Source organism: Sphingomonas echinoides ATCC 14820 (assembly GCF_000241465.1).
In the GTDB taxonomy this organism is placed as follows: Bacteria; Pseudomonadota; Alphaproteobacteria; order Sphingomonadales; family Sphingomonadaceae; genus Sphingomonas; species Sphingomonas echinoides.
The window spans coordinates 1250017-1307687 of the sequence record NZ_JH584235.1 but is presented as its reverse complement, the minus strand read 5'-3'; the positions used below and the strand labels follow the sequence as shown (position 1 = coordinate 1307687).

The following is a 57671-nucleotide window of genomic DNA, read 5'->3' as shown; positions in this document are numbered from 1 at the left end:
TGGCCTTGGTGAGGAAGGCGGCGAGTTCGCTGTCGGCGATGGCGAAGCCGAAGCTCGAATCGCCCTCTTCCCCCCGCGTGATCGCCGAGTTGACGCCGATCACGCGCCCGCACGGGTCGAGCAACGGCCCGCCCGAATTGCCGCGCGCAATCCCCGCTGTGTGCAGCAACACGTCGGTCCCCGACATCTGGCGGCGTCCGGAGAACACCCCTTCGGTGCGGATCGGGGAGAGCGGATGGATGTAGTCGACCGCCGAACGCGCCGTCGCGAGATCGACATTGCCGGGATAACCCAGCGCGGTGACCATGCCGCCCTCGGAGATCGGCCCGGTATAGAGCGCAACGGGCGGCAGCGGCGCGCCGGAAAATTCGATCAGCGCGAGATCATGGACCGCGTCGATCGCGATCACCTTGCCCTGATAGCTCTTGCTGCCTTCCGAGGGCACGATGCCGATCACAACATTGCCGGGATAGCGCGTCAGTAGTTCGACCACATGCGCGTTGGTAACGATGCGGTTGGGCGCGACCGCGAAGCCGCTGCCATGGCCGAAGCCAACCACCTCGTCCTCGACGATCGCGATGGTGACGACGCGCACCACCCCGCGTCCGGTGGCGGAAATATCGTCGGCGCGCGCTGGCCCGACAAGTGACAACAGCATCGCCGCCGCCGCGAACAGCGCACTGTAAACGCGGCGAAGCGCCAACGCAGAGACGCTGGGCAGGCGGAAGAAGGAGAATGCGACCATCGCTGCGCTATGTGCCAGCGACGGTCCCGATAAGACAGGGGGAAAGTGACGCCGATCCCGGTCCTCTTCCCCGATCTGGCGTCGGCGAAAGGGACCGGGGCGTGCGGTTGGACTAGAAGGTTACGCGTCCACCCAGCGACAAGACCACCGCATGGGCGTTGCGCAGCAGGCCGTTGGTGAGGATCGGCGTCTGCGCGGCGGTGCCGGCATAGGCTGCGGTCACGCGATCGATCGAGGCGTTGTCGAACTTTACGTAATTCGCACCGGCGTCGATCGTCATGTGGCGGGTCAATTGATAGCTGCCACCGGCCGCATAGGTCCAACGGTCCGAATCGGGCACGCGGGCATCGCGCAGGCCGTCCTGCGTCGGCGTGATGGTGCGCTGAAGCCCGGCGCGCAGCGTCGCCTTGGGGCTGACCGCATAGTCGAAGCCGCCCGCGACGCTGAAGCTGTCGCGATAATTTTCGGGCAGCGCGACGTTGAGCGGCGCACCGAGCCGGATCGCGTCGAACTTGCTCCAATTATAGGCGACTGCCTGTGCGTTGAGCGTCAGCGCGTTGGTGGCGCGGAAACGGCCAGCGACGATCACTTGGCCCGGCGTGTTGAACTGCGCCTGGACACCCGAAAGCGAGGTGTTCGACCCGGCGAGCGGACCAACCAGCCCGGCAATGCTCAGATTGCCGGTCAAGGTGTGCTTGATGCTCGACTTGTAGCTGATGCCGACGGTGGCGATGTCGTTGTGCAACTGCACGCCTGCGGTCCAGCCGAAATCCCAGCCATGGCCCTTCAGCGTCTGGCTGCCATCGTGCAGCGAGGCGAGCACGTTGGGCAGTGCGTTGCTGAGATAGGCATCGGTATATTCGACGTTGAGCGCGCCGCCGACGTTCAGCCAGTCGGTCACCTTCACGCCGATCGAGGGCTGGATGTCGATCGTGCGCAGGCGGGTCTTGTCCGCGCTGTAGCGTGCCCAGCTATTGGCATCGTAATCGGTGGTGAAGCTGAACGGCGAGGTTACCGCCACGCCTACCGCGATGCGATCGGTGATCGGATAAGCGAACGCGCCGCTTGGCAGCACGCCATTGCTGATCGGGTCGCGCGACACGCCGTTGCCGCCCACCGGCACGAACGACTGGCCGGGGCGGCGGATGAGCGTGCCATTGTCGATCACATCGCCCTTGGGCAGGATCGCGGTGGCGCTGATCGCGGCGCTTGGGTCGGTGATGCCGGCGATTGCCGCCGGGTTCCACCATAAGGAGGCCGGGCCACGATCTGCCGCTTCCCCCGAAAAGGCGCGACCCGCGCCAGTGGCGGACTGCGCCTCCAGATAAAAGGCATCGGCATGCGCGATGCCCTGCATGCCGAAAGCGGAGACGAGCGCGGTCGCGCCCATCAGCGGGGCTTTGATACGAAACGACATTGTAAATTCCTGAGGATCGTGGGGGGTAAAAAGAACGCGCAGCGTTAGCGTGCGCGAGTCCAGGTCTGGGTTTTGCACAGCGGGAAGAAGACGCAGCCGCGCAGCTTCAGTTGGTCCGGGCCGACGGGGGTGATCTTGCCGCTATAGGTCTTGCCGTCTTCGGCATTGTACACTTGGCCATCGCTCCACACGCCGCCTGCCTCGGGCTTGAAACCGCTCAGCATCAACAGGCCCTGAATGGGGCGCGACCGCAGCTTTTCGTTGGCGTTCTTCGCGTCCTTCAACGCGGGATTGCTGCGGATCATGTCGGAGGTGAGGATCTTGCCGCAGATCGAGTCGCCGCAGCGTGTGATCTCGACGATGGCATTGTGGGTTTCGGTCTTCCACCGTCCGAGGACGGTATCGGTGGCGACGGGGGCACCGGCTAACAGGGCACCGATAATCAACAGCGACATGCTTCACTCTCCAACGCCCGCGACCAGGCGAAATGTGTCTTCAGCGCCGTATGCTTACGGTCGTTGGCTGCACGTCCAGGCGTCTGACCCGGTATCATTCCGTCTGGGTAACATTTACGTAAACGGAAGGCTGGCAGCGCGTCGTGGCATAGAAGCGCGGCGGGGCAAGTCAAGCCATGTTGCGGTGGATTCGGCAAAAACCCGCCGAATTGAGCAGGGTAGCCAAATCGTGCGGACGCTTCAGACGAAGCTGTACGGGTCCACATCGACCACGACGCGCACTTTGCTCGGCCAGTCGAGCGCGCCGAGCCAGTCGCGGATGATGTCCTGCACGTCGAGCGCGCGCTTGGCGTGGACGAGCAGGCGGAAGCGGTGGCGACCGCGCAGCATCGCCAGCGGGGCGGGGGCGGGGCCGTAGACTTCCATCGCCTCATGATGCGGCGCGCTGCGGCCGATCAGCCGCGCGGTCTCGAGCGCGGCCTTCTGGTCCTCGCTCGACACGATGATCCCGGCGAAGCGGCCAAAGGGAGGCGCGCCCGCCTCGCGGCGATGCTCGGTCTCGGCGGCATAAAAGGCCTCGGCGTCGCCCGAGACGAGCGCTTGCATCACGCTCGCTTTGGGGCTGTGCGTCTGGATATAGACATGGCCGGGCTTGGCACCGCGCCCGGCGCGCCCGGCGACCTGGCAGATTTGCTGGAAGGTGCGTTCGCTCGCGCGCAAATCGCCGCCGTCGAGGCCGAGGTCGGCGTCGATCACGCCGACCAGCGTCAGATTGGGGAAGTGATAGCCCTTGGTAACCAATTGTGTACCAACGATAATGTCGATGTCATGCGCCTCCATCCGCGCGACAAATTCGGCGGCCTTGGCGGGCGACCAGATCGTGTCGGAGGTGATCACCGCCGTGCGCGCTTCGGGGAACAGCGCCTTCACTTCGTCGGCGATGCGTTCGACGCCGGGGCCGACAGGGACGAGGCTGTCCTCGCTTTGGCATTCGGGGCAGACGGTCGGAACCGGCTCGGTATGGCCGCAATGGTGGCAGGCCAAGCGATGAACGAGGCGATGCTCGACCATCCAGGCGGTGCAATTGGGGCATTGGAAACGGTGGCCGCAGGTGCGGCACAAGGTCAGCGGGGCATAGCCGCGGCGGTTGAGGAACAGCAAGGATTGTTCGTGTCGCGCCAGTGTCTCGCGCATCGCGACCACCAGCCGAGGCGCGATCCAGTGGCCGCGTTCGGGTGGTTCGGCGATGAGATCGATCGCTTCGATCGCGGGCATTTCGGCGGCACCCCAGCGGCCGGGCAGTTTTACCTCGGCATAGCGGCCGAGCGCGACTTGCTGGCGGGTTTCGATCGCGGGGGTGGCGGACGCGAGGATGACCGGGATCTTCTCAAATTTCGCCCGCATTACAGCGACATCGCGGGCGTGATAATGCACGCCTTCTTCCTGTTTGAAGCTGGTTTCATGCGCTTCGTCGATCACGATCAGGCCGAGATTGGCATAAGGCAGGAACAGCGAGGAGCGCGCGCCGACGGTGACCAGCGCTTGCCCGCTGGAGATGGCGCGCCAGGCGCGGCGGCGCTGCGATTGGCGCAATCCGGAGTGCCAAGCGACCGGTTTTGCGCCAAAACGCGCCGCAAAACGCGTCAAAAAAGGCTCGGTTAGTGCGATTTCGGGCAGTAAAACGAGCGTTTGGCGCCGTTCGCGCACTGCTGCGGCCACCGCTTCGAAATAGACTTCGGTTTTGCCCGAGCCAGTGACGCCATCGAGCAAGGTCGGCGCAAACGCGCGGGCGGTGACGCTGTCGACCAAGGTCGCCGCAGCGGCGCGCTGGTCGGGCGACAAAGCGGGCGCGGCGAAATCAGGATCGGGCAGCGCGAACGGGCTGTCGATATCGACCTCGACCGCCTCCAGCGCGCCAACCTTGGCCAATCCCCGGATCACGGCATCGGTGACATTGCCGATCGTGGCCAGTTCGCGGATCAGGCCCTGATGATTGCCGATCTGTTCGAGCGCCTGTTCGCGCTGCGGGGTCATGCGGTCGGGCACCAGCCCGGTCGCGCGATATTCGGTGACGGTCTTCGCGCCCTCCAGCGCCGAGCTGGAGGCGAGCGCCATCCGCGCCACGGCGGCGGGGGGCGCGAGATAATAATCGGCGGTCCACTCGATCAGTCGCCGCAGCGGTGCTGCCAGCGGCGCGGCGGGCAACACGCCGATCAGGTTGCGCAAGCGATTGTCGCCCACCTCGGCATCGGACGGCATCCGCTCCGGCTCCCACACCACGCCGATCAACTGGCGCGGGCCGAGCGGGGCAACGACGATCGAGCCGGGCTCGACCTGCATTCCGTGCGGCACGCGGTAATCGAGCGGGCCGAGCGCGGAATTCATGACGAGGACGCGGGCGCGGGACATGGGGAGCATATGGCGGGTCGGAGCGTCGCGCGCAAAGGGGCGGCGGTTAAGCGGAGGTGTTCCTCCCCGTATCGCGCTTCCCCGGCGAAGGCCGGGGCCCAGTCGTGATGTGGGTGATGGCGAGCGCTACGCCAGAACATTCTGGTCCTTTCGACTGGGCCCCGGCCTTCGCCGGGGAAGGGTATAGGGGAGGATTGTTCGACGATTCTCTTATGCCACCCGATGCGCTACACCGCAGCGATGAGCGAACTCCCCGGACTCTATGCCGCCCATCTCGCGCGCGACCGGCGGCGCTCGGCGCATACCGTGCGGGCCTATGAGGCGACCGCAGTGCGGTTGTGCGCCTTTCTGCAGGCGCATTGGGGGGCAGCGGTGGAGCGCGCCATGCTGGCCAAGGTGAGCTCGGCCGATCTGCGCGCTTTCCTCGCGGCGCGGCGGGGCGAGGGCGGCATCGGCAATGCCTCGGCGGCGCGGGAATTGTCGGCGGTGCGCGGGTTTCTGGCGTTTGCGGTGGGCGAGGGGACGACCCCGCGCCTGAAAGGGCCGCGCGTGAAAAAGGGCGTGCCGCGCCCGGTCTCTCCCGACGAAGCGGTCGCCTTGGCCGAGGATGTCGCGGAGGACGCCGCCGAGCCATGGATCGGCGCGCGCGATCTGGCGGTGCTGCTGCTGCTGTATGGCGCGGGGCTGCGCGTGGCCGAGGCGCTGGCGCTGACCGGCGCGATCCTGCCGCTGGGCGCGACGCTGAGCGTGACGGGCAAACGCGACAAGACGCGGATCGTGCCATTGTTGCCGCAAGTACGCGCCGCGATCGAAGCCTATGTCGCGCTCAGCCCCTATGGCACCGCGCGCGACGCGCCGCTGTTTCGCGGGGCGAAGGGCGGTCCGTTATCGCCGCGCCTCGTCCGGCTGGCGGTGCAGCGCGCGCGCGTGCGGCTCGGCTTGCCCGATCGCACAACGCCGCACGCGCTGCGCCACAGCTTCGCCACGCATTTGCTGGGGCGCGGGGCGGATTTGCGTGCGCTGCAGGAATTGCTCGGCCATGCGAGCCTCAGCTCCACGCAAATCTATACCCAGGTCGATGCGGCGCATTTGCTGGATGTGTACCGCAACGCGCATCCGCGCGCATGACGGTGCGCCACCCCGGCGCAGCGCGGGGGTGGCGCACAGCCTTATGCCAGTGCCTTGACCAACTCGATTGCGGCGGGGCCGGAGGAGGCGGGGTTCTGGCCGGTGATCAGCAACCCATCACGGACGACGTGGACGCCCCAATCGGCGGTCTTTGAATAGACCCCGCCATTTTCGGTCAGCATATCTTCGACCAGGAATGGCACGACGTCGGTCAGCCCGACGGCGGCTTCCTCGCTATTGGTGAAGCCGGTGACGGCCTTGCCGGAGACCAGCGGGGTGCCGTCGGCGGCCTTGACGTGGCGCAGCACGCCCGGTGCGTGGCAGACGAGCGCAACCGGCTTGCCCGCCGCGATCGTCTGTTCGATGATCGCACGCGACGTCGCATCCTCGGCGAGATCCCATAGCGGGCCGTGGCCACCGGGATAGAAAACCGCGTCAAAGTCCGCCGCATTGACCGAATCGAGCCGAACGGTGTTGGCAAGCGCGGCCTTGGCGTCGCTATCCGCCTCGAAGCGGCGGGTATCGTCGGTCTTGGCGCTTTCGTCCGCGCTTTTCGGGTCGAGCGGTGGCTGGCCGCCCTTGGGCGAGGCCAGCGTCAGCGTGGCACCGGCTTCCTTCAGCACATAATAGGGTGCGGCCAGCTCTTCGAGCCAGAAGCCGGTCTTGGCACCGGTGTCGCCAAGTTGGTCGTGCGAGGTGAGAACGATCAGAATTTTCATCAATTTTGCTCCAGCGGGCATCCGCGTGTTGTGCATCCCAGATGGGGAGTGCGACGCGCGATTGCCACCGCAGCGCAGCATTTCGCCTCAGGCGCGCGGCTGCCAGCGTAGAAGGCGCCAGACGTAGAACAGCGCGACCGCGCCCATCGTCGCCATCGTTGCGGGGCCGATGAACGCGTCCAGTTCGCGGAAGTTGGTGCCGAGATAATAGCCCGCGCCGGCGAGGAAAGTGTCCCAGATCGCGGCACCCCCGGCGGTCCAGACCAGGAAGCGTCCGCGCGGCATCCGCGTCATGCCGGCTGGCAAAGAGACCATCGTGCGGAAGGCGGGCATGAAGCGGAACACGAACACCACCCATTGTCCGTGGCGACGGAAGAAGCGTTCAAGCTGGAGCACATGCTCCCAATCGAGCGTCAGCCAGCGGCCATAGCGATCGACGAACGGGCGCAGCCGTTGATAGCCGAGGCGCCAGCCGATCCAGTACCAGAAATAATTGCCGACGACCGTACCCGCGGTGCCCGCGACGATCAGCGGCACGATTTCCATCTGCCCGCGAGCGACGGCGATGCCACCCAGCCCCATGATGACTTCGGAGGGGATGGGCGGGAACACGTTTTCGAGGACCATCAGCAGGAAGATGCCGAAATAGCCGCCCCACGCCGTGAGGTTGATGATGAATTCGGTCATGCATTCCCCTCCCGCTTGCGAGCTTCAGGTGAAGGATGCCCCGCATCCTTCAGGTCAGGCCGGGGGCCTGACCGACCCGAAGCTGGGGTAGGGGAGGGGAGGCGCGGAAAGATCGGAAGCATTACAGGCCCTCCCCCAGCCCCTCCCGCAAGCGGGAGGGGAGTTTTAGGCACGCACTTTGCGCTCGATCGCATCCCAGATCAGGGCGGCGACATCGGTGCCGTCGAAGCGTTCGATCGCGACGATGCCGGTGGGGGAGGTGACGTTGATCTCGGTCAGCCATTCGCCGCCGATGACATCGATGCCGACGAACAGCAGCCCACGCCGCTTGAGTTCTGGCCCGAGCACCGCGCAAATCTCGCGTTCCTTCTCGGTCAGCTCGGTCTTTACCGCCGATCCGCCGACCGCGAGGTTGGAGCGGATCTCGCCTTCGCCGGGCAAGCGGTTGATCGCGCCCGCCACGTCGCCATCGACCAGCACGATGCGCTTGTCGCCTTTGGCAACGGCGGGGAGGAACGCCTGGATCATGTGCGGTTCCCGCCACATGGTGTTGAACACCTCGATCAGCGCCGAGAGGTTCGCGCCATCCTGCCCGACCTTGAAGATCGCCTTGCCGCCATTGCCGTGCAGCGGCTTGATGACGATTTCGCCGTGCTGCGCGAGAAAGGCGCGGGCTTCGTCGAGGCTGCGCGTGACCAGGGTCGGCGGCATGAACTGCGGGAAATCGAGCACGAACACCTTTTCGGGCGCGTTGCGCACGCTGGCCGGATCATTCACCACCAGCGTCTTGTGCGCGATGCGCTCGAGCAGATGCGTCGCGGTGATATAGCCGAGGTCGAACGGCGGGTCCTGCCGCATCAGCACGACATCGGCCTCTTCGCCCAGATCGAGGCTGATGGGATCGCCGAAGCTGTAATGATTGCCGACGACGCGCTGCACGGTGACCGGATCGGCCTTGGTCCACACCCGGCCATCGGCATAATTCAGCTCTTCGGCATTGTAATGGAACAGTTTGTGCCCGCGCTGTTGGGCGGTGAGCATCAACGCGAAGGTCGAATCCCCGGCGATGTTGATATGCGCGATCGGGTCCATCTGGACGGCAACGGTGAGCGACATGGGGTTCTCCGAGAGGTTCAGGCGCATGTAGAGGGTGGTCGGGGGCCTGTCATCCTTGCCCCGTTCGTTTCGAGCATCGTCGAGAAACCAGCGCCCTGAACGGGTTTATCGACTACGCTCGAAACGAACGGGATGGATTATGGCAGCCACGCATTCTCGATATGGCGGGGCCTGGTGCCCGGCGCGAGCAGGATGACATCGACGCGAATGTCGTCGCCCGGATCGGCATAAGACGGCATCAGATATTCCGCCGCCGCCGCGACGCGGGCGAGGCGGCGTTCGTCGATCGCGAAATCGAGCTCGGCGGCGGTCTTGCGCAGTTTCACTTCGACGAAGGCGACGAGCGTGCCGCGTTTGGCGATCAGATCGACTTCGCCAGCGGGGGTGCGGACGCGGCGGGCGAGGATGCGCCAGCCTTTGAGGCGGAGCCACCAGCCGGCGATGCGTTCGCCGCGACGGCCGGAGGCTTCGGCGTGGCGGCGCTTTATATTCCCCTCCCGTTTACGAGCTTCAGGTGAAGGATGCCCCGCATCCTTCAGGTCAGGCCGGGGGCGTGACCGACCTGAAGCTGGGTTAGGGGAGGGGCTTTCGAAGCGCGGCACGCCACGAAACATGCCCTCCCCCAGCCCCTCCCGCAAGCGGGAGGGGAGTTTTACGCTTTCAAGGCCAGCGCCCGCGTATAGAGCGCTTTCCGATCCAGCCCCAATTTCTTGGCGACTTCGCTCGCCGCCTGGCCGGTCGAAAGCCGGGTGAGCGCTTCGGTGAGCGCGGCGTCGGCATCGTCGGCGCTGGCCGCTTCGGGCGCGCCGGGCGGGGCGACGACGACGACGATCTCGCCTTTGGGCGGGGCGTCGGCATAGCGCGCGGCAAGTTCGGACAGCGTGCCGGTCACCGCTTCCTCGAAATGCTTGGTGATCTCGCGCGTGACCGCTGCCTCACGGTCGCCCAGACCTTCCGCCAGCGCGGCGAGCAGCGCGGCGAGGCGCGGGCCCGATTCGTACAGCACCAGGGTCGCGCGGATGCCCGCGACTTCGGCGATGGCGGCGGCGCGCGCTTGGGCCTTGGAGGGCAGGAAGCCGAGGAACAGGAAACGGTCGGTCGGCAGCCCGGCGAGCGTCAGTGCTGCCACCGCCGCGCAGGGGCCGGGGATCGTCCACACCGTATGCCCGGCGGCGCGCGCATCGCGCACAAGCTTGTAGCCGGGATCGGAGATGAGCGGCGTGCCCGCGTCGGACACCAAGGCGACGGCTTCCACGCCCATCCGCGCGATCAGGCCGGGGCGGACCTCCTCGGCATTATGGTCGTGATAGGGAACCATTTGCCGCTTCACGCCGATATGGTGCAGGAGCTTGGCCGTAACGCGGCTGTCTTCGACGGCAATTATTGCGGCATGCGACAAAATGTGCGCCGCACGCGGCGAAAGATCGCCGAGATTGCCGATCGGGGTGGCAACGATATAGAGGCCGGGCGAAAGATCAGGGTTCATCAGGAGCGGTCATGGCAGAGCGGGATACGACAGGGCAACGGCCCATCGGCTTTAAACGACTTTTGCATGTGGCGGCGATTGCGGGGGCGGTGGCGCTGGCCGGCTGCCAGACGGTCGTCCCGCGCGGCCCCGCGCCGGTGAAGCGTTCCCCGGTCACCCGCCCGGTGCAGCCGCAACAGCCGGTCGTCGAACAGGGCATCCCGACCGACACGCAACGCCACCGCGTCGCATTGCTGGTGCCGCTCAGCGGCCCCAATGCCGGGGTTGGCCAGAGCCTTGCCAACGCCACGCAGATGGCGCTGCTCGATTCCAAGAACGAGCGCATCCGCATCACCAGCTATGACACTGCCACCGGTGCTGCGCTGGCCGCACAAAAGGCGCTGGCGGATGGCAATCAGTTGATCCTCGGGCCATTGCTGGCGGACGACGTGCGCGCGGTGGCACCGATCGCGCATCGCGCGGGGGTGCCGGTGGTCAGCTTTTCCAACGACGCGACCGCTGCCGGGAACGGGGCCTATCTGATGGGCTATGTGCCCGCCCAGTCGATTGGCCGAGTGGTCGATTATGCGCGCGAACAGGGCGTCACCACTTTTGGCGGGTTGGTGCCGAACGGCACCTATGGCCAGCGGGCGTCCACCGCCTTTCTCCGCGCAGTCGAATCGGCGGGTGGACAGGTTGCCTCGCTGCAGACTTATGACCGCGTCCCCGGATCGATCACCAGCGCGATCATCCGCATGAGCAAGAGCGCGCCCTATCAAGCGATCCTGATCGCCGATGGTGGCAATGCCGCCTCGGCGGCGGTGCCGGTGCTGCGCAAGAATGGCATGGGCGGCGCGCGTGTGCTGGGCACCGAATTGTGGAATTCGGAAAGTTCGATCGCCAGCAAGCCCGCACTGGAAGGCGCATGGTTCGCCAGCGTATCGGACGGGCTTTATCGCCAATATGCCGCCCGCTATCGCGCACGCTTCGGCGCGGCACCGTTCCGCTTGTCGAGCCTTGGCTATGATTCGGTGCTGCTGACTATCCGCATCATGCGCGATTGGCCGATGGGGGCGGCCTTCCCCGAGGATCGCCTGAAGGATCGCGGCGGTTTTGCCGGGATCGATGGCGCGTTCCGCTTCGGGCGCGACAATGTCGCCGAACGCGCGCTGGAAGTGCAGGAAATTCGTGGCGGCACGACGGTGACGATCTCGCCCGCACCGAGCGGTTTCGAGCGGTAGTGGTCGCTAAGGCGCGGGGAATCGCGGCGCGGGTGCAACAATCGGGGGGCGCTCGGGTTGTAGGGCGGTGATTGCTTCCGAAACCGCCGCTCCCGCCGCGCGCGCTCCGCGCTGGCGCAAGATCCTGCTCGCGATCGTGCTCGCTATCCTCGGGGTGCTGGCGCTGTTGCTGCTCGCGCTCGGCGCGTTTCCGGTGGGGATGATGCGCGGGCTGGTCGAGAACCGGTTGTCGGCGGCGCTGGGGAGCCCGGTGCGCATTGGATCCGTGACGCGCGACAGCGTCTTTTCCTATGCGCCGGTCATCTCGGTCCGTGACGTCAGCGTGGCGCAGCCCGATTGGGTGGGGCCGGGCGATTTCGTCCGCCTGTCTTCAGCCAGTGTGCGCGTGCCGGTCTTTGCCTTGCTGTTCGGGCAGTTCCAGCCAGACCGTGTGACGGTCGACGGTGGGCGCATCGCGCTGGTGCGCGACGCCACGGGCCGCGCCAATTGGAAGCGCGAGGGCAAGCCAAGCGACGGGCAGGGCAGCCGCCCGACCCTGTCCGACCTCACCATCACCAACACGCAACTGGTGCTGCGCGACGCCAAGCGCGGCTTGGTCGTGGCGGGGCCGCTTTCGGTCGATGCCAAGAACGGCCTGCGCCTGTCCGCGACCGGCACGTTTCTCGAAACGCCCGTGCGACTCGATGCGACCGGCGGGCGGATCACCGGGATCGACCCAGCCGCGCCCTATCCGTTCAGCGCCACGCTCGCTTCGCCCGCTTTGCACATGACTGCCAAGGGGCAAATGGCGGGGGTGCTCGACACCCGCCACTTCAGCGCGGCGATCACCGCCCAGGCCCCGACGCTGAAAAATCTCGACCGGGTGATCGAGGCCGGGCTGTTCGGCACGCAGCCGATCGACCTTACCGGCGCGATTCGCCATGACGGGCGGGATTGGTATGTCGATCGCATCGGCGGCAGCGTCGGGCGGTCGCGCTTCACCGGGCTGGCCACGATCCACAAGATTGACGGCCGCACCAAGATCGATGCCAAGCTGCGCGCCTCGCAATTCGATTTCGACGATCTGGCCGATGCGCGCGGCCATGCCGATTCGGCGGCGCGGTCGGCAGCGATTGGTCCGCGCGTGATTCCACCGACGCGGATCAACCTGAGCAAACTCGGCAAGACCGATGGCACGATTGCGTTCCGCGTTGACCGCATTTTGGCAGGCAACGGCACCGTGTTCCGCACACTGTCGGGCACGCTGACGCTCGACCATCGTCTGCTGACCGTCAATAATGCGGTGGCGACGCTCGCCACCGGGCGCATGGCGGGGACGCTCAAGGTCGATCATCGCAGTGGCCGGCCCAAGCTGTCGGTCAATCTTCGGCTTGCCGGGCTGACGCTCGACGCGCTGATCGGCAAACCCGACATGGTATCGGGGCAGGTGCGCGGGCACATCCTGTTGACCGGGCAGGGCGACACGGTGCGCGAGGCGCTGTCGCGGGCGAATGGCAAGGCGGCGATGGTTGCGACCCAGGGTGAGGTGCGCCGCATGGTCGCCGACGTGCTTGGCCAGAATTTGAGCGGCGCGGTGGTGCATGCGATCGGTTCGCCAAGCCGCATGGTGCCGCTGCGCTGCCTCGTCGCGGATTTCCGCGCAACTGATGGCGTGCTGGTGCCGCGTCCGCTCGGCATCGATACCGGCAGTTCGGTGGGGCGGGGGGCGGGCCGGATCGTGATGGATGGCGAACGGATCGCCCTCACGCTGGCGGGGACGAGCAAGAGCCGCGCGCTGCTGAAGATCGCCGATCCGATCCAGATTGGCGGCACGCTGAGCAAACCGACGGTGACCGTGGCGGGCCTCGGCACCACCGACAAACCGAGTGAAGGCAATTTGCTGAAGGTGTTCGGGCGCTCGCTCGGCCGGGCGCTCGGGCTCGAAAAGACGCCGCCTGCCGTCGTCATTCCACCGCCCGCCCATTTCGATTGCGAGTCGGCGGTGGCGGCGGCGCTGCGGTGAGCGCATAGAAAAAGGGCCCGGCGATTGCTCGCCGGGCCCTTGGTCGTTCGCTTGCGCGGGCGATTAGGCCTGCTGCAGGTTCACAGCACTCATCTTGCCGCGCTTGTCCTGCTCGAGCTCGTACTGAACGCGCTGGTCCTTATCGAGCGTGCCCATGCCGGCGCGCTCAACGGCCGTGATGTGCACGAACGCGTCTTCGCCGCCACCTTCCGGCGCGATGAAGCCATAGCCCTTGTCTGCGTTGAAGAATTTTACGGTGCCGATGGTCATAATAGTCGTCCTTCTTGTTGGGTGACGCGAGAGTCGCGCCAACCCGTGCCTAGATCAGCAGTGAAAGAAGGAAGATGGGGCCGCAAAGCACCAGAGACCGTCGATTTGCGACTGTAGCAAGCACCCGCCTAGGCGCATTTGCGGGGAATAGCAAATCACGGGTGGGCGATGCTCCGCCCGCAGTTCCCAATCGTCACCCCGCGCGCGTCCCGGGTCTGCTACTGGGGCAGACGCGAAAACCTCGATCGTCTGTTCGGGTGGGAAAGCCGCCCTTTAAACCTCCAAACTCGCTTCGTCGGAGATCCACGCCGCGAAGGTCCTGGCCGGAGCCGACGGGGTTCGTGTCGAAGGACGCACGAGCCAGTAGGCGGCTTTGGTGGATCGCACCACCGTCGCGAACGGCGTAACAAGCTGGCCCTTGGCGATCAACTCGCCAATCAAGCTCAGCCGACCCAAGGCCAGGCCCTCGCCACGCAGCGCCGCCTGTAGCACGACATTGTAATCGGTGAGTTGCACCTGTGGCGGGGCCGCGAGGTCGAACCGTTCAGTCTCGGCCCAGACCTTCCAGTCGAAAGCCTTCTTGGTGATCAGCAGGGGGAGGGTCTCGATCGGAGCTGCGTTCGGCGCATGGACCGGCGTCAGGCGTTCGGTCATCAGCAAGCTGGCCTCGGCACCGGGCCAGTGGCCATCGCCGTAGCGCACCGCCAGATCGACGCCGTCGCCCGCGAAGTCGGCGGCGGTGAGGTTCGGGTCCAAGGCGACCTCGACATCGGGGTGGGCGGCGCGGAAACTGGCGAGGCGCGGGCCCAGCCAGTGGGCGGCGAACGAGGGCAACACGCTGACCCGAACGACGCGACGGCCGGCCAAGGCGGCTGTGCCGTCGGCGATCACAGCGAAGGCGCGGCTGACGGTGTCGTAGTAGTGCTGGCCAGCCTCGGTCAGCGTCATGCCGCGACCGTGCCGGAAAAACAGCGCGGTGCCCAGGTGTTGCTCCAGCCTACGGACGTGCTGGCTGATGGCGCTCTGGGTGATCAGGAGTTCGTGGCTCGCCCGCGATACGCCAGCGTGCCGCGCGACTGCCTCGAAGGCGCGCAAAGCGTGGAGCGGCGGTAGAAGCGGAGAGGTGCGCATTGTCAGGTATTAGTGAAACCGAACGCTCGCGGGCAAGGTTCGAATTGGTGGCGGCGGTGCCGACGACCTAGAAACGGGTCGATCCAAACACCGGACGTTCACATGCCGCTATCCCGTCGCATCGTTCTCTCCGCCATCGCGGCGGTGCCGATCATCGGGAGGTTGGCCCACAGCCAGGAACACACCATGTCTACCGAACACGCCTTGAGCGATCGCCACATCCTGATCGCCCAGCGCATCGCCGCCCTCGGGATCGATCTGGGCCGCTCGCAGCCGGGCGGGGCCTATGCCTCGGCAGTGGAGGATCGTGGTGTCATCGAAGTCAGCGGCATGGTGCCCAGCCTTGATGGCAAGGTGATCGCCGTCGGTCGGGTCGGCGCGGAAGTGACCTTGGAGCAAGCCCAGCATGCGGCCCTGGTCTCGGCCCTGCGCTGCCTGAGGGCGCTCGAGGAGCACCTCGGCGACCTGGGCCGGATCCGTAAAGTGACCAAGATGACTGTCTATATGCAGGCCGCGCCAGGCTTTTATCAACTCAGCGAGGTGTCCAACGGCGCGTCCGAAATGTTGGCCAAGGTACTGGCCCCGGCGGGCGCCCATGCGCGAACCTCGATCGGGGTCGCTGCGCTTCCGCGCAACGCCGTGTTGGAGCTGGACATGACGGTGTCGGTGGACCCGGCCTAACCTATGGAGACCGCTACCGGCGAACCCGCGCCCGGAGTGACGGGGGAGGCGCACGCATGAAAAAAGGGCCGGGGTTTCCCCCGGCCCTCCATTCCGTAGCAAATCGCGGAGGCTTACGCCGCCGAAACCTCGGCCACGTCGACCTTGATGCCGACGCCCATGGTGGAGCTGACCGCGACCTTGCGGACATACTTGCCCTTGGCACCCGACGGCTTGGCCTTGACCACGGCGTCGACCAGCGCGTCGAAGTTCGCGCGCAGGTCTTCTGCCGGGAACGACGCCTTGCCGATGCCCGAGTGAATGATGCCGGCCTTTTCGACGCGATATTCGATCTGGCCGCCCTTGGCTGCCTTGACCGCTTCGGCGACGTTCATGGTGACGGTGCCGAGCTTCGGGTTCGGCATCAGGCCCTTGGGACCCAGCACCTTACCGAGGCGACCGACGATGCCCATCATGTCCGGGGTCGCGATGCAGCGATCGAAATCGATCGTGCCACCCTGGATGATTTCCATCAGGTCTTCCGCACCGACCACGTCCGCACCAGCGGCGCGGGCTTCATCGGCCTTCGCACCCTTGGCGAACACGCCGACGCGCACGGTCTTGCCGGTGCCCTTGGGCAGCGTGACGACGCCGCGGACCATCTGGTCGGCGTGACGCGGATCGACGCCGAGGTTCAGCGCGACTTCGATGGTCTCGTCGAACTTCGAGGTTGCGCCGGCCTTGGCGAGCGCGATTGCTTCGTCCACGCCGTGCAGCTTCTGACGGTCGATGGTGACGGCTTTTTGCTTCTTGCTGACAAATGCCATGATCTTAGCCCTCCACCACTTCGAGGCCCATCGCGCGGGCAGAACCCTCGATGATGCGCGTTGCCGACTCGAGGTCGTTGGCGTTGAGATCCTTCATCTTCGCGGTCGCGATGTCGGCGAGCTGCGAACGCTTGATCCTTCCGGCGGACACCTTGCCCGGCTCCTTCGAGCCCGACTTCAGATTGGCGGCCTTCTTGATCAGATACGATGCCGGCGGCGTCTTCGTTTCGAACGAGAACGAACGGTCGGCATAGACGGTGATCACGGTGGGGAGCGGCGTGCCGACTTCTTGGTCACCCGTCGAGGCGTTGAACGCCTTGCAGAATTCCATGATGTTGACGCCGCGCTGACCCAGCGCCGGGCCGATCGGGGGCGACGGGTTGGCCTTGCCGGCCGGCACCTGCAGCTTGATATAGCCTGTAATCTTTTTTGCCATGTGCACTCACTCTGTAAGGGGCGCAGCGGAAGCTCCGCGACGCCCGGTTCAAGTTTAGCGGTTCAAGCGGCTGCCGAGGCACCCTCCCGCATATTCCAACAGCTGTGTGTAGGAAGCTGGCGCGCATAGCGCAAAGTCCGCGAAGGTGCAATCGCCCTTGCGGGCGTCGACAATTTCGCGCGGGATCCCCCGATCGGCCTGAAAAGATTCATATATTGTAAAGTGGCGCGGCGCTGCGTCGTTACGGAGGAGTTGGTCAATGTGTCCCGAGCAGACCCGTCTCGACGCATTGCGCCAGCTCAATCTTCTCGACACGCCGCCGAGCGACAGCTTCGACCGGATTACGAGGATGGCCGCGATGGTTTTCGGCCTGCCAATCGCCGCAATCTCGCTGACCGATCGCGACCGCCAGTGGTTCAAGTCGCGCGTCGGGGTCGAGCATACTTCCATTCCGCGGGCGCAGGCACCGTGCGCGCAAGTCGCTGAATCGACGCAATGTGTGGTCATCTCGGATCTGTTGGCGGACCCGGATTATGTCGACAGCCCGCTCGCGCGCGATGGTGTCCGTTTCTATGCGGGGGTGCCGCTCACCACCAGGAGCGGCTGTGGCCTGGGCGCGCTGTGTGTGCTTGGCCTTGAGCCGCGCGGCGCATCCGCGCCAGAAATTGCGGCGCTGACCGATCTGGCTGACATGGTGATGTCGCAAATCGAGTTGCAACACGCGATCGGTCGTGTCGATCCGGTGTCTGGCTTGCTCAACAGAAACCAATTGCTGGAAGATCTTGAGGATCTGGGCCGCAACACGCCGGGGCAGCGCCGCTTGCTGGCGTTGGTGGATTTGGCACCCAGCGAGCAGCTCACGCAGGGGATGAGCGTGATGGGGCCAACCTTCATCGACCAGATCGTCCAGGCTGCCGCGTCGGGCCTGCGCGCGGGGCTTGGGCCGGGCCGCACCGCGTATCATGTCGCGGCGACGCAGTTCGCCTTTCTGGGCTTGGCGGAGACCGACGATGCCACGTTCCTTGCCCGCCTGAAGGTCGCGTTGAACGATGCCCGCTTGCGCGGCGCGCACGAACGGTTCGTGCTGACCAGTACCATTGGCGTTGCCCCGTTTCTGGCGGGCCAGACGCCGGGCAGCGATGTCCTGCGAATGGCCTATAGCGCGGCACAGGACGCCCGGTTGGCGGGTGGACAGATCAGCCTGTACTCGTCGGCCAGCGACGGGAAACAAGTGCGTCGTTTCAGCCTGTTGAAGGATTTTTGCGACGCGTTCGATCTGCCCGGCGAATTGCGCCTCGTCTATCAGCCGCGCATCGATCTTGCCGGGGGTGGGTGCTGTGGTGCGGAGGCGCTGTTGCGCTGGACGCATCCGAAGCTGGGGGATGTTTCGCCAACCGAATTTATCCCGATCGTCGAGCAAACCGCGCTCATGCGGCCCGTGACCACCTGGGTGCTGGACCATGCCCTGGAGCAGCTTGCCGCCTGGCATGCGCGCGGGATCGATCTTCAGCTATCGATCAATGTCTCGGCGGCGAACCTGGAAGAGGTGGATTTCGTCGAACGCGTGCAACTGTACCTCTTGAAGCACCGCGTTCGCCCGGAATTTCTCGAGCTGGAGATGACCGAGAGCGCCATGATGTGCGACCCGGTGATCGCGCTCGCCAGATTGCGGGCGCTGGCGGATCTGGGCATCCGGATCGCGCTCGATGATTTCGGGACCGGCCATAGCAGCTTGGCGTATCTGCAGCGCCTGCCGATCAGCGTCGTCAAGATCGACCGGTCCTTCGTCCAATCGCTCGATCACGTCGCCGAACAGGCCCGCATCCTGGTGCGCACCATGATCCAATTGTCGCACGGGCTGGGGCATCGCGTGGTCGCCGAGGGCGTGGAGACGGCCGACACTGCGCAGATCTTGAACGGGTTGGGGTGTGACGAGGCGCAAGGCTATCATTATGCGCGCCCGCTCGAGCAGGCTGATTTCGAGCGGTGGTTTCGTCAGCGGCGAAGCGCGATGCGCGCGGCGACGGCCTGCGCCGCCTGACCAATCGATCAGGCGGCGCGGTTCGCGCTAAAAGTCGCCATGCAGTCGCACGCCGATCGTCTGCGGCGTTGTCGGCACGATATAGGGCCGCTGCCCGCAACTGCCGCATTCCTGGAAGCGAGAAAGCTGCCCGCGCGTGTCGAACGCATTCTCGATGAACAGTTCGATGCTGTAGCGCTGGAACTGCACCCCCGCTGCGAAATCGGCGGTGGTGAAGGCCGAAAGCGGCCCGAGCTGTGCGGCCGGGTTGATGACAATACCCCCCGGTGCAAAGGTCGCCGATCGGATATCGGACGCGGCCGAGCCCTGATAGGACACCACAGCCTGGCCGTAGGCTTTGGCCGCGCCGACCGGCACGGTGTAGCGCGCCGATCCGCTTGCCTTGAACTTGGGCGTGATCGGCAGCCGCGTGCCCGCTTTGGCCGACAGCAAATTCCCCGCACCCGTGCAAGTGAAGGTCGGGTCATCAATAAGGCACAGATTCTTGCGCGTCTTGGCGTCGGTATAGGAGCCAGACGCGCTTAGCGCGAGCGCACCGAGCGAGAGGTTGCTGATGATTTCCGCACCGCGAATGCGGGCATTGGGGCCGTTGTGAATTTCGGTGAAGCTGTTCGCGCCGAGGAAGGAGAATTGGAATTTGTCCCAATCCTGTTGGTAGATAGCCCCATTCAGCCGCAATTTGCCGCCGAGCAGCGTGGTCTTGGCCCCGAATTCATAGTTGGTAAGGTAGTCGGCGGCATAAGCGGCGACGTCGGCGCGGCGGTTGATTCCGCCCGGACGGAAGCCGCGTGAGGCGGTGCCATAAAGCAACACGCCATCGACGGGTTTCCAGCTCAGGTTGAAGCGATAGGTCACGCCTTGCCCGGACGCCTGCACCGGAACCACGCCCTCTCCGGCGCGATAAACGCCGAGGTTGGTACAGGGGCTGCCCGCTACCGCCGCCGGGAGCAATGTGGTCGACCCGCCCGCCGCGACCGCGTCGCGCAAGCGGGTGCCGTTGGTGGTGAAGCACCCGGCGACGCCGGTGCGTGAACTGCCCGCCGCATTATACGGCGTGGTATTGTAGCCATTGGCCGGATCGCGGCCGAAGCCGAAAAAGCCGATCAGCGAATTGTCATAGATGAAGGCGCGGCCGCCGACGGTGGCGGTCAGGCGCGGGGTGATGTCGTAGCTCGCCTCGCCGAACATCGCATAATCCTTGTCGACGCGATGCTGTTGCGTCAGCCACAAGGTGCCGGGGTGGCCATTGACCGAGAGGTTGGTGGCCAGGCCGGGTACCTGATAATCCTGATGGATGTCGTTGCTCTGGCGCTGATAGAAGGCCCCCGCGACAACGCGGAACCGCTCGCTCGACGGGCTGGCGACCCGGAATTCCTGGCTCATTTTCTTGAAATGGTCGCTGCCGATCACGCGTTGGCGGGCGTCGATTGGCTTTCCGGCATTGTCCTTGAAGTAAAAATAGCCGGCAATGCCGCCAACCGAGGAATAGAGATTGTCATACGCTTCGGCGTAATCGGTATAGTCGCTCGACGAGAAATCCTTGCGGTCGAGATACGCCCCGGCATAGGTCACGTCCCAATTGCCGATTTTGCCCGCGATCGTCAGCCCCGCCTGGATGAAGCGGTCGCGGCGATATTCGGGGTAGAAATGCTGCACCTGCAGATCGCCGACCTTGGGGTCATAGCCATAGGCCCCGTGGCTGCGCGTATCCTGGTACATCACGGTCGGCGTAACCGTCCAATTGCTGTCGAGATCGACCTTCAGCGCCGCCCGACCACCTGCGATTTCGGTATCGTTATAGTCTTTCTTGACGAAGGCGCTGTTGTTGACGGTGAGGCCGTCCTTCACGCAATTGCCATTGGCATCGAAAGTGGTGCCGCTGCAGAAGCGCCGCGTGCCCGGCACATTGTCGATATAGCCCGCATCGCGCTGGTAGAAACCGACGACGCGCAGCGCCATCGAAGGCGACAGCGGGATGTTGACCATCCCTTCGGCCTTGCCGCCAAAGCCGCCCTTGCTGACCTTATTGCCTTCGATATCGGCGCGGCCGTAGAAATGCGAGAGATCGGGCTGATTGGTGATGATGCGGATCGTGCCGGCTTCGGACGAAGCGCCGTACAGCGTGCCCTGCGGCCCCGACAGGCTCTCGATTCGCGCAATGTCGTAGATATGGACGTCGAGATTGCCGCCGATCGTGGTGACGGGCTGCTCATCCAGATAGACGCCGACCGAGGGGAGCGAGCCGGAATGGTTGCCATCGCCGCCCGAGGCGACGCCACGCATATAGATGACGTTGGTGCCGGGCGTGCCGCCCAGCGCCTGGAACGACACGGACGGCAATTGCTGCGCATATTGCGAGAAGTTCGAAATGTTGAGCTCGTCGAGCTTCTTGGTGGTCAGCGCCTGCACGCTGATCGGCACATTCTGCAATGTTTCCGAGCGCTTGGTGGCGGTGACGATAATATCGCCGCCATCGGTCGGCGCGGTGGCCGGGGCCGGTTCGGGCGGGGCGCTCTGCGCGAACGCCGGGGCTCCGAACGCCGTCGACGACAACAATGCGAGGATTGCGGCACGATACCCGAACGACGACATCAGATTCCCCCTATATTGTTTCAACAGGGTGTTCGCGCCCGCAGCATCCGTCAAGCGGACTGCCACGGCTACGTAACAATCGTACGCAGGCGTTGCGAAATTACAACGTTGTGACAGGCGCGACGGGATAGCGCTCCAGCACGTCGCCCAAAGCGTGCTTCAGCGGATCCAGCCACGGTTCGAACGGTTTCCACGCTTCGGTGCCCTGGCGGAAGATCGGTTGGCGGACCTGTTCCGAACTGGCGGTGCGCACCGCGCGCGCGGTCTGGTGGAAGGCGAGGCACGCAGGCTCGAACGGCAGGCCGCACGCGGCGAGCAAAGCGCGCACGGTCGCCTCGGTATTCTCGACCATATCCTCATACAGCACGCGGTGGACTCGGCCGGGCAGGACGGCGTCGACGTGAGACATGAGCCGCACATAATCGCGGTAGTAACGGCCCATATCGCCTAGCGCGTAACTGAAGCCTTGGCCGCGCGCGAAATGCTGTTTGAAGTTGGAGAAGCAGCAGCCGAGCGGATGCCGCCTAGCATCGATGATCCGCGCCTTCGGCAGGATCAGGTGGATGAAGGGCACATGTGCCCAATTGTTGGGGAGCTTGTCGATGAAGAAGGGGCGGTCGGTGCGGCGCTGGATACGGGTGCGTTGGAGATACTCTTCGCCAGTTTCGCGCAGCCGCTCGGCGGGCCAGGTCGCTAGCCCCTCGGGATAGGCCGCATCGCGCCTGGCGAGTGCGGGGATGTCGGGCAGTTCGCTCGTCCCCTCGACCTGGCTGTGGCTGGAGAGGATCTGTTCAATCAGCGTCGATCCGGCGCGTGGCATGCCGAGGATGAAGATCGGGTCGGGCGCGGCAAAGCCCTGGCCGGCGCGTTCGGCGAGGAAGTCCTGCGTGAACAGCGCAATGCTGCGGTCGACAAAGGCTTCGGTCTCGTCGGCGCTGTAGCTGATGTGCTTGCGGCGCAGCGTGTTGCCCGCCGCATAATGCGCGAAGGCGCGCTCGGCCTGGCGGCGATCCTCGAACGCCTTGCCCAGCGCGAAATCGAGATGGAAGCGGTCCTCGTCGGAAATACCGGGCTGCTCCAGCGCGCCTTGCATCGCGGCGATATCGTCCTCGGCAAAGGTCACCGTCTTCAAATTGGCGAGGCTCCACCACGCTTCGCCCAGCGTCGGCAGCAGCGTGATCGCGCGGCGATAGGCGGCGACGCCATCGGCCTGGCGACCGACGGTCTTGAGCATATGGCCATAGCTCATCCACACGCGCGGTTGCTCCGGCGCATCGGCCAGCACGCGCTCGTACAGCGCGATCGCTTCGTCAAACTGGCCGATGCGCCCGAAGGCGGCGGCCTGAAGGTTGGCGTGGCCGGGATTGTCGGGGTCTTCGGCGGCGACCACGTTGAGTTCCGCGATCGCCTCGGCAGGCCGGTTGAGGCGGTACAGCACCAACGCCAGATTGGCGCGCGCGGCGGTGAAAGCGGGGGACAGTTCGACCGCGCGGCGCAGCAGCGTTTCGGCATCGCGGTAGCGCCCGATCCGCCCGGCGAGTTCGGCCAGCATGCGGATCGCCGCGACATCGAACGGGTCGTCCTTCAAATGCGCCTTGAGCAAGGGCTCGGCCTCGCCCAGGCGATTGTCATGCAGCGCGAGCGCCGCCGCGATCAGGCGCGGGGGATAGCGACCGCTCGCCGCCATCCAGTCCATGTCCGTCGTGCTTGCCGTCTGTGTCATGCGTCGGTGGTAGCGTACGCGCGCCGAAAAGGAACTATGGCGTTGGCGCGCGTGGCGTGCTGCATTCGGCATGGGGGTCGGCCCGATCCCGGGAGACGTGCATGGAATCGGCACCGCGCCCCTTTGGCTTCTGGACCGCGACCGCCTTGGTGATGGGCGGAATGATCGGATCGGGCATCTTCGTGCTGCCCGCACAACTGGCACCCTATGGCTGGACGAGCATCGCCGCGTGGATCGTGGGGGTGGGGGGCGCGTTGCTGATCGCCTGGGTGCTCGCGCGCCTGACGGCGGCGATGCCCGAGGCGACCGGCGTGGTGGCGATCTGCGGCGCGGGGCTGGGGCCGTTGCCGGGGGTGCTGGTCGGCTGGAGCTATTGGGTCAGTGTGTGGTCGGCCAATGCGGTGATCGCGCTGACCGCGATCCGCTATCTCGCGCAATTCGTGCCCGTGCTCGGCGCGACGTCGCTGGCGCAGGCGCTGTCGGCGACGGTGCTGTTGTGGCTGATAACCTTGCTCAATCTGGGCGGCGCGCGATTGGCGGGGGCGTTTCAGGTGACGACGACCTTGCTCAAACTGCTGCCGCTCGCCGCGATCGTGCTGATCCTCGCTGGCGTCGCGCTGAGCGGTGGCGGCGCGTTCCATGCCGAGGCGCACCCGCCCTTCGCTTGGTCGCAACTGACCCCGGCGCTGACCCTGGCGTTCTTCGCGATCGTCGGGTTCGAGGCGGCAAGCGTCGCCGCCGAGCGCGTGCGTGACCCGGCGCGCAATGTCGTGCGCGCGACGCTGTTCGGGCTGGGGCTGACGGGTGTGCTGTACATAGTGGTGTGCAGCGGGATCATCTTCGCACTGCCGACCGCCGAGGTCGCCACTGCGCAGGCCCCCTTCGCTGTGTTCGTCGAACGCTTCTGGGGGCATCAGGCGGGGCTTGCCACCGCCGCCTTTGCCGCGATCGCGGCGATCGGCGCACTCAATGGCTGGACGTTGCTGCAAGGCGAGGTGCCGCTGGGGATGGCGCGCGCCGGGCTGCTGCCGCGCTGGGTCGGGCGCACCAGCGCGCGCGATGTGCCGATCCCGATGCTGTTGCTGGCGACCGGATTGGCGAGCGTGCTGGTGCTGTCCAATGCGACGCGCTCGCTCGGCGGCTTGCTCGATTTCATGCTGCGGCTGACGGCGGCGGCGTCGATCTGGCTGTATGTCGGCGCGTGCCTGACCGCCTTGGCCAAGCGCATCGCGCCGGTTGCGGCGGTGGCCGGGCTGGGGTTCGCGGGTTGGGCGATGTGGGGGGCTGGGCTGGAGGCGGCGGGGGCGAGCGTTGTGCTGATGCTGACGGCGCTGCCGCTCTATTGGTTGCGGTTTGGGGGAGGTGGGGCGGGAGCCTGAGTCTTTTCGTCACCCCGGGCTTGTCCCGGGGTCCACCGGGGTTTGCGTTCTACGGCTTCAGAACGTGCGGCATCGTGGACCCCGGGACAAGCCCGGGGTGACGGGGGGATGCGTTCTACCCGAACAACCGCCCCACCACGCTGCGATCCCGCAAAATCTCGTGCGCCGCATTATGCCCCGGCGCGCCGGTTACGCCGCCGCCGGGATGCGTGCCCGATCCGCACATATACAACCCCTTGATCGGCCCACGATAATCGCCGTGGCCGAGCATCGGGCGCGCGGCCCATAATTGGTCGAGCCCCATCGTGCCGTGGAAGATGTCGCCGCCGATCAACCCGAATTTGCGTTCGAGATCGAGCGGGGAATGGATTTGGCGCGCGATGACCGAGGCTTTGAAATTGGGCGCGTGCTCGGTCACGGTGTCGATGATCAGATCGGCGACCTCCTCGCGGTGCGCGTCCCAATCGACCTTAGGGTCGAATTGCTGGCAGAACAGGCTGGCAATGTGCATCCCCGGCGGGGCGAGGCTGTCGTCGACCGTGGTCGGCAGCTTCATCTCGACGATCGGTTTTTTCGACCAGCCATGCTGCTGCGCGTCGATGAACGCCTGGTCCATATAATCCATGCCCGGCGCGATGATGATTCCGGCGGTGTGGTGCTCGGCCTTGTCCTTGCCGGGGAAGACGGTGAAATCTGGCAATTCCGACAAAGCGACGTTCATGCGGAAGGTGCCGCTGCCGGTCTTGAAGCTTTGGATCCGGCGCTGGAAATCAGCGGGCATGTCGGCGGAGTCGACCATCTGGCGATACAGCAACGCCGGGCCGACATTGGCGGCGACAATGGTGGCGGCGATTTCCTCGCCCGATTCGAGCCGCACGCCCGCGACCTTGCCGCCCTCGGTCAGCAGTTTGGCGACGGGGGCCTCGAGGCTGATCTCGACGCCGGCGTCTTCGCACGCGCGCGCCATCGCCTGGGTGATCGCACCCATGCCGCCGACCGAATGGCCCCATGCCCCATATTTGCCGTTCACTTCGCCAAAGACGTGGTGGAGCAGGACATAGGCGCTGCCCGGCGTCGATACGCCCGCGTAATTGCCGACGACGGCATCGAAGGCGAAGGCGGATTTGACGTGGTCGTCCTCGAACCAGCCGTCGAGGAAATCGCGCGCGGATTTGGTGAAGACATCGAGCAGGTCGCGCTGCGCCTCGATCTCCATCTTGGCGATCGGCCAGCCTTGTGTCGCGCCCGAGAGGAGCGCGCGGAGGCCGCCGCCGACATTGGGCGGGGTCTTTAGCGCCAGATCGCGCAGCACTTGCGCGACCTTTTCCAGCGCGGCGTCATACGCTGGATAGGCGTCGGCGTCCTTCTGGCTGAAGCGCGCGAACTGCGCTTGCGTGCGGGCGGTGCCGCCGCCGAGCGTCAGATAGGTGTCGGGGAAGGGGAAGAAATTGCTGATCGTGCGTTCGATGATGCGAAAGCCGCGATCGTGCAGCTTCATGTCGGCGATCACCTTGGGGCGGAGCAGGCTGACGGTGTAGCTGGCGGTTGAATTGCGGAAGCCGGGGTGGAATTCCTCGGTCACCGCCGCCCCGCCGACGACATGGCGGCGTTCGAGCACGCGCACTTTCAGCCCCGCGCGGGCGAGGTAAAAGGCGCAGACCAGGCCGTTATGGCCACCGCCGATGATGAGCGCGTCGTAGCGTTTCGTCATTATTTCTCCCCTCCCGCTTGCGGGAGGGGGCGGGGGAGGGGACTTGCACCCCCCGCGCCCGCATTCATTCCCTCCCCTAGCCCCTCCCGCAAGCGGGAGGGGAATTTTGACCACCCCGCCGCAGGCGCGCGGTGCAGCCTTGCTTCGGGAATCCGTTCGCGGATCTTCCGCGCGAAGCTGCGCAGGCAGACCTCGCTCTGGCCGATCGGCCCGGCGGTGTAGCTGTGCGAGGCCATGCCCTGCTGGACACGCTCGATCAGCCAGGTGTCCTCGGCATTGACGACGCGGTTGATGCGCCAATTGGCGTAGCGCACCAGCTTCATTTCGCGGCGGTCATCGGGCAAGGCGAACGCCATTTCGCGCAGCACGCATGTCGTCGGTGAGGTCGGCAGCCACTGCATGAAGTCGATCTGGTCGGCGTAGAGATCGAACGCCATGTTGGGCCACAGCTTGAAATAGAGCCAAAGCCGCTGGTTCGCCTCGGGCAGATGCGCGACGGGCGGCAGATGCGTCTGGTAGAACCGTTCCCACACATTGTCGGACGCGCGGTCGACGAGGCGGCCTGACATCTTGTCGACCCAGGGTTCGGCCTCGATCGCATAGCTTTTGCCGAACAGGCGGGTGAGGCCGTCATGCGCCACCGGGATGTGGAGGTTGTCCGAATAATTGTCGCCGACATTCTTCCAATTGACCGCGCGGTCGCGCAGCCGGACCGGGCTGAGCGTCTGCATCTCCTCGAAGCGATAGGGCGCGATCTGCGCGTCATACGGGGCCATCATCTCGGCGACCGAGGGGCCGTCGCCCTCCAGCCGGACGAACACGAAGCCGCGCCAGATTTCCAGATCGACGCGCGCGAGGCCGTTTTCGGCCAAATCGAGCGCGGGGTAATCGCGCCGCATCGGCACGCCGGTCAGCCGCCCGTCGGTTTCATAGGTCCAGGCGTGATAGGGGCAGACGAGCTTCTTGGCGCAGCCGCTTGGCCCCTCGACCAGCCGCATCGCGCGGTGGCGGCAGACATTGGCGAAGGCGCGGATCACGCCATCGTCGCCGCGCACCGCGATGATGCTCTCGCCCAGATAGTCGAGCGTGTGGAACGCGCCGGGTTCGGCCAGATCGTTCTGGTGGCAGACGATTTGCCACGACGGGCGGATCACCCGCGCCATCTCGACCGCATAATATTCGGGGTCGGTGTAGAGCCAGCCGGGCAAGCTCCAGTCGGCGTCGGGATCGTGATCGGCCGAGGGGGGCATGCGTGGCTCCGGTTGCTTGTTGTACAATCGTATAATAGGAATTGGCGGACTGCAATAAGGCCTTCGCATGAGCAAACCCGCTTTCTCCCGCGCCGAACCCGATGCGCGCCGCCAGTCGCTGATCGAGGCGACCGCGCGCGTGCTGGCGCGCGACGGTGCTACGGGCGCATCGGTGCGTGCGATCGCGCTGGAGGCGGGGGTGTCGCCGGGGTTGGTCGGGCATTATTTCGCCGGGATCGATGGCCTTGTCGCCGAAACCTATGCGGCGGTCGGGCAGCAGGTGCATGTCGCGCTGGCCGCAGCAGTCGCGGCGGCGGGCGATGACCCGCGCGACCGGGTAGCGGCCTATGTCACCGCCAGTTTCGCGCCCCCGATCGCCGATCGCGCGCTGTTCGCGACGTGGATCGCGTTCTGGAGCCTGTCGGCCAAGCCGATCATCGCCGCGCGGCATGACGCGCTCTATCAATCGTATCGCGACGATCTCGAAGCGTTGCTGGCCGCTTGCGGCCTGCCCGCCGCCGACCGTCGGCTGGTGGCGATCGCGATCACCGCATTGGTCGACGGTTTATGGCTCGAACTGTGCCTGTCGCCGGGCAATTTCACCCCCGGCGAGGCGCGTGTCCTCGCCGAGCGGCAGTTGGAAAGCTATTTCGACAGATCGGCGAAAAGCAGCCGATAATACCGGATTCCCGGTTCGATCGTCGAAATCGGCGTGCGTTCGTTCAGACCGTGGCTGAAATCCTCGGATGGCTTGATGAAGGTCGGGCTGGCACCATAGCTCGGCACATGGTGATAGCGGAACCACATGCTGTCGCTGGCACCCGATGCCATGGCCGGGAAGACGGGGACGCCCGGATAGACCTTGCCCATTGCGCGATCGATCGCGGCGATGAAATCGGGGCGCATCGGCGAGGCGTCGTTGGGGACCGAGCCTTCGCTGACATCCTCCAGCTTGACGCCAGGATCATCGATCACGCGGCCCAGCTCGGCCATGATGTCGGCGGGCTTATGGCCGGGGAAGATGCGGCAGTTGATATTGGCGGTGGCGCGCTGCGGCAGCGCATTTTCGGCATGGCCGCCGCTGACCAAAGTCGGCACGCAGGTCGTGCCGATCTTGCCCACCGTCGCCGGATTGGCAGTCAGCGTCGCGATCGCGGCCTTGTCGGTCGGGTCGGCGACGAACGCCTTCAGCGCGGCACCGATTTCGGGTTCCTCGAACGGCGCGGCCTTGGCCAGCGCCTCGCGCGTCAGTGGGCTCAGTTCGGGCGCGAAGTGATAGGCCCCGACCTTTTCCAGCGCCTTGGACAGTTCGACGATCGCATTGACCGGGCGCGGCATCGACGAATGGCCGCCGGGATTGGTGACGGTCAGCCGGAAATCGGCATAGGTTTTCTCGGCACCGTTCCAGGTCCAATATTTGGGCTTGCCGCTCGTCTCGTCGAGCACGCCGCCGCCGCCATCGATGTTGAGCACGAGTTCGGCGTTCTTCAGCCGCTCGGCGATCAGCGCCGAGGTCTTCATCGCGGTTTCCTCGTCGCCCGAAAATTCGATGATGATCGTGCGTTTGGGCTTGTAGCCGGTGCGGCGCAGGTCATTCAGCGCGGCGATGGCGATCGTGCCGTCCAGCTTCATGTCGGTCGCGCCGCGCCCGTAGAGATAGCCATTTTCGACCACGGGGGTGAACGGGTCGCGCTGCCAATCGGCGGGCTTTGCCTCGACCACGTCCATATGCCCGGAAATGACCAGCGGCTTGAGCTTCGGGTCGCTGCCGGGCCAGGTGCCGATGAGATAGGCGGTGTCATCGACCGGCACGATCTCGACATCCTTATCGGCAAAGCCGCCCGCGACCAGCGCCGCCTTGTAGAGCGCTGCGACTTGCGGGGTCTGGTTGCCGGGACCTTTGACCGAGCGCAGCGCGATCGCCTGCTTCGCCAGATCGAGTGCTTCGTCCGCCGGTGGAGTGGCCGCGTTCGCGGCATTGGTCAGAAGAGTGCCGGCGAGCAGAAGGGCGAAGATGCGCATGCGGGAAGGTCCTCGGGGGGGCGGGGAAAGCGCGAGCGTAGCGTTTGCGGGAATTGGCGCAAGCGCGGGGCGGTTCGAGCGTGTGTCGAGCGCGTGACCACACCTCCCGTTCGCCCTGAGCCTGTCGAAGGGCTGCTCTCCGCTTGCGCGGGCCCCGCAGTGGGAGGGCAGGGCTTCGACAAGCTCAGCCCGAACGGGAGCGGGTGCGGTCTATTTCAGCCGGAGCGGTGCGTTCCCCCGCAACGTCTCCTCCAATTTGGCCCGGTCGAGCTTGCCCTCCCAGCGCGCGACGACGATCGCCGCGACGGCATTGCCGATGAAGTTGGTCAGGCTGCGGCATTCGCTCATGAAGCGATCGACCCCCAGGATCAGCGCCATGCCCGCGACCGGCACCGACGGAACGATCGATAGCGTGGCGGCGAGCGTGATGAAGCCCGCGCCGGTGACCCCTGCTGCGCCCTTTGAACTCAGCATAGCGACGCCGACCAGCAGCAACTGGTCGCCGATCGGCAGATGCACGTTGCACGCCTGCGCGATGAACAAGGCGGCCAGCGTCATATAGATATTGGTGCCATCGAGATTGAACGAATAGCCGGTCGGCACCACCAGCCCGACCACACCCTTGTCACACCCTGCCGCCTCCAGCTTGGTGATCAGGTTGGGCAAGGCCGCCTCGGACGAGGACGTGCCCAGCACCAGCAGCAATTCCGCCTTGAGATAGGCGAGCAAGCGCAGGATCGAGAAACCGTGCAGGCGCGCCACCGCGCCCAGGATGACCAGCACGAATACGATCGAGGTGAAATAGAAAGTCGCGACCAGCCCGCCGAGATTGATCAGGCTGCTCGCGCCATATTTTCCGACGGTGAAGGCGATCGCGCCGAACGCGCCGACCGGTGCCGCGCGCATCAGGATGCCGACGATGCGGAACACGATCAGCGCGAGCCGCTCGATCAGATCGAGCACTGGCTCGGCCGGTTCGCCGACCAGTGTCAGCGCGATGCCGAACAATACCGCGACGAACAGCGTCTGCAGGATCGACCCTTCGGTCAGCGCCGACACCATAGTGTTGGGGATGATCGACATCAGGAAGCCGACAAAGGTCGTTTCGTGCGCCTGCTTGGCATAATCGGCGACCGACCCGGCATCGAGCGTCGCCGGATTGATGTTCATCCCCGCGCCCGGCTGCACGACATTGGCGACGACCAGCCCGAGGATCAGCGCCAGCGTCGAGAAGAACAGGAAATAGCCGAACGCCTTGAGCGCGACGCGCCCGACCGACTTCAATTCGCGCATCCCGGCAATGCCGCTGACCAGGCTGAGGAAGATCACCGGCGCGATGATCATTTTCACCAGCTTGATGAAGCCGTCGCCCAGCGGCTTCAGCGCTTCGCCCGTGGTCGGCCAGAAATGCCCGATCAGCGCGCCCAGCACGATCGCGGTGAGCACCTGGAAATACAGGTGGCGGTAAAAGGCGGTAGGGCCGTGCGCGGGCGTGGGGGCGGGGTGGATCGACATGGTCCCTCTCGGTCAGCCACCGTGATCGGCGGGCGTGAAGGACGGTCCTAAAGCGTGGCGCATGGCGCGCCAGCATTTTGTATCCCGGACGCGGCAGCGCGTGCGCCGCGTCCGGGTAGAAGGGGTTATTTGCTGCGTTCGACCTGCTCGAATTCCAGCTCGACCGGGGTGGCGCGACCGAAGATCGACACCGACACCTTGACGCGGCTGCGGTCGAAATCGAGCTCTTCGACGATGCCGTTGAAGCTCGCGAACGGGCCGTCGAGCACCTTGACCGAATCGCCGATTTCGAAATCGACCTTGATCTTCTGCTTGGGAGCAGCGGCGGCGGCTTCGTCCTTGGTGCTGAGCATCCGTGCGGCTTCCGATTCCGGAATCGCCTGCGGCTTGCCGTTCGGGCCAAGGAAGCCGGTCACCTTCGGGGTGTTCTTGACGAGGTGATAGACGTCGTCATTCATGTTGAGCTTGGCGAGCACATAGCCCGGCATGAATTTGCGCTCGACCAGGATCTTCTTGCCGCGGCGCGCCTCGGTCACCGTTTCGGTCGGCACTTCGATTTGCTCGACCAGTTGCTCAAGGCCCATGCGGGTCGCTTCGGCCATGATCGAATCGCGGACCTTGCCCTCGAAACCCGAATAAGCGTGGATGATGTACCAGCGTGCCATGTGTCGTTTTACCTAGATTATTTGGCGAGGCTGAGCAGCAGCTTGACGATCGCCTCGAAGCCGGTGTCGACCACGAAGAAGAACAGGCCGAGCAGCGTCGTCATGATGACGACCATCACACCGGTCATGATCGTCTCGCGCCGGGTCGGCCACACGACCTTCTTGGTCTCGGCCTGAACCTGTCGGATGAATTCGAGGGGGGTCGTCTTCGCCACGGGCTGTGCACTCATGTTTTCTTGGCCAAGATCAGGACATGGGCCCGCCGTCCGGGCCTGCCAAGGCCCGATGACGAGAATTCCCGATTTCGGAATAGACACGTATTAGCGCGGGCGGCGGCTGAAATCAACTCGCCTCACAATGGGGCGGCGATGGTCAAGCGATCGGAACCGCCATCGCCGCAGGATTCGCGTTAAATCAAGAGCGAGTCGAGGAGCGCGGGCGGCCCGTTCAGATAATCGAGATCGCAATTGCCGGGGACCCCCGCGAGGTGACCCTGCTCGGAATATTGCCACAGCGTGTAGCCGGTCCACGGTTTCGGCACCGGCGGCGTCGGCGGATGGTTATAATTGGCGAGCCACAGCGGAAACGCAGCAAATTCGGGCGGGTTGCCCAGGAAATCGGCAATGTCCTTGCGGATATACAGAAACGGCTGATGACCCGTCGCCGTCACCAGGATTTTGCCGAATTCGACGATCTGCGCAACCAGTTGCGCGCGCGTTTTGGTGCCCGATTGAATGGCGTGGACATATTCATCTTCCACATCCAGCGTAGGCAGAAGATCACCCTTGCTGGGGTGATAGACGCTCAGAAACAGATCGGCCATTTCCTGCGCGGTGAAATCGGGCATGCAATAATGATAGGCTCCGCGTTTCAGCCCATGTTGTTTCAGCGCCGCCCAATTTTCATCAAATTCGCTGTCTTTCTGATGGACAGCGTGACCCGATGCGCCAAGATACAGTTGGCTGGCCTTTACATAGGCGAAATGGACCGTAACCGGCGCGTCCGGTTTAAGCACCACATCCCACGAAACCTTGCCGTTCCAGTGGGAAACATCAATTCCGAAAGTCCGGATGCCCGATGCCATAAGAACCTCCCCCGAAGTTGTGGGAGGTATAACACGATTCTATTGTAAAACCGAATCGTGATATCAGTCGCTTACCGCGGCGAAATTTCCAGGGATGTTGGGAATTGTCCAAAGCCGCGATGGCATGGATGGTGGCAGGGGAGCTCGGACTCGAACCGAGGGCCTTCGGTTTTGGAGACCGACGCTCTAACCAACTGAGCTACACCCCTATCAGACGGGCCGTTTAGCGAGAGGTTGCGAGGTCCGCAAGACGCCTCATGCAACGGCGCGTTCGCGACCCTCGCGATGGGCCAGCGCGCGCGCTTCGGCCACGGGCAGGGGGCGGCTGAAATAATAGCCTTGCACCTTGGTACAACCGAGATCCTGGACCATGCGGTGCTGGTCGGCGGTTTCGACGCCCTCTGCGGTGGTGGTCATGCCCAGGCTCTGCGCGAGCACCACGACCGCGCGGATAATCGCGATCGGCTCGGCCACGCCCTTGGCGGCCCCGATGACGAAGCTCCGGTCGATCTTGATGGTCGAGAAGCGCGTGCGGCTGAGGTAGCCAAGCGACGAATAGCCTGTCCCGAAATCGTCGAGGCTGAGCCGCACGCCAAGGCCCAGAATCCGCTCCAGCACCTTTACGGCACCGGTGTCGTCGCGCATGAACACGCTTTCGGTGACTTCGAGTTCAAGGCGGTGCGCAGGCAAGCCGCTATTGGCCAAGGCCGAGGCGACGATCGAGACGAAGCCGGGATTGTGCAATTGCTCAGGCGACACGTTGACCGCGACTCGCGTTTCGCCCGGCCAGCCGGCTGCTTCGGCACAGGCGGTGCGCAAGACCCATTCGCCAATCGGCGCGATCAGCCGCGCATCTTCGGCGAGCGGGATGAATTTTGCGGGCGAAATCACGCCCAGTTCGGGGTGGGTCCAGCGCACCAGCGCCTCGAAGCCGGTCAGGTGCCCGGTGTCGGCGTTTACCACCGGCTGGTAGTTGAGATGGAGCTCGTCATTGCTCAGCGCCTTGCGCAACGCCTGTTCGAGCAAGCGGCGCTCTTCGGCCGCGACGTGCAATTGCGGTTCGTAGCTGGTGAACTTGCCGCCACCGGCGTCCTTGGAGCGATAGAGCGCCAGATCGGCGGAGCGGATCAGCATTTCCGCGGTCCGCCCGTCGCGTGGTCCGGTCGCCAGGCCGACACTGGCCCCGGTGTAGAGCGTATGCTGGTCGATTTCATACGGACGCGACAGCGTGTCCACGATCGCCTGGGCAAGATGTTCGAGGCGCAGCGTGTCGCTGGCGTCACGGACGACGACTGCGAATTCGTCGCCGCCCAAACGCCCGATGATTTCATTGTCGGTCATCAAACTTGCGAGCCGTTCCGAAACGCGACTGAGCAGGCGATCCCCAATCGGGTGACCGAGCGTGTCGTTGACGGCTTTGAAGCGATCGAGATCGATCATCATGAAGGCGCAGCGGCTGCCCCACTTATCCGCATCCGCCATGGCGCGCACCAGCGCTTCGTTGATGAGCAGCCGATTGGGGAGGCCGGTCAGCGTGTCGAGCCGCGCCATGCGATTGATCTTGTCGGCCGATGCGCGTTCTTCGGTTACGTCCGATCCCACGCCGCGAAACCCGATAAACGCGCCGCGTTCGTCATGGCGCGGGTTGGCGGCGATCTCGAACCAGCGTTCGGTGTCGCCAACCTGCACCGGCAGCAGCACACCGCGAAACGGCTCGCGCCCCTTCAGGTTTTCGGCAAGCTGACGCAGCCCTGCCGAGACATTTCCGGCTTCCCAGCTTGGCCCGGCGAGCACCTGCAGCAGCGACTTGCCGTTGATCGAGACCGGGTCGAGCCCGACCGAATGCGCAAAGCGCGCGGATGCGCGGACCACGCGGCGACCGGCATCGGTTTCCCACAGCCAGTCCGCGCCATGGTCTTCCGCTTCGCGCAGCAACAGGCTAACGGTCTCGTCGCGCTCCGCCAACGAAATTTCACCGGCGCGGATCAGCACCAGCGCGCGCGCGCGGCTGAAGCAGCAGATCATCAACAGCGCGGTAAACAGCAGCACCGCCGCGGCAAAGACCGGGCCGCCGACAAAGAACAGCATCGCGGCAATCGCCGATCCCAAAATGCCAAGAAAGCTGAGCGTCGCCAGCGGCAGCGCGGCCATCGCGGTGGCGGACGCGGTCATCAGCAGCGAGAGCACGATCCACAGCCCAAGCGCCGTCCCGGCATCGGCCCGCATGCCGAGCGCGAGCGGCGGCACCGACCACACCGCTGCCAGCGCCACGCCTTCCAGCACCGTATCGCGCACGGCGCGCAAACCCGCCGCATTGCCCGCCCGCTGGCGCGCCGCGAGTCGCCGGAAGGTGATCGCCACCGAAACAGCGGCCACGATCGTCGCCCAACTCGCCAGCGCCCATGACGGCGCAATATGGGCGAGAATCAGTGTGACGAGTGCGGCTCCGATAACATTGGCACCAAGCAGGAACAGCGCCAGTTGCCCGCCCGCATGAAGCTGCGCCGCGCGAATCGGCCCCCAATCGGTCGTATCCGCAGGGTCGTACAGGCCGAGCAACGCCCGGCCGTCGATCCGCGGCGTTGCGAACTGGGAGGTGCTGTCGGTGCTCACGACGGCGACACTACCGCATGCAGCGTTAGCGGATCGTTATAGCCTCGCGAATTTTTTGCGCGGGTTTACGCCGCCAGATCGTAGGGCTTGATGTCGCCGTTCAGATACAGGTTGCGCGCCTTGGCCCGGCTGAGCTTGCCCGAGCTGGTGCGCGGCAGCGTGCGCGGCGGGATCAGCTCGATCACGCAGTTCATGCCGGTGACCGACCGCACGCGCTCGCGGATCTCATCGCGCAGGCGCAGGCGTTCGGCATCATCCGAGCTGCGGCACTGGACAAGAACCGCGGGGGTTTCTTCGCCGCCGGGCGTGGTGATCGCAAAGGCCGCGATATCGCCCGCCTTGAATCCGGGCAGTTGCTCGACCGCCCATTCAATGTCCTGCGGCCAGTGGTTGCGGCCGTTGATGATGATCATGTCCTTGGCGCGGCCGACGATGTAGACATAGCCGTCGCTGAGATAGCCCATATCGCCGGTGTCGAGCCATCCATCGACCAGACACGCATTGGTCGACGCTTCGTCGCGGAAATAGCCGACCATCACCGACGGGCCCGAGCACCACACCTTGCCGATCGCGCGCTCGGGGAGCGGGGTGCCGTCCTCCTCGCGGATCGCGACCTTCATGTCCTTGACCGGCTTGCCGCAATTGACGATCGCGCGGTAGCGCTGCGGTCGGTCCTCGCCCGCAGCGACACCCGAGAGCTGGGTTTCCTCGACCAGTTCGACGCGAATGCCTTCGGTGGGCGGCATGATCGACACCGCCAGCGTCGCCTCGGCAAGGCCGTAGCTCGGCAGGAAGGCGCTCGCCTTGAACCCGGCGTCGGCAAAGGCATCGACGAACGCCTGCATCACGTCGGGACGGATCATGTCAGCGCCATTGCCGGCGAGCCGCCAGCGCGACAGGTCGAAACGCTCGGACGCCTTGGTCTGGCTCGACATGCGGCGTGCACAGATGTCGTAGCCGAAGGTCGGCGAATAGCTTATCGAGGTGCCGGGATTGCGGCTGATCATGTCGAGCCATGCCAGCGGACGGCGCGCGAAATCCTCGGTCTTCAGATAATCGGTCGACACCTGGTTGGCGACGGGCGACAGGAAACAGCCGACCAGCCCCATGTCGTGATACCAGGGCAGCCACGACACGCAGCGGTCACTCTCAATCACCTGCATGCCATGGGAATGCGCCGCAAGGTTATTGAGCAAGGCGTGGTGCGTGATCGCCACGCCATGCGGGAAGCGCGTCGAGCCGCTTGAATATTGCAGATAGGCGATGTCGTCGCCGCGTGCCTGCGGCAGGGCCACATCCGGCGCGCTGCGGGTAGCAAAGCTGGACCAGTCCATGCCTGCGACCCCGGCCAATCCCGCCGCATCGCCCGCCATTTGGGACAGTTCCGGGGGATAGATGAGCATCACCGGATCGCAGCTCGTCAATTGCACGCGAAGCTGCTCGATATAGGAATCGCGCCCGCCAAACGATGTTGGCAGCGGCAACGGCACGGGCCACGCCCCTGCATAGATAACGCCGAAGAACAGGGCGGCGAATTCGGGGCTGGTTTCGGCGACGATCGCAATCCGATCGGCGGGCTTGATCCCAGCCGCGACCAGCCGGCGCGCCATCGCCAGCGCATCGTCGCGCAGCTCGGCAAAGCGATAGGGCCGTGTCAGCGCACCGCGCGCGTCATGGAAGTTCAGCCCGCGTTGCCCGCTTGCCGCATAATCGAGCGCGGCACCCAGCGTGTCGAAATCGGCGAACCGGCGCGCCAGAGTGTCCTCGGTCGGTGTCGCGATCGCCTTGGGTGTTGCCACCGCGGCGGTTCGCACGTCTGCATCGCCCAAAAGATCGTCCGAAACATCGATAGTCATGTGTCTCTGTGCCCTTGATCGCAGCGACCCCCGGCCGCTGCGCCTCTAATTCCTTCGGCATGCACCCCTGCTTATGCCAAGCGTTCAAAATCCGGTTCGACTGTGGCACAATGATGGCGTCATGCGCGACCCCATCCGTAACCGGTCAAATCCCAAAGAGATACGCGTTGCGCCAGCTTTGGATGCAGCGGCCCTGGAGCGGCTTGCGCTGCGCTATGTCGAACGCTTCGCGACGACACGGGGGCGATTGGTCGCCTACCTTTCGCGCAAGATCCGGGAACGGGGATGGGCGGGGGAGGAGGGCGATCCCGCCGCACTTGCCCAAAAACTGGCGGACCTCGGTTATATTGACGACCGCGCCTTTGGCGAGGCGCGGGCGGCGGCAATGGGGCGGCGCGGCCTGGGCATGCGCCGCGTGACGGGCGCGCTGCGTGCGGCTGGCCTTGCCGAGGAGGACCGCGCCGCAATCGTGCCGGACGTTGCCACGCGCGCGGTAGAGACCGCGCTGGCCTTCGCCCGCCGTCGTCGAATCGGGCCCTTCGCGCGCGTGGCGGCGGATCGCACGGTGCGCGAAAAGCACATTGCGGCGATGATCCGGGGCGGTCATGATTTCACCCTCGCGCGCCGTATCGCGATGATGGCACCGGATGAAAACCTCGATCGATTATTCGAAAACAGGTAGATTCCCTTTCCTGTCTGTGGAGTTTCGCACAGAACTTGTCTGATTTTTCTCTAGCCTGCGGTCGGTGCTACGCCAGCGAGTGGGGGTATCGGCATGCTGAACGAAACGATTTTGTTGCCCGATAGGTCGAAGTGCGCAGAACAGGCTAAGACAGAACCGACGTCGTCCGGTGCGCTTTCCCGGGTCTATTCGGGGGTTCTCAAATGGTTCGACATCACGCGCGGGTTCGGCTTTCTGGTCGCCGACGATCCGAGCGTTGGCGATATTCTTATTCACTTTTCTGTGTTGCGCCCGCACGGTCGGCGCAGCCTTCCCGAGGGCGCGCGCCTGGAATGTATCGCGACGCTACGGGATCGCGGCTTGCAGGCGATCGAAATTCTTTCGATTGATTTGAGCGAAGCCACCGAACCGCTCGATCGCCTGCGGCTCTCCGCCACGGTCCCGCAGGATCGCGAGGACGGACTTGATAAAGCGGGCCCGTTCGAGCCGGTTACGGTCAAGTGGTTCAATCGACTGAAAGGCTATGGGTTCCTGGTGCGCAACGAGGATTCGGCGGATGTTTTTGTGCATGTCGAAACCTTGCGCCGGTCGGGACTGGTCGAGGTCGAGCCGGGGCAACTCTTGCTTGCGCGGATGATTGCAGGGGATAAAGGCCCGCCTGCAGTGGTCGTGCAACAGGAAGGCTGAATCCCGAATCATGCGCGTTCGATTGGTAACGCTGTTGGCCCTTGTCGCGGCGGGTGTGGCAAGTGGGTGTAACGGCACGACTGCGGCGTCCGATCAGGTCGAGGCATCACCGCAGATGGTCTCGGTGACCATCACCAGCGCAAACGGCCGCCATGCCTTTCTCGTCGAGACGGCCCGTACCAAGGATCAGCAGGAGCGCGGGCTGATGTTCCGCACCGACATCCCGCAAAATGGCGGAATGCTGTTCGCGCCCTATCCGCCTGAGGGTGGACCCCCGCGCGAGGCGAATTTCTGGATGAAGAACACGCCGAGCCCGCTCGACATTATGTTCATCCGTGCAGACGGCACCATCGCGCGGATCGCCGAAAATACCGCGCCGCAATCAGAAACGCAGATCCCCTCGGGCGAACCGGTCAGCGCGGTGCTGGAACTTCGCGGGGGCCGCGCGCTCGACCTTGGCATCGCCGAAGGCGATCATGTTGCCTGGGCGGGGCGGAAGAGCCCGTGATCGCAGTTGAAGGCAGCACGGCGTCGCGCTAAGCGCATTTCATGGGCATCAATCTCAATCCTTTCACCTGGTGGACCGGCGCGAGCTGGGGCACTGCCTTTGGTCTGCGCGGCAAGGCGCGCGTAGGCGAAGACGCGCTTGGCAACGTCTATTATGAGGGCGGGCGCGATACCGCAGGCAACCCGCGCCGCTGGGTGATCTACAACGGCCCCAATGATTCGAGCCGAGTCGCGCCGGAGTGGTTCAGTTGGCTCCACCATCAAGTCGATGACGTGCCCACCCGCGCGCTGCCTGCGCCGCGCGCCTGGCAAAAACCGGCCGAGCCCAATTTGACCGGCACCGTAGCCGCCTATCGCCCAAGCGGCGCGCTGGAAAAGGGCGGTGTGCGTGCCCCCGCGACCGGCGATTACGAAGCGTGGACGCCCGACGCGTGATTCGTCCCGCGCCGGGCGGCGTGATGCTCGTGCTTGCCGTCGTGCTGGCCGGGTGCGGCCCGTCGAAAACGGTTGCGCCGGTGCCCAAGGAAACCCCCGAAACCGCGCTCGACGCCGATACCAGCGCCAGTAACATCGTGACGGTCGATGTCGGGGGTGGCGTCGATCCGGGGTACGGGGCGACGCCGATGGCGGAACGCGTGGCGACCCTGGGACTGCTGAACAAGCGTAACGGCGTGTCGCGCGATATCGTGCTGAAACCCGGCAAAGCGGCGCGGGTCGGCGATGTCGTCGTGCGGCTGCGTGCCTGCGAGCAGACCGCGCCGTGGGAGCAGGAACATTATACCGGCGCGTTCGTCCAGGTTGACGTCGCGGGCAGCGACAAGAACTGGCGGCGTGTTTTTTCCGGCTGGCTGTTCAAGGAGCGGCCTGCGCTCAATGTCGTGCAGCACCCGATTTATGACGTGTGGGTCAAAAGCTGCGCGATGACCTTCCCGGAGGGTGGGCCCAATTCTGTGGCGGGAACCGGTTTGTCCAACACCGGCGAGGTCGTGCGATCCAGCGCGAAGAAATCGCCCACTCCGGCCGCGGACGCGTCCGAGCCCACAGCCCCCGCAATCGCTTCGGACAACGCCACGAGATAATCGCTACGGCTGATCTCGATCGCGCCCAACGAGGCGAGGTGATCGGTCATGAACTGGCAATCCAGCAGCGTGAAGCCGCCAACGCGTAGCCGCGCCACCAGCCAGGCTATCGCCACTTTCGACGCATCGCGCGCGCGACTGACCATGCTTTCGCCAAAAAAGGCACGCCCCAGCGCCAATCCGTAGAGCCCGCCAACCAGCGTCGTCCCGTCCCAGACCTCGACCGAATGCGCATAGCCCATCGCGTGAAGCTGGATGAACACGCGTTCGATCCCAGGGTTGATCCAGGTGTCCGGGCGGTTCGGAACCGATTCGGCGCACAACCGCAGCGTTTGCGCAAAGGCGGTGTCCGCAGTGACGCGATAACGATCCGCGGCGATGGTCTTGCGCAGCGAATGCGAGAGATGAAAGCCATCGAGCGGCAGGATCGCCCGCTCTTGCGGTTCGACCCAATAGACCTCTTCGGCGTCACGGCTGTCGGCCATCGGAAAGACACCGACCGAATAGGCCCTCAGCACCAGTTGCGGGTCGAGCCTTTGGCGAGGGGAGGGTGTGTCGTCCGTGGCGCGGGTCACGCAGCCAGGCGGCGCTCGATCGCCTGCCACAAATGCGCGAATGCCTGTGCCCCCGCAGAGCGCGCGGCAAAGCTGCCGACTGGGGCGCGCCTGGCGGTGACCTGTTCGATCAGGCTCGCCATCGGGACCACGGGCCAATCGGGATGGCGCGCAAGTGCCTCGGCATGGAGCTTGCGGCGACGATCGACCATCGAATGCACCGGCATGATCTGCGCCTTGGTACCAAGGTGCTTGATCACCTCGGCCAGTGCGCGCTCGGACAGCGGCGAGGGGATGACCGGAACGACGATCAGATCGGCCGCGCGCATGACCTGGTCGCTGGTCTCGGTCAGGCCGGGCGGACAGTCGAGCAGGATGCGGTCATAATCCTTGCGCAACCCGACCAGCAGCTTTTGCAGGCGCTTCTTCTTGTCGAGTTCGTGAAACAGCAGATCGAGCCCGCGCAACGAGGCATCGGCCCCGATCAGATCGAGCCGAGGCGTCGCGGTCTTTTCAATCAGTTTGTCGGGTTCGACATCCTTGGCGAAGACCGATTGCGCCTGATCCTTGAGCTTGCCGTTCTCGGCGCGCTGCGACAGCAAAAAGGTGCTGGCCGCTTGCGGATCGAGATCCCACAACAACGTGCGACGCGAGGACAGCGTCGCCGATGCCCAGGAAAGGTTGACGGCGAGCGTGGTTTTGCCCACGCCGCCCTTCAAACTGTAGATCGCAATCGTCGACACTGTTTTAAGCCCCTCGCTCAGGAACGGCCTATCGTGGCGAATGCCGACGATACGTGCAACCGGTGCCGAGGATCAGATATCGCAAAGCTGCTTGGGCTTGCCGGGCTGCGTCAGCGTTACCGCCTTTTCATTGCCCGTCATCTCATAGCCATCCGCTTTGAGCGGATCGCCCGCCTTTTCCGCGGTGAGCTTGGTCGGCGTGCCCTTCTCGGTCGCCTTGACCAGCGCCTGCTTGTCGCCCTGGAAGAAGGTGACGTAGACCAGGCTGTTATCCTTGCAGCGGAACGTCACTTCCTTCTTGATCGCCGGCGGCAGTTCCACCGGGGCCTTGTTGGCCAGCACGGCCGCCATCGGGTCGGGCGCGACGGTCGACACTTCGGTCGGCTTGTTTTCACAAGCCGACAGCATCAGGAAAAGGGCGGCGGCGGGGAGGATGCGCTTGGTCATGGCATTTTTCTTCGCGCACGCAGCACGGGGCGTCAAGAGTGGTGTTTCCCGTAAGGAACATGATTTTTGCGCTGCAATAATTGTGTAACGCAAGCTCCACATTTTCGCCGGTTTTCGGCCGAGATTTTGTGCCGATTGGGGTGAGGAGCCCCGCATCCCGTTCCGCTAAACGACCAGGCTTGTGTGCGCCCAAGCAACGCTCGCTTGCCCCCGCTGCCAACACGCGGCATTTCGGGAGCATGCATACCACCCCAAATACGCTCGCGCTCATCGGCAATACCCCGCTTGTCCTGCTCAAAGGGCCAAGCGAGGCGGCCGGGGGCGAGATTTACGGCAAATGCGAATTTGCCAATCCCGGTGCCTCGGTAAAGGATCGTGCGGCGCTGGGTATCGTCGAGGATGCGGAGGCGCGCGGGCTGATCGAGCCCGGCGGGTGCTTTGTCGAGGGGACTGCGGGCAATACCGGTATCGGGCTGGCGCTGGTCGCCAATGCCAAGGGCTACCGCACCATCATCGTGATGCCCGAGACGCAAAGCCGCGAGAAAATGGACACGCTGCGCGCGCTCGGGGCTGAACTCGTGCTGGTTCCGGCGGCCCCCTATTCGAACCCGGCGCATTTTGTGCACACCTCGCGCCGCATCGCCGAGGAAACAGCGAACGCGGTCTGGGCCAATCAGTTCGACAATATCGCCAACCGCCGCGCGCATATTGTGGGCACGGCCGAAGAGATCTGGGCGCAGATGGACGGGCGAATCGATGGCTTCACCTGTGCGGCGGGCACCGGCGGTACGATCGCGGGCGTGGGGATGGGGCTGAAGGCCAAGGACGAGGCAGTCTGCATCGCGCTCAGCGACCCGCATGGCGCGGCGCTGTATGAATATTATGCGCATGGCGAGTTGAAGGCCGAAGGCTCTTCGGTCGCCGAAGGGATCGGGCAGGGGCGAATCACCGCCAATCTGGAAGGCGCGCCGATCGATACGCAATTCCGCATTTCGGATGCGGAGGGCATGGAATGGGTGACCCGGCTGCTGGCCGAAGAGGGGCTGTGTCTGGGCCTGTCCTCGGGCATCAACGTCGCAGGGGCGGTGCGCCTCGCGCGCCAACTCGGGCCAGGCAGCCGCGTGGCGACGATCCTGTGCGATACCGGTTTTCGCTATCTCTCAACGCTCTACAATCGCGCTTGGTTGGAACAGAAAGGGCTGGCGGTTCCGCCCTGGCTTAAGGGCTGAGAATTGTCGGCATCGACAAGCGCGCGTTAACGCGTTACATTTATGCCACAGCCTATGAAAATTCTCGCTCAAGATCCAACGCAGACGATGCAGCGTGCGAAAGTCGGGATGATCGGCCTCGCGGCGGTCCTGCTGCTGATCGGGCTTGCTGCCGCGATCTTCGCGACGGTCAGCCGCGACCGGCAAGTCTCGGCGATTGGCAGTGCGCGGCCTGACGTTGTCGCCACCATGGTCTCCGGAAATTCGACCGATTCCGCGAAGGAGCCGTTGGCGGAGCTCGGCGTCGCGCCGAGTGCGGTTGCCCCTGCCAGCAACCAGAGCGACACGCTGCCGCCAAAGGCTGCTGCAGCGTCGGTTCGGTGATTACCTCGTTTCCGGGGATTTGTGGGGAAAACGCCCCGCTGCCACCGGTTTTGCCCACCACGTCCCCGAAAATCCCCTATCCCGACGCGAACGCATCAAGAACGAGCTGATATGACGCGCAAAAAATCCGTGGAGAATCGAAGCGATTGAGGCTTTGTCCCGTCAAATCCCCGCGTTTCCCCTTGTGTCCCCAGCTGGCCCCGTGTAGCTTCTGCTTCATCAGGGGCAGACTCATCTCGCCTGCGCACCATGCGCTGACCATGCGGGCACCTAGCGTCGCGAACCCGCGATTCTGGGCAGGGGAGAGGCTTGCCCACCGAGTGCGGGGTAAGCGTGGACGACCGGAGCGAATATCAGGGGGACGGCCTCGGTCTTGTCGATGACAAGGGCCGGGTTGCGATTCCTGCATCGCTCAGACAGGCGCTGGCGGCGAACAGCCCGCGCGCCGATGGCAAGGATGGCGGCACCGTCATCGTCGGTGTCCACCCGCAGCAGAAGTGCCTGCGCGCTTACGACCCCGCTTACGTCAAGATCCTGAAGGCCGAGATCGAGGCGATCCAGGCGCGCCAGCTCAATGAACTGGGCGAGCCCAATTACAATCTGAAGCGCCGCGGCGCGAGCGGCGAGCCCGTGCCGTTCGATGGATCGGGCCGCTTCATCATGCCCGGCTTCCCGCGCGATTACGCCAATATCGGGGAAAACGCCTTCTTCTGGGGCACGTTCGACTGGATCGAGATTTGGGATCCGAAGACGTTGATCGACGCGGTCGATGTCGATCCGGCGATGCAGGCGGCATGCCGCTACCACTGCAAGGTGAAGGGGATCGCGCTGTGAGCGACGCCCCGCACATTCCGGTGCTGCTCGACGAAGTGGTCGATGCGCTCGCCATCGACGCGGGCGCGGTGCATGTCGATGCGACCTTCGGCGCGGGCGGCTATACCCGCGCGATGCTGGCGCGCGGTGCCCGCGTCTTCGCCTTCGATCGCGACCCCGATGCTATCGCGGCGGGCGAGCCGTTGGTACGCGACGCCGATGGTGCGCTGACGCTTGTCCCTGCCACCTTCTCCGCGCTGGATGCCGAATTGACCGCGCGCGACGTCGTGCCGGTGCAGGGCGTGACGATGGACATCGGCGTGTCGTCGATGCAGCTCGATCAGGCCGAGCGCGGGTTCAGTTTCCAGTCGGACGGTCCGCTCGATATGCGGATGAGCCAGGAGGGCGAAAGCGCCGCCGACTTCGTCAACGAAGCCGACGAAGGCCGGATCGCCGATGTGCTCAAGACTTACGGCGAGGAGCCGCGCGCCAAGCGGGTCGCGCGCGCGATCGTCGCGGCGCGCCCGATCACGCGGACGAGTGAGCTGGCGCATGTCGTGCGCCGTGCGCTTGGCTACAAACCGCATGACAAGAAGGACCCGGCGACGCGGACCTTTCAGGCGATCCGCATCCACATCAACCGCGAATTGGGCGAGCTGGCCGACGGTCTCGCGGCGGCAGAGCGCGTGCTCGCGCCTGGCGGGCGGCTGGCGGTGGTGACGTTTCACAGCCTCGAAGACCGCATGGTCAAGCGCTTCCTGCGCGAGCGCTCGGGCGGCTTGCCATCGGGATCACGGCATTTGCCCGAAGTGGCGGCGAAACATGCGCCGAGCTTCGAGCAGGTCGGGCGCGGGGTTCGCGCCAGCGAAGACGAGATCGCGCGCAACCCGCGTGCGCGGTCGGCCACCTTGCGCACCGCACGGCGTACCGGTGCGGCGGCGTGGCCGGAAACACCTGGGACAGAGGGATTGCTATAATGCTGGGGCTGGCGTGGAAGAGTCTCGGATGGTTTCTGGCTGGCGTCGCGGTGGCGCTCGGCTTTCTGCTCGTGCCGCTGCAGGTCGCGGCGGAGCGCAAGAAGCTCGACCGTACCGCGAGCGAGATCGAACGCGCGCGGCGGGATATCCGCGCGCTGGAAACCGAATTCGACACTCGCGCCAACCTCGCGCAGCTCGATAAATGGAATGCCGAGACGCTCGGGCTGGTCGCACCGGCCGAAGGGCAGTTCGTGCAGGATGAGGCCGCGCTCGCGTCGATCGAACCGGGCAGCGCCCCTGCGCCCGGCACGCCCGCCGTGCAGATGGCCTCGTTCGTGCCCGCAGCACCCGTTACCGCGATGACCACCGAGCGGTCTCCTGCGACGCAACCTGTCCTGCACGCGGCCACTGCCACGACACCTGCTGCGCGAGTCGAAGGGCCAGCGGCCCAGCGTGCCGCACCGCCTGCGCGCACGGCGATGGCCGCAGCCGCGCCGCCCAGGCCGCGTGCCGCGGTCGCGATGCTCGACCGGGCCTTGCTCGACGATAGCATGATCGGGGATTTGCGCAGCGGCGCTCGAGCGGAAAGCCGGTCGGCGCGATGAGCACCCTCGTCGCGCGCCCCCTCCCAGCCAGGCGATCGAGCGATCAGCGCCATGCGCTGGTCGCGGTTGCGCATGTGCGGTTGATGATGCTGATGCTGCTGATTGGCGCGGGCTTCCTGCTGGTGATCGTGCGGATCGCGCTGCTGGGGCTGCTCGGCTCCCCCGCCGGGGCGGCGACGCTGACGGTCAATCCGGTGGTGCGCGCCGACATTCTGGATCGCAACGGCCAGCCGCTGGCGCGCACGATCGAAGCCTGGACAATCGGCGTGCGTCCGGCGGAATTGCTGGGCGATCGCCAAGGCCTGGCGGATCGCCTGGCGGCGGCGATGCCCGAGCATGATTCGGCCTGGTATCTGCAACGCCTGACGATGAAGGCCAAGTTCACCTATCTCGACAAACATGCCTCGCCCGCGATGGTGAACCAGATCCACGCGCTCGGCGAACCCGGCATCGTCTTCGCGCGCGAGCCCGAGCGGCTCTATCCGCAATCGACGATGGCGGCGCATGCGCTTGGCTATATCGGGCCGACCGCGACCGACCCCAACATCATGGGCCGCGCCGGGATCGAGCGTGCCTTCGATACGCGACTGACCGACCCGCGCCACCGCGGCGAACCGATCGCACTGTCAATCGACGCGCGCGTGCAGACGGCGATGGAGAGCGAACTCGGCCGGGCGATGATCACCTTCCAGGCCAAGGCGGCGACTGGGCTGGTGCTGGACGTGCACACCGGGGAAGTGCTCGCGATGGTCTCGCTGCCGGTCTACAATCCCAACAAGCTGACCGGCACGACCAGCGACGCGCTGCGCAACAATGTGACGCAATCGGTCTATGAACTCGGTTCGACCTTCAAGCCGATCACCATGGCGACCGCGATCCAGAGCGGCACGATCACCTCAATGGCGCGCCGCTTCGATGCGACCGCGCCGCTCAAGGTCGGTGGCTTCACGATTCACGACGAACGCGGCGATCCGAAGCGCTGGCTCAACATCCCTGAAACGCTGATCTACTCGTCCAATGTGGCGACGGCACGGATCGCGGACGAACTGGGCAAGGACAAGCTGTCCGCGATGTTCACCGGCATGGGCTTTGGCGAGCGCCCGTCGATCGAATTGCGCGAGCGGGCCGGCCCGATCTGGCCGCGCTATTGGGGCCGCACCACGGTGATGACGACGGCGTACGGCCATGGCATCGCGGTGACGCCGCTGCACTTGGCGAACGCCTATGCGACGATGGTCAATGGCGGGATTTGGCGGCCAACCACCTTGCTCAAGGTCGCGCCCGGACAGGCACCGGCAGGGCGGCGGGTGCTGTCTGAGGCGACCAGCGCGCGGATGCGCCAGCTCCTGCGGCTCGTCTGCCTCTATGGCACCGGGCGCAAGGGCGATGCGCCGGGCTACCGCGTTGGCGGCAAGACCGGCACCGCCGAAGCGGCGTCGAACGGCGGCTATGATCATCACCGCAACGTCGCCACCTTCGTTGCCGCTTTCCCGATGGACGCGCCGCGCTATGTGGTGCTGGCCATGCTCGATTCGCCCGAAGGCACCAGGGAAACGGCCGGCTGGAAGACGGCGGCATGGAACGCTGCGCCGGTGGTGGGGCGAGTGATCGCGCGGACCGGGGCGATCCTGGGTGTGATGCCCGATGCGAGGCGCGATGTGGATATTAGCGATCTCCGGCCGATGCTGACTCTCGTCGCCGGGGCAACGCCGCCGAGCGGCGCGGAGGAACAGTGAAGCTTTCAACGCTGGTCGGCGGTGCGCCCGATGCGACGGTCACGGGTTTTGCGATCGACCATCGCAAGGTAGCGCCTGGCGTCGTGTTCGGCGCGTTTCAGGGCGCGGTCGTCAATGGCGAAGACTATATCGCAGCCGCCGTCGCGGGTGGCGCGATTGCGGTGGTGGCGCGCCCGGAGGCGCAGGTGGTTGGCGCGCTGCATATTGCGGATGCCAACCCGCGCCGTCGCTTCGCCCAACTCGCGGCACAGTTTTTCGCGCCTTTCCCAGAGGTTGCGGTCGCGGTCACCGGCACCAACGGCAAGACCTCAACGGTTGAGATGGTGCGGCAATTGTGGCGGATGGCGGGGTTCCATGCCGCCTCGATCGGCACGCTTGGCGTCACCACCGCCGATGACCGCGTTTCGACCGGGCTGACCACACCCGACATCGTCACTTTCCTGTCCAACGTTGCCGGTTTGAAGCGCGAGGGCGTCAGCCATCTCGCGTTCGAGGCGTCGAGCCACGGCCTGTCGCAATATCGCACCGAAGGGCTGGCGGTACGCGCCGCCGCCTTTACCAATCTCAGCCGCGATCATCTCGATTATCACGGCACGATGGCGGCGTATCTTGATGCCAAGCTGCGCCTGTTCAGCGAAGTGCTCGCCGATGATGGCACGGCGGTGGTGTGGGCGGACGATCCTGCCTCGGCTCGCGTCGCCGAGGTCGCGCGCGCGCGTGGCCTTCGCGTGCTCTCGGTCGGCACGACGGGCGAAACGCTCAAGCTGGTCGGGCGCGATCCCACCTTGCTCGGGCAGGGCTTGGTGATCGAGGCGGAGGGCAAGACCTATAAGGTCACGCTGCCGCTGATCGGCGCCTATCAGGCGGCCAATGCGCTGACCTCGGCTGGCTTGGTGATTGCGTGCGGTGGGGACGTCGCCACCACGATCGCCGCGCTCGGCCGGTTGCAGCCGGTGCGAGGGCGGCTGGAGCGGGCGGTGATCGCGGCGCAGGGTGCCCCGGTCTATGTCGATTATGCGCATACCCCCGATGCACTGGAGGCGGCGATCTCGGCGCTCAAGCCGCATGCGGCGGGGCGGCTGATCGTGGTGATCGGCGCGGGCGGGGATCGCGACCAGGGCAAGCGCATCGAAATGGGGCGGATCGCTGCGGCGATGGCCGACCATGTCATTGTGACCGACGACAATCCCCGCTCGGAAGATCCCGCCACGATCCGCGCGATGGTGCTGGCAGGCGCGCCCGAGGCGACCGAGATCGGGTCGCGCCGCGACGCGATCGGCGCGGCGATCGCCATGGCCGGGCCACAGGACATCGTCCTGATCGCGGGCAAGGGGCATGAACAGGGGCAGATCGTCGGCGATCTGGTGCTGCCGTTCGACGATGTCAGCGTCGCGCGGGAGATGGCAGCGTGAGCCTGTGGACCTCCGCTGCGATCGCCGCCGCCACCGGTGGCACGGCGTCAGGCGACTTCACCACCACCGGCGTGACCTTCGATTCGCGCGAAGTCGGCCCCGGCGACCTGTTCGTCGCGATGACGGGTGCGGCGACCGATGGCCATCGCTTCCTCGACCAGGCGTTTGCGCGCGGCGCGGCGGGGGCGTTGGTGTCGCAGCCGAGCGCGCACCCGCATGTTCTCGTCCCCGATACGATAGCCGCACTGGAGAATCTCGCCCGCGCCGCGCGTGCGCGCACGGCGGCGAAAATCATCGGCGTCACCGGCTCGGTCGGCAAGACCGGCACCAAGGAAGCGCTCTACGCCGCGCTGGAGCGTGGCGCGCGGGCGCGGACGCATCGTTCGGTCAAAAGCTATAACAACCATACCGGCGTGCCGCTGAGCCTGGCGCGGATGCCCGCCGAAACGCGCTTCGGCGTGTTCGAAATGGGCATGAACCATGCGGGCGAACTGGCGCATTTGACCACTTTGGTGCGCCCGCATGTTGCGATCATCACCACCATCGCCCCGGCGCATACCGAATTCTTCCGCGACGAATCCGCCATCGCCGATGCCAAGGGTGAGATTTTCCAGGGGCTGGAGCCGGGCGGCGTGGCGATCGTCCCTTATGACAGCCCGCATCGTGACCGCCTGATCGCCGCCGCCACGCCTTATGCGGCGCGGATTGTGACCTTTGGCCTCGACAAGGGCGCAGACGTTCGCGCGATCGAAACGATGCGCACCGAAAGCGGCGGCACCTTCGTCACCGCCGTCGTCGGCGCGCGCGAACTGAGCTTCACGATCAGCCAGCCGGGGCAGCATTGGGTGTCCAACAGCCTGGCGGTGCTGGCGGCGGTCGATGCGGTCGGTGGCGATCTCGCATTGGCGGGGCTGGCGCTGGCCGAACTGGGCGGCCTCGCCGGGCGCGGCGCACGCTTCACGGTTCCGGTCGGGGCCGGGCAGGCGCTGGTGATTGACGAGAGCTACAATGCCAATCCGTCGTCGATGCGCGCGACGCTCGCCGTGCTCGCGGCGGAACCCGCCAAGCGCAAAATCGTCGTGCTGGGTGAAATGCGCGAGCTTGGCGACGGCAGCGATGCCTATCATGCCGGGCTGGCCGAACCCGTTCTTGCCGCTGGCGTCGAAGCGGGCATTCTCGTCGGTGAACGGGCCCGCCCGCTGCTGAACGCGCTTGAGGGCAAGGGCGATTTCGTCCATGTCGCCGACGCCGCTGCGGCGCGCGCCAGCCTGTCCACCATGCTGGCACCGGGCGATGCGGTGCTCATCAAGGGATCGAACGGCGTGGGGTTGGCGGCGGTTGTCGCTGGCCTGCGGAGCGGGGAACACTAATGCTCTATTTCATCGCCGCCTATCTCGGCTTCCCGAGCGTGCTGAACCTGTTTCGCTATCTGTCGTTCAGGACTGGCGGCGCGGTGGCGACGTCGCTGTTCCTGGGGCTGTTGATCGGCCCGCGCTTTATCGGCTGGTTGCGCGTGCGCCAGGGCAAGGGGCAACCGATCCGTAGCGACGGCCCGCAATCCCACCTCGCCAAGCGCGGCACGCCGACGATGGGCGGGCTGATGATCCTGACCTCGATGGTCTTTTCGATCCTGTTGTGGATGGACTTGTCCAACCCGTTCGTCTGGGCGTGCACCTTCGTGACGCTGGGCTTTGGCGCGATCGGCTTCCTCGATGATTATGACAAGGTACGCAAGGCGAGCACGGCTGGCGTTTCCGGGCGGCTGCGGCTGGTGTGCGAATTCGCCATCGCCGGGATCGCCGCGACGATGATCGTGCATGAAAACGGCACGCATCTGTATTTGCCGTTCTATAGCGGGCCGGTGATCGAGCTTGGCTATTTCTACATCGTCTTTGCCGCCTTCACGATCGTGGCGTTCGGCAATGCGGTGAATTTGACTGACGGACTGGACGGTCTGGCGACGATGCCAGTGATCATCGCGGCGGTCGCCTTCATGCTGATCGTGTATCTGGCGGGCAACGCCAAGTTCGCGGCCTATCTCGGCATTCCGCATGTGCCGCACGCTGGCGATCTGGCCATCTTCTGCGGCGCGATCGTCGGGGCGGGGCTGGCGTTCCTGTGGTTCAACGCGCCGCCCGCGGCCGTGTTCATGGGCGATACCGGCAGTCTCGCGCTGGGCGGCGCGCTCGGCGCGATCGCGGTGGTGGCGCATCACGAGATCGTGCTTGGCATCATCGGCGGGCTGTTCGTGATCGAGGCGATGAGCGTCATTATCCAGGTGTTCTTCTACAAGCGCACCGGCCGCCGCGTGTTCAAGATGGCCCCGATCCACCACCATTTCGAGCAACTCGGCTGGAGCGAGCCAACCGTGGTGATCCGGTTTTGGATCATCGCGCTCGTGCTCGCGCTGGCAGGGTTGTCGACGTTGAAGCTCCGGTGATCGTATCGCCCCTCTGGCGCGGCAAGAGCTACGCTGTGCTGGGGCTTGCGCGCTCTGGCGCGGCGACCGTGCGCGCGTTGCTGGCGGGCGGCGCGGCGGTGACGGCATGGGATTCGGATGCGGCTAAGCGTGAAGCGCTTTCGTCTCCCTCTCCCCGCTTGCGGGGAGAGGGTCGGGGAGAGGGGGAGTCTGCAGCGGGCGGCACGTTCGGCATTCCAGGACAGCCCCTCTCCCCGACCCTCTCCCCTGAAGGGGAGAGGGAGATTTTGACCTTCGCCGACCCCGAATCCCTCGATCTGTCCGGTTTCGACGCGCTCGTCGTTTCGCCCGGCGTGCCGCTCAACCGTCACCCGGTCGCGGCCAAGGCGCGCGCGGCGGGGGTGCCGATCATCGGTGATATCGAATTGTTCGCGCAGGCGCGGCCCGCACTGCCGCCGCACAAAGTGGTGGGCGTCACCGGCACCAACGGCAAATCGACCACGGTTTCGCTGATCGACCACATCCTGCAAACCGCAGGCGTGCCTTCGCGGCTGGGCGGCAATATCGGCTTGCCGATTCTGGAGCAGGAACCGCTGCCCGACGGCGGCGTGTATGTGCTCGAACTGTCCAGTTATCAGATCGACCTGACGCAAACACTCGACTGTGACGTCGCGGTGCTGCTCAACATCACGCCCGATCATCTCGACCGGTATGATGGCTTTGACGCCTATGCCGCGTCTAAGGCGCGCCTGTTCGCGATGCAGTCGGCGACGCACGCGGCGATCATTGGCATTGGCGATACCCCCTCGGCGCAAATCGCGCGCAGCCTGTCGGCGCGGGCTGAGCATCTCACCAAGATCGCGCCCGGCGTGTGCATGGACCAATCCCGCTGGCCCTCGTTGCAGGGGCCCCACAACGCGCAGAATGCGCTCGCCGCGATTGCGGTGGCGCAGGCGCTGGGCGTGCCCGAAGCGGTGATCGATGCTGCTTTGCAAAGCTTTGTCGGTCTGGCGCACCGTATGGAACGCGTCCGCGTCCTGCGCGGCGTGACCTATGTCAACGACAGCAAGGCGACCAACCCGGAATCGACCGCGCCCGCGCTGGCCGCGTTCGGGCGGATTCACTGGATTCTGGGCGGCAAGGCCAAGGCCGACGATCTCGACGCCTGCGCGCCCCAATTCGGGCATGTCGTGCGCGCGTACACCATTGGGCAATCGGGCCCGCGTTTCGCCGAGATCCTGCAGGGCACGGTACCGGTCGAGCAAAGCGGCGATCTTGCCACCGCCGTCGCCGCCGCCGCGCGCAACGCACAGCCCGGCGACACCGTGTTGCTGTCGCCCGCCTGCGCCTCCTTCGACCAGTTTCGCGATTTTGAGGATCGTGGCGAGCAGTTCCGCCGCCTGGTCGAGGCGCTGGCATGAGCGAGGCGCGCGGGCCGACCCCGAAATTGTGGCGGAGCATGAAGGGGCGCGGCGGACGTGGCGACCGCTCGGCGCTGGGCATGTGGTTCTGGGATATCGACCGGATGCTGCTGCTGCTGACGCTGCTGCTGATCGCGGTCGGGCTGGTCGCCGTCGGCGCGGCGTCGCCAGCGGCGGCAACGCGCTATTCGGACGACAAGCACCATGTGCCGCCGCTTTACTATCTGTGGTGGCAGCTGGCGTGGGTCGGCGTGTCGTTGCCGGTGTTGCTGGTCGTTTCGATGCTGCCGGTGGCGATTGCGCGGCGGATGGCGTTGATCGGGACGATCGCCTGTCTGGTGCTGCTGATGCTGGTGCCGGTGGTCGGGGTCGAGAAGAACGGCGCGACGCGCTGGCTGAATTTTGGCGTGTCGCTGCTCCAGCCATCCGAGTTTCTGAAGCCGTTCTTCATCGTTACGGTCGCGTGGATTCTGTCGATGCGCGCGCAGGATGAGGCGTTACCCGTCGTGTTCATCACCGGCGCGATGACCGCGTTGGTCGCGGTGCTGCTGATGCTGCAGCCCGATTTCGGGCAGACCGTGGTGTTCTGCGTGGTGTGGATGGCGCTGCTGATGATTTCGGGCACATCGCCCAAAGTGATCGTTGGGTTGATCGCGGCGGTACCCGCCGGGCTGGTTGCCGCCTATCTGTTCTACGGTACGGCGCGCGCGCGCATCAACGCCTTCCTGTTCCCGGGGACGGAAGGGGTGGGGGCCGCCGACCATTTCCAGACCAATGCCGCGCATGACACGATCACCGCTGGCGGCTGGCGCGGCACCGGGCCGGGCGGCGGATCGATGAAATTCCGGTTGCCCGAGGGGCATACCGATTACATTTTCTCGGTGATCGGGGAGGAGTTCGGGCTGCTCGCGTGCATGGTGATCGCCTTGCTGTTTCTGGCGATCGTGGTGCGCGTGTTCGTGAAGCTGCTCGACGAGGAAGATGAATTCCGGCTGTTCGCGGCCGCCGGGCTTGCTACGCAATTTGGTGTTCAGTCGCTGATTTCGATGGCGGTCAATACTGGCCTTGCGCCATCCAAGGGCATGACCCTACCGTTTATCAGTTATGGCGGATCCTCGCTGATCGCTTTGTCGATCGGGATGGGCTTGCTGCTGGCGTTCACTCGGCGCAATCCCTTCGTCACGCGATCAAAATACATCGCCCAGCGGGGCAGCGGGCATCGGAGCGGGGTATGAGCACGGCACGGCATTTCGTTTTGGCGGCGGGCGGCACTGGCGGGCATATGGTCCCGGCGGCGGCGCTGGCGGCGGAACTGATCAAGCGCGGGCATTATGTCGCGCTGATCAGCGATGAGCGCGGGGTGCGCTTTCCCGGCCTGTTCGAGGGCATCCAGACGCACATCCTGCCCGCCGGGCGGCTGAGCGGCGGGCCGATCGGCTATATCAAGGCGGCGTCGGCAATGCTGAAGGGCCGCGCGATGGCGATCGAGCTCTACAAGAGCTTCCGGCCGGATGCAGTGATCGGTTTCGGTGGCTATCCGGCGTTGCCTGCGCTCCTGGCCGCGTTCAATCAGGGCATCCCGACGGCAGTGCATGAGCAGAATGCCGTGCTCGGTCGCGTCAACCGGCTGGTCGCAAATAAAGTCGATGCGATCGCCACCTCTTACGAAGACGTCGCTCGACTGGCCCCCAAGGTGCGCGCGAAGACGCATCTGGTCGGCAACCCGGTGCGGGATGCCGTGCTGGCGCTGCGTTCCAAGCCCTATCCGTTGCTGGAGGAAGACGGCATTTTCCGGGTGCTCGTCACCGGCGGCAGCCAGGGCGCGAGTGTGCTGAGCCAGGTGGTGCCCGATGGGCTGTCGCTGTTGCCCGTCGCGTTTCGTCGCCGCCTGCAAGTGACGCATCAGGCGCGGATCGAGGATATCGATGCGTGCCGCGCGAAATATGCCGAGCTGTCGATTGCGGCGGATCTCGCGACCTATTTGCCCGATCTGCCCGAGCAGCTTGCCTGGGCGCATGTGGTGATTGCGCGCGCGGGGGCTTCGACGCTGGCGGAACTGACCTGTGCGGGCCGCCCGGCCATCCTGGTACCGCTGCCGACGGCCACTGACGATCACCAGACCGCCAATGCGCGCGAAATGACGCAAGCGGGCGGCGCGCGCACGATCGACCAGCGCAATTTCACGCCCATTGAGCTGGCCAAGCAGATGCAGCGGCTCGGGCTTGATCCCGAAGCGTTGCAGAATGCGGCGGGGCGGGCGCGGTCGTGCGGTCGGCCCGATGCGGTGCGCGATCTGGCCGATCTGGTCGAGAGCCTGGGCGATACGCCGGGCGACATGCCGATTGGCGCGCCGCGCGCGGTCAAACTGGGGAAACGGGAGGCTTTTGCGTGAGGGGTGTCGCAACCGACATCGGGACGATCCACTTCGTCGGCATTGGCGGCATCGGCATGTCGGGCATTGCCGAAGTGATGAAGAATCTCGGTTATGCCGTGCAGGGGTCTGACGTGGCCGAGGGCTATGTCGTGGAAGGGCTGCGCGCCAAGGGCATTCCGGTCGCGATCGGGCACCGCGCCGACAATCTGGGCGATGCGGCGGTGATCGTCACCTCGACCGCAATCAAGCGCGGCAACCCGGAAGTCGAAGCGGCGCTGGAGCGGCGCATTCCGGTCGTGCGCCGTGCGGAAATGCTCGCCGAACTGATGCGCCTGAAATCGACCGTCGCGGTCGCGGGTACGCATGGCAAGACGACGACGACTTCGATGGTCGCGGCGTTGCTCGATGCCGGCGGGGTCGATCCCACCGTCATCAACGGCGGCATTATCAACAGCTACGGCTCCAACGCGCGCCTGGGCGCGAGCGACTGGATGGTGGTCGAGGCCGATGAGAGCGACGGCAGCTTCCTGCGGCTGGACGGCACGATCGCGGTGGTGACCAATATCGATCCCGAGCATCTCGACCATTATGGCTCGTTCGATGCGGTGAAGGATGCGTTCGTCGAGTTTGTCGAGAATGTGCCTTTCTATGGCGCGGCATTGCTGTGCCTCGATCACCCCGAGGTGCAGAACATCATCCCGCGCGTGCGCGACCGGCGCGTGGTGACCTATGGTTTTTCAGCGCAGTCGGACGTGCGCGGCGTCAACGTGACGCCCACGCCCGGCGGCAACCGCTTCGAGGTGATCATTCGCCACCGTGACGGCACGACGCGCTCGATCGAAGGTATCGATTTGCCGATGCCGGGCCGCCACAATGTGCAGAACGCGCTGGCGGCGATTGGCGTGGCGCTGGAACTCGGCATCGATGACGCGACGATCCAGCAGGGGTTCGCCAAGTTTGGCGGGGTGAAGCGGCGTTTCACCAAGGTCGGTGAGACGGGTGGCGTCACCATCATCGACGATTACGGGCATCACCCGGTCGAGATCCGCGCGGTGCTGTCGGCGGCGCGCGAGGGCGTGCAGAACCGCGTGATCGCGGTGGTCCAGCCGCATCGTTATTCGCGGCTCGGCGATCTGATGGAGGAATTCCAGGGCGCGTTCAACGACGCCGATATGGTGTTCGTGGCCCCGGTTTATGCCGCAGGCGAAGCCCCGGTCGAGGGCGTCGACGCCGAGGCGCTGGTCGAGGGGCTGAAGCGGCGCGGACATCGCTCGGCCGCGACGATTGCCGATGCGGGTGCGTTGGCGCAGGCGCTCGCCAAGGTGGTGCAGCCCGGCGACATGGTGGTGTGCCTGGGCGCGGGGGATATTACCAAGTGGGCGGCTGGGCTGGCGGCTGGCATTGAGGCGGTTAAGTGAGTGCGACGGTTTCTTCTCCCCTCCCGCTTGCGGGAGGGGCTGGGGGAGGGCCTGTCGAAGGCGTTCCGCAGGCGTCCAGGTCATTCCCTCCCCTAACCCAGTCCGAGGTGAACGATGCCCCGCATCGTTCAGGTCATGCCGGGGGCATGACCGACCTCGGACTCGCAAGCGGGAGGGGAATAGAAGGCCGCGTGACCCAAAACGCCCCGCTGGCACCGCTCGTCTGGTTCAAATCGGGCGGCTCCGCGCAATGGCTGTTCGAACCCAAGGATGTCGCTGATCTCAGCGCCTTCCTCGCCGCGCTCGACCCGGCAATGCCGGTGATGGCGCTCGGCCTCGGCTCCAACATGATCGTGCGCGATGGCGGCGTTGCTGGCGTCGTCATCCGCTTGGGCAAGCCCTTCGCCACGGTCGAACGGCTCGATGCGACCACGCTGCGCTGCGGCGGTGGGGCGAGCGGCATCCTCGTCTCCTCCACCGCGCGCGATGCGGGGATTGGCGGGGTGGAATTCCTGCGGTCGATCCCCGGCACGGTCGGCGGCTTCGTGCGCATGAATGGCGGGGCTTATGGCCGCGAGACCAAGGACGTGCTGGTCGAATGCGAGGTCGTGCTGCGTTCGGGCGAGCAGCGGACGCTCACGGTAGAGCAGCTTGGCTATACCTATCGCCATTCGACCTTGCCGGAGGGGTGTGTCGTCGTCAGCGCCACCTTCCGTGGCCATGCCGAGGAGCCTGCTGTCATCCAGGCCGAAATGGACCGCATCGCTGCCGCGCGCGAGGAATCGCAGCCGCTGCGCAGCCGCACGGGCGGTTCGACCTTCAAGAACCCGCCAGGCGAAAAGGCATGGGCGCTGATCGATGCCGCCGGGTGTCGGGGTTTGCGCATCGGCGACGCGCAGGTCAGCGAGAAGCATTGCAATTTCCTGCTGAACCTCGGTTCGGCCACCAGCGCCGAGATCGAGGCACTGGGCGAAGAAGTCCGCGCGCGCGTGAAGGCGCAGTCGGGCGTGACGCTGGAGTGGGAAATCCAGCGAGTAGGCGAGAAC

General features: G+C 65.4%; 52 protein-coding genes, 1 tRNA gene and 1 pseudogene (1 of these 54 running past the window's edge). 26 read left to right on the top strand and 28 right to left on the bottom strand.

All coding sequences use genetic code 11. The annotated features are described in order from the left end of the window. From ON00_RS06245 to ON00_RS06230, 4 genes are all read right to left on the bottom strand, one after another. A protein-coding gene (locus ON00_RS06245) for a S1C family serine protease (RefSeq protein ID WP_010404100.1) crosses the window boundary here: on the bottom strand, positions 1-745 show its start. It extends 854 nt beyond the left edge of the window; 745 of the gene's 1599 nt are visible here — the first part of the coding sequence; it begins with the start codon at positions 743-745; the stop codon falls past the left edge of the window. A 112-nt stretch (positions 746-857) separates the two neighbouring features. Beyond that, positions 858-2162, bottom strand: a complete 1305-nt coding sequence (locus ON00_RS06240) for an OmpP1/FadL family transporter (RefSeq protein WP_010404098.1) — start codon at positions 2160-2162, stop codon at positions 858-860. Between the two features lie 44 nt (positions 2163-2206). Beyond that, entirely contained in the window at positions 2207-2617 is a 411-nt protein-coding gene (locus ON00_RS06235) for a DUF2147 domain-containing protein (RefSeq protein WP_010404097.1), read from the bottom strand. A gap of 240 nt (positions 2618-2857) precedes the next feature. Then, positions 2858-5026, bottom strand: a complete 2169-nt coding sequence (locus ON00_RS06230) for a primosomal protein N' (RefSeq protein ID WP_010404095.1) — start codon at positions 5024-5026, stop codon at positions 2858-2860. Positions 5027-5266: 240 nt separating this feature from the next. Between ON00_RS06230 and ON00_RS06225 the strand changes: the two genes are divergently transcribed. Beyond that, entirely contained in the window at positions 5267-6154 is an 888-nt protein-coding gene (locus ON00_RS06225) for a tyrosine recombinase XerC (protein ID WP_029622480.1), read from the top strand. Between the two features lie 41 nt (positions 6155-6195). Here the strand turns inward: ON00_RS06225 and ON00_RS06220 are convergent, their stop codons facing one another. From ON00_RS06220 to rsmI, 5 genes are all read right to left on the bottom strand, one after another. Then, positions 6196-6873 carry a type 1 glutamine amidotransferase domain-containing protein gene (locus ON00_RS06220; RefSeq protein ID WP_010404092.1) on the bottom strand — a complete coding sequence of 226 codons (678 nt, stop codon included), beginning with the start codon at positions 6871-6873 and terminating at the stop codon, positions 6196-6198. Between the two features lie 87 nt (positions 6874-6960). After that, positions 6961-7560, bottom strand: a complete 600-nt coding sequence (locus ON00_RS06215; RefSeq protein WP_010404091.1) for a DedA family protein — start codon at positions 7558-7560, stop codon at positions 6961-6963. A 165-nt stretch (positions 7561-7725) separates the two neighbouring features. Next, positions 7726-8676 carry a glutathione synthase gene (gene gshB / locus ON00_RS06210; RefSeq protein ID WP_010404089.1) on the bottom strand — a complete coding sequence of 317 codons (951 nt, stop codon included), beginning with the start codon at positions 8674-8676 and terminating at the stop codon, positions 7726-7728. 137 nt (positions 8677-8813) lie between these two features. Further along, on the bottom strand, positions 8814-9164 hold the full coding sequence (locus ON00_RS20100) for a YraN family protein (protein ID WP_083834155.1): 351 nt from the start codon (positions 9162-9164) through the stop codon (positions 8814-8816). A gap of 164 nt (positions 9165-9328) precedes the next feature. Then, on the bottom strand, positions 9329-10162 hold the full coding sequence (rsmI, locus tag ON00_RS06200; protein ID WP_010404082.1) for a 16S rRNA (cytidine(1402)-2'-O)-methyltransferase: 834 nt from the start codon (positions 10160-10162) through the stop codon (positions 9329-9331). Between the two features lie 11 nt (positions 10163-10173). Between rsmI and ON00_RS06195 the strand changes: the two genes are divergently transcribed. Both ON00_RS06195 and ON00_RS06190 read left to right on the top strand, forming a co-directional pair. After that, positions 10174-11382 (top strand): penicillin-binding protein activator, encoded by a 1209-nt coding sequence (locus ON00_RS06195; RefSeq protein ID WP_010404078.1) that lies wholly within the window; start codon positions 10174-10176, stop codon positions 11380-11382. A gap of 67 nt (positions 11383-11449) precedes the next feature. After that, a complete protein-coding gene (locus tag ON00_RS06190) occupies positions 11450-13384 on the top strand; it encodes an AsmA family protein (protein ID WP_010404076.1) in 1935 nt (644 codons plus the stop codon). Between the two features lie 63 nt (positions 13385-13447). Here ON00_RS06190 and ON00_RS06185 read toward each other — a convergent pair whose 3' ends face one another. Both ON00_RS06185 and ON00_RS06180 read right to left on the bottom strand, forming a co-directional pair. After that, positions 13448-13654 (bottom strand): cold-shock protein, encoded by a 207-nt coding sequence (locus tag ON00_RS06185; RefSeq protein WP_010404074.1) that lies wholly within the window; start codon positions 13652-13654, stop codon positions 13448-13450. A gap of 273 nt (positions 13655-13927) precedes the next feature. Then, complete coding sequence (locus ON00_RS06180) at positions 13928-14785, bottom strand: LysR substrate-binding domain-containing protein (RefSeq protein ID WP_010404072.1); 858 nt, start codon at positions 14783-14785, stop codon at positions 13928-13930. Positions 14786-14971: 186 nt separating this feature from the next. Between ON00_RS06180 and ON00_RS06175 the strand changes: the two genes are divergently transcribed. Beyond that, positions 14972-15466 (top strand): RidA family protein, encoded by a 495-nt coding sequence (locus ON00_RS06175; protein WP_010404070.1) that lies wholly within the window; start codon positions 14972-14974, stop codon positions 15464-15466. A gap of 113 nt (positions 15467-15579) precedes the next feature. Here the strand turns inward: ON00_RS06175 and rplA are convergent, their stop codons facing one another. Next, positions 15580-16272, bottom strand: coding sequence for a 50S ribosomal protein L1 (gene rplA, locus ON00_RS06170; protein ID WP_010404067.1), 693 nt, complete (start codon positions 16270-16272; stop codon positions 15580-15582). 4 nt (positions 16273-16276) lie between these two features. Beyond that, a complete protein-coding gene (gene rplK / locus ON00_RS06165; protein WP_010404065.1) occupies positions 16277-16708 on the bottom strand; it encodes a 50S ribosomal protein L11 in 432 nt (143 codons plus the stop codon). A gap of 259 nt (positions 16709-16967) precedes the next feature. Between rplK and ON00_RS06160 the strand changes: the two genes are divergently transcribed. Next, positions 16968-18749: a sensor domain-containing phosphodiesterase gene (locus tag ON00_RS06160; RefSeq protein ID WP_010404064.1), complete on the top strand. Its 1782-nt coding sequence runs from the start codon at positions 16968-16970 to the stop codon at positions 18747-18749. A gap of 27 nt (positions 18750-18776) precedes the next feature. Here ON00_RS06160 and ON00_RS06155 read toward each other — a convergent pair whose 3' ends face one another. Both ON00_RS06155 and ON00_RS06150 read right to left on the bottom strand, forming a co-directional pair. Then, entirely contained in the window at positions 18777-21341 is a 2565-nt protein-coding gene (locus ON00_RS06155) for a TonB-dependent receptor (protein ID WP_010404063.1), read from the bottom strand. A 100-nt stretch (positions 21342-21441) separates the two neighbouring features. Next, positions 21442-23037, bottom strand: a complete 1596-nt coding sequence (locus tag ON00_RS06150) for a tetratricopeptide repeat-containing sulfotransferase family protein (RefSeq protein ID WP_010404062.1) — start codon at positions 23035-23037, stop codon at positions 21442-21444. A 128-nt stretch (positions 23038-23165) separates the two neighbouring features. Between ON00_RS06150 and ON00_RS06145 the strand changes: the two genes are divergently transcribed. Beyond that, a complete protein-coding gene (locus ON00_RS06145) occupies positions 23166-24443 on the top strand; it encodes an APC family permease (RefSeq protein ID WP_010404061.1) in 1278 nt (425 codons plus the stop codon). Positions 24444-24558: 115 nt separating this feature from the next. Here ON00_RS06145 and ON00_RS06140 read toward each other — a convergent pair whose 3' ends face one another. Beyond that, on the bottom strand, positions 24559-26154 hold the full coding sequence (locus ON00_RS06140; protein ID WP_010404060.1) for a phytoene desaturase family protein: 1596 nt from the start codon (positions 26152-26154) through the stop codon (positions 24559-24561). Next, the gene (locus ON00_RS06135; protein WP_010404058.1) at positions 26154-27404 is read right to left on the bottom strand and encodes an aromatic ring-hydroxylating oxygenase subunit alpha; all 1251 of its coding nucleotides are present in this window, start codon (positions 27402-27404) and stop codon (positions 26154-26156) included. Before ON00_RS06135 ends, ON00_RS06140 begins: the two co-directional genes overlap by 1 nt. Positions 27405-27471: 67 nt before the next feature. Between ON00_RS06135 and ON00_RS06130 the strand changes: the two genes are divergently transcribed. Continuing rightward, entirely contained in the window at positions 27472-28083 is a 612-nt protein-coding gene (locus ON00_RS06130; RefSeq protein ID WP_010404056.1) for a TetR family transcriptional regulator C-terminal domain-containing protein, read from the top strand. Here the strand turns inward: ON00_RS06130 and ON00_RS06125 are convergent. The 8 genes from ON00_RS06125 to ON00_RS06090 all read right to left on the bottom strand — a co-directional run bounded on the left by ON00_RS06125 (position 28050) and on the right by ON00_RS06090 (position 37159). Continuing rightward, positions 28050-29426, bottom strand: coding sequence for a M20/M25/M40 family metallo-hydrolase (locus ON00_RS06125; RefSeq protein ID WP_010404053.1), 1377 nt, complete (start codon positions 29424-29426; stop codon positions 28050-28052). The two genes, ON00_RS06130 and ON00_RS06125, sit on opposite strands and share 34 nt — an antisense overlap. Before the next feature lie 210 nt (positions 29427-29636). After that, the gene (locus ON00_RS06120; protein WP_010404050.1) at positions 29637-30941 is read right to left on the bottom strand and encodes a dicarboxylate/amino acid:cation symporter; all 1305 of its coding nucleotides are present in this window, start codon (positions 30939-30941) and stop codon (positions 29637-29639) included. 125 nt (positions 30942-31066) lie between these two features. Next, positions 31067-31606 (bottom strand): transcription termination/antitermination protein NusG, encoded by a 540-nt coding sequence (gene nusG / locus ON00_RS06115; RefSeq protein WP_010404049.1) that lies wholly within the window; start codon positions 31604-31606, stop codon positions 31067-31069. Positions 31607-31623: 17 nt separating this feature from the next. Next, positions 31624-31821, bottom strand: a complete 198-nt coding sequence (gene secE, locus ON00_RS06110; RefSeq protein WP_029622476.1) for a preprotein translocase subunit SecE — start codon at positions 31819-31821, stop codon at positions 31624-31626. 194 nt (positions 31822-32015) lie between these two features. After that, a complete protein-coding gene (locus ON00_RS06105; protein WP_010404046.1) occupies positions 32016-32690 on the bottom strand; it encodes a glycoside hydrolase family 25 protein in 675 nt (224 codons plus the stop codon). Positions 32691-32822: 132 nt separating this feature from the next. After that, positions 32823-32899: transfer RNA gene (locus ON00_RS06100), tRNA-Trp, on the bottom strand. A 46-nt stretch (positions 32900-32945) separates the two neighbouring features. Beyond that, positions 32946-35303: a putative bifunctional diguanylate cyclase/phosphodiesterase gene (locus ON00_RS06095; RefSeq protein WP_010404045.1), complete on the bottom strand. Its 2358-nt coding sequence runs from the start codon at positions 35301-35303 to the stop codon at positions 32946-32948. 65 nt (positions 35304-35368) lie between these two features. After that, a complete protein-coding gene (locus ON00_RS06090; RefSeq protein WP_010404044.1) occupies positions 35369-37159 on the bottom strand; it encodes a fatty acyl-AMP ligase in 1791 nt (596 codons plus the stop codon). A 121-nt stretch (positions 37160-37280) separates the two neighbouring features. Here ON00_RS06090 and ON00_RS06085 point away from each other — a divergent pair, with 121 nt between their 5' ends. The 5 genes and pseudogenes from ON00_RS06085 to ON00_RS21370 all read left to right on the top strand — a co-directional run. Next, positions 37281-37841, top strand: coding sequence for a RecX family transcriptional regulator (locus ON00_RS06085; protein WP_083834069.1), 561 nt, complete (start codon positions 37281-37283; stop codon positions 37839-37841). A 93-nt stretch (positions 37842-37934) separates the two neighbouring features. Then, entirely contained in the window at positions 37935-38528 is a 594-nt protein-coding gene (locus ON00_RS06080; protein WP_010404041.1) for a cold-shock protein, read from the top strand. A gap of 10 nt (positions 38529-38538) precedes the next feature. Continuing rightward, positions 38539-39036, top strand: coding sequence for a DUF192 domain-containing protein (locus tag ON00_RS06075; protein WP_040601589.1), 498 nt, complete (start codon positions 38539-38541; stop codon positions 39034-39036). A 41-nt stretch (positions 39037-39077) separates the two neighbouring features. Further along, complete coding sequence (locus ON00_RS06070) at positions 39078-39470, top strand: NADH:ubiquinone oxidoreductase subunit NDUFA12 (RefSeq protein ID WP_010404037.1); 393 nt, start codon at positions 39078-39080, stop codon at positions 39468-39470. A 23-nt stretch (positions 39471-39493) separates the two neighbouring features. Continuing rightward, positions 39494-39892: pseudogene (locus ON00_RS21370) on the top strand (DUF2155 domain-containing protein); the annotation flags it as partial. A 35-nt stretch (positions 39893-39927) separates the two neighbouring features. Here ON00_RS21370 and aat read toward each other — a convergent pair. The 3 genes from aat to ON00_RS06050 all read right to left on the bottom strand — a co-directional run bounded on the left by aat (position 39928) and on the right by ON00_RS06050 (position 41858). Then, on the bottom strand, positions 39928-40599 hold the full coding sequence (aat, locus tag ON00_RS06060; RefSeq protein WP_211207155.1) for a leucyl/phenylalanyl-tRNA--protein transferase: 672 nt from the start codon (positions 40597-40599) through the stop codon (positions 39928-39930). 86 nt (positions 40600-40685) lie between these two features. Further along, positions 40686-41411, bottom strand: a complete 726-nt coding sequence (locus ON00_RS06055) for a ParA family protein (protein ID WP_010404029.1) — start codon at positions 41409-41411, stop codon at positions 40686-40688. 72 nt (positions 41412-41483) lie between these two features. Further along, positions 41484-41858, bottom strand: a complete 375-nt coding sequence (locus ON00_RS06050; RefSeq protein ID WP_010404027.1) for a hypothetical protein — start codon at positions 41856-41858, stop codon at positions 41484-41486. A gap of 239 nt (positions 41859-42097) precedes the next feature. On the opposite strand from ON00_RS06050, the gene ON00_RS06045 reads away from it, so the two are divergent. The 14 genes from ON00_RS06045 to murB all read left to right on the top strand — a co-directional run. Beyond that, the gene (locus tag ON00_RS06045; RefSeq protein ID WP_010404025.1) at positions 42098-43087 is read left to right on the top strand and encodes a cysteine synthase A; all 990 of its coding nucleotides are present in this window, start codon (positions 42098-42100) and stop codon (positions 43085-43087) included. 87 nt (positions 43088-43174) lie between these two features. Further along, the gene (locus tag ON00_RS06040) at positions 43175-43450 is read left to right on the top strand and encodes a hypothetical protein (RefSeq protein ID WP_010404023.1); all 276 of its coding nucleotides are present in this window, start codon (positions 43175-43177) and stop codon (positions 43448-43450) included. 333 nt (positions 43451-43783) lie between these two features. Then, a complete protein-coding gene (locus ON00_RS06035; protein WP_010404021.1) occupies positions 43784-44284 on the top strand; it encodes a division/cell wall cluster transcriptional repressor MraZ in 501 nt (166 codons plus the stop codon). After that, positions 44245-45240 (top strand): 16S rRNA (cytosine(1402)-N(4))-methyltransferase RsmH, encoded by a 996-nt coding sequence (gene rsmH / locus ON00_RS06030; RefSeq protein ID WP_211207108.1) that lies wholly within the window; start codon positions 44245-44247, stop codon positions 45238-45240. Before ON00_RS06035 ends, rsmH begins: the two co-directional genes overlap by 40 nt. Further along, entirely contained in the window at positions 45240-45845 is a 606-nt protein-coding gene (locus ON00_RS06025) for a hypothetical protein (protein WP_010404018.1), read from the top strand. The genes rsmH and ON00_RS06025 overlap by 1 nt, the downstream gene beginning before the upstream one ends. After that, complete coding sequence (locus ON00_RS06020) at positions 45842-47581, top strand: peptidoglycan D,D-transpeptidase FtsI family protein (RefSeq protein WP_010404016.1); 1740 nt, start codon at positions 45842-45844, stop codon at positions 47579-47581. The genes ON00_RS06025 and ON00_RS06020 overlap by 4 nt, the downstream gene beginning before the upstream one ends. Then, positions 47578-48993, top strand: a complete 1416-nt coding sequence (locus ON00_RS06015; protein ID WP_010404015.1) for a UDP-N-acetylmuramoyl-L-alanyl-D-glutamate--2,6-diaminopimelate ligase — start codon at positions 47578-47580, stop codon at positions 48991-48993. The genes ON00_RS06020 and ON00_RS06015 overlap by 4 nt, the downstream gene beginning before the upstream one ends. Further along, the gene (locus ON00_RS06010; RefSeq protein ID WP_010404013.1) at positions 48990-50363 is read left to right on the top strand and encodes a UDP-N-acetylmuramoyl-tripeptide--D-alanyl-D-alanine ligase; all 1374 of its coding nucleotides are present in this window, start codon (positions 48990-48992) and stop codon (positions 50361-50363) included. The genes ON00_RS06015 and ON00_RS06010 overlap by 4 nt, the downstream gene beginning before the upstream one ends. After that, positions 50363-51433, top strand: coding sequence for a phospho-N-acetylmuramoyl-pentapeptide-transferase (gene mraY, locus ON00_RS06005; protein ID WP_010404011.1), 1071 nt, complete (start codon positions 50363-50365; stop codon positions 51431-51433). Before ON00_RS06010 ends, mraY begins: the two co-directional genes overlap by 1 nt. After that, on the top strand, positions 51430-52833 hold the full coding sequence (murD, locus tag ON00_RS06000) for a UDP-N-acetylmuramoyl-L-alanine--D-glutamate ligase (protein WP_029622473.1): 1404 nt from the start codon (positions 51430-51432) through the stop codon (positions 52831-52833). Before mraY ends, murD begins: the two co-directional genes overlap by 4 nt. Next, positions 52830-54068, top strand: a complete 1239-nt coding sequence (locus ON00_RS05995) for an FtsW/RodA/SpoVE family cell cycle protein (RefSeq protein WP_010404008.1) — start codon at positions 52830-52832, stop codon at positions 54066-54068. Before murD ends, ON00_RS05995 begins: the two co-directional genes overlap by 4 nt. Continuing rightward, positions 54065-55225: an undecaprenyldiphospho-muramoylpentapeptide beta-N-acetylglucosaminyltransferase gene (gene murG, locus ON00_RS05990; protein WP_010404005.1), complete on the top strand. Its 1161-nt coding sequence runs from the start codon at positions 54065-54067 to the stop codon at positions 55223-55225. The genes ON00_RS05995 and murG overlap by 4 nt, the downstream gene beginning before the upstream one ends. After that, the gene (gene murC / locus ON00_RS05985; RefSeq protein WP_010404004.1) at positions 55222-56625 is read left to right on the top strand and encodes a UDP-N-acetylmuramate--L-alanine ligase; all 1404 of its coding nucleotides are present in this window, start codon (positions 55222-55224) and stop codon (positions 56623-56625) included. Before murG ends, murC begins: the two co-directional genes overlap by 4 nt. Positions 56626-56771: 146 nt before the next feature. Continuing rightward, positions 56772-57671 (top strand): UDP-N-acetylmuramate dehydrogenase (murB, locus tag ON00_RS05980; RefSeq protein WP_029622472.1); only part of this gene is annotated, 900 nt, incomplete at its 3' end.

Coding starts and splice junctions, on each gene's coding strand:
- ON00_RS06040 (WP_010404023.1), top strand. CDS start 43,175: ATGCAGCGTGCGAAAGTCGGGATGATCGGCCTCGCGGCGGTCCTGCTG.
- ON00_RS06025 (WP_010404018.1), top strand. CDS start 45,240: ATGCTGGGGCTGGCGTGGAAGAGTCTCGGATGGTTTCTGGCTGGCGTC.
- ON00_RS06235 (WP_010404097.1), bottom strand. CDS start 2,617: ATGTCGCTGTTGATTATCGGTGCCCTGTTAGCCGGTGCCCCCGTCGCC.
- ON00_RS06045 (WP_010404025.1), top strand. CDS start 42,098: ATGCATACCACCCCAAATACGCTCGCGCTCATCGGCAATACCCCGCTT.
- ON00_RS06240 (WP_010404098.1), bottom strand. CDS start 2,162: ATGTCGTTTCGTATCAAAGCCCCGCTGATGGGCGCGACCGCGCTCGTC.
- rsmI (WP_010404082.1), bottom strand. CDS start 10,162: ATGAACCCTGATCTTTCGCCCGGCCTCTATATCGTTGCCACCCCGATC.
- rplK (WP_010404065.1), bottom strand. CDS start 16,708: ATGGCAAAAAAGATTACAGGCTATATCAAGCTGCAGGTGCCGGCCGGC.
- ON00_RS06130 (WP_010404056.1), top strand. CDS start 27,472: ATGAGCAAACCCGCTTTCTCCCGCGCCGAACCCGATGCGCGCCGCCAG.
- aat (WP_211207155.1), bottom strand. CDS start 40,599: ATGGCCGACAGCCGTGACGCCGAAGAGGTCTATTGGGTCGAACCGCAA.
- ON00_RS06080 (WP_010404041.1), top strand. CDS start 37,935: ATGCTGAACGAAACGATTTTGTTGCCCGATAGGTCGAAGTGCGCAGAA.
- ON00_RS06105 (WP_010404046.1), bottom strand. CDS start 32,690: ATGGCATCGGGCATCCGGACTTTCGGAATTGATGTTTCCCACTGGAAC.
- murG (WP_010404005.1), top strand. CDS start 54,065: ATGAGCACGGCACGGCATTTCGTTTTGGCGGCGGGCGGCACTGGCGGG.
- nusG (WP_010404049.1), bottom strand. CDS start 31,606: ATGGCACGCTGGTACATCATCCACGCTTATTCGGGTTTCGAGGGCAAG.
- ON00_RS06140 (WP_010404060.1), bottom strand. CDS start 26,154: ATGACGAAACGCTACGACGCGCTCATCATCGGCGGTGGCCATAACGGC.
- rsmH (WP_211207108.1), top strand. CDS start 44,245: ATGCCGCTACCACTGCAAGGTGAAGGGGATCGCGCTGTGAGCGACGCC.
- ON00_RS06090 (WP_010404044.1), bottom strand. CDS start 37,159: ATGACTATCGATGTTTCGGACGATCTTTTGGGCGATGCAGACGTGCGA.
- ON00_RS06225 (WP_029622480.1), top strand. CDS start 5,267: ATGAGCGAACTCCCCGGACTCTATGCCGCCCATCTCGCGCGCGACCGG.
- ON00_RS06145 (WP_010404061.1), top strand. CDS start 23,166: ATGGAATCGGCACCGCGCCCCTTTGGCTTCTGGACCGCGACCGCCTTG.
- ON00_RS06220 (WP_010404092.1), bottom strand. CDS start 6,873: ATGAAAATTCTGATCGTTCTCACCTCGCACGACCAACTTGGCGACACC.
- mraY (WP_010404011.1), top strand. CDS start 50,363: ATGCTCTATTTCATCGCCGCCTATCTCGGCTTCCCGAGCGTGCTGAAC.
- ON00_RS05995 (WP_010404008.1), top strand. CDS start 52,830: ATGAGCGAGGCGCGCGGGCCGACCCCGAAATTGTGGCGGAGCATGAAG.
- ON00_RS06230 (WP_010404095.1), bottom strand. CDS start 5,026: ATGTCCCGCGCCCGCGTCCTCGTCATGAATTCCGCGCTCGGCCCGCTC.
- ON00_RS06125 (WP_010404053.1), bottom strand. CDS start 29,426: ATGCGCATCTTCGCCCTTCTGCTCGCCGGCACTCTTCTGACCAATGCC.
- ON00_RS06160 (WP_010404064.1), top strand. CDS start 16,968: ATGTGTCCCGAGCAGACCCGTCTCGACGCATTGCGCCAGCTCAATCTT.
- ON00_RS06085 (WP_083834069.1), top strand. CDS start 37,281: ATGCGCGACCCCATCCGTAACCGGTCAAATCCCAAAGAGATACGCGTT.
- ON00_RS06175 (WP_010404070.1), top strand. CDS start 14,972: ATGTCTACCGAACACGCCTTGAGCGATCGCCACATCCTGATCGCCCAG.
- ON00_RS06135 (WP_010404058.1), bottom strand. CDS start 27,404: ATGCCCCCCTCGGCCGATCACGATCCCGACGCCGACTGGAGCTTGCCC.
- ON00_RS06185 (WP_010404074.1), bottom strand. CDS start 13,654: ATGACCATCGGCACCGTAAAATTCTTCAACGCAGACAAGGGCTATGGC.
- ON00_RS06150 (WP_010404062.1), bottom strand. CDS start 23,037: ATGGACTGGATGGCGGCGAGCGGTCGCTATCCCCCGCGCCTGATCGCG.
- ON00_RS06155 (WP_010404063.1), bottom strand. CDS start 21,341: ATGTCGTCGTTCGGGTATCGTGCCGCAATCCTCGCATTGTTGTCGTCG.
- ON00_RS06075 (WP_040601589.1), top strand. CDS start 38,539: ATGCGCGTTCGATTGGTAACGCTGTTGGCCCTTGTCGCGGCGGGTGTG.
- ON00_RS06195 (WP_010404078.1), top strand. CDS start 10,174: ATGGCAGAGCGGGATACGACAGGGCAACGGCCCATCGGCTTTAAACGA.
- ON00_RS06070 (WP_010404037.1), top strand. CDS start 39,078: ATGGGCATCAATCTCAATCCTTTCACCTGGTGGACCGGCGCGAGCTGG.
- ON00_RS06120 (WP_010404050.1), bottom strand. CDS start 30,941: ATGTCGATCCACCCCGCCCCCACGCCCGCGCACGGCCCTACCGCCTTT.
- gshB (WP_010404089.1), bottom strand. CDS start 8,676: ATGTCGCTCACCGTTGCCGTCCAGATGGACCCGATCGCGCATATCAAC.
- ON00_RS06020 (WP_010404016.1), top strand. CDS start 45,842: ATGAGCACCCTCGTCGCGCGCCCCCTCCCAGCCAGGCGATCGAGCGAT.
- ON00_RS06180 (WP_010404072.1), bottom strand. CDS start 14,785: ATGCGCACCTCTCCGCTTCTACCGCCGCTCCACGCTTTGCGCGCCTTC.
- ON00_RS06050 (WP_010404027.1), bottom strand. CDS start 41,858: ATGACCAAGCGCATCCTCCCCGCCGCCGCCCTTTTCCTGATGCTGTCG.
- rplA (WP_010404067.1), bottom strand. CDS start 16,272: ATGGCATTTGTCAGCAAGAAGCAAAAAGCCGTCACCATCGACCGTCAG.
- ON00_RS06215 (WP_010404091.1), bottom strand. CDS start 7,560: ATGACCGAATTCATCATCAACCTCACGGCGTGGGGCGGCTATTTCGGC.